This window comes from Simplicispira piscis, from assembly GCF_054783455.1.
In genome coordinates this window covers 152,952-200,745 of sequence record NZ_BAAGQN010000006.1, presented here as the reverse complement: position 1 = coordinate 200,745, position 47,794 = coordinate 152,952, and the positions used below count along the sequence as shown (strand labels likewise).

40 protein-coding genes are annotated in these 47,794 nt (G+C 64.3%); 24 read left to right on the top strand and 16 right to left on the bottom strand.

All coding sequences use genetic code 11. The annotated features are described in order from the left end of the window. The 3 genes from ACYVOC_RS03110 to ACYVOC_RS03100 form a co-directional block, all read left to right on the top strand. A partial coding sequence (locus ACYVOC_RS03110) for a sensor histidine kinase (RefSeq protein ID WP_461160844.1) occupies positions 1 to 1,677 on the top strand: 1,677 nt, incomplete at its 5' end. Continuing rightward, positions 1,674 to 2,051, top strand: a complete 378-nt coding sequence (locus tag ACYVOC_RS03105; RefSeq protein ID WP_461160843.1) for a response regulator transcription factor — start codon at positions 1,674 to 1,676, stop codon at positions 2,049 to 2,051. The genes ACYVOC_RS03110 and ACYVOC_RS03105, both read left to right, overlap by 4 nt. After that, complete coding sequence (locus ACYVOC_RS03100; RefSeq protein WP_461160842.1) at positions 2,048 to 4,231, top strand: 3'-5' exonuclease; 2,184 nt, start codon at positions 2,048 to 2,050, stop codon at positions 4,229 to 4,231. The genes ACYVOC_RS03105 and ACYVOC_RS03100 overlap by 4 nt, the downstream gene beginning before the upstream one ends. A gap of 658 nt (positions 4,232 to 4,889) precedes the next feature. Here the strand turns inward: ACYVOC_RS03100 and ACYVOC_RS03095 are convergent. From ACYVOC_RS03095 to speD, 3 genes are all read right to left on the bottom strand, one after another. After that, the gene (locus tag ACYVOC_RS03095; RefSeq protein ID WP_461160841.1) at positions 4,890 to 6,761 is read right to left on the bottom strand and encodes a putative nucleotidyltransferase substrate binding domain-containing protein; all 1,872 of its coding nucleotides are present in this window, start codon (positions 6,759 to 6,761) and stop codon (positions 4,890 to 4,892) included. An 85-nt stretch (positions 6,762 to 6,846) separates the two neighbouring features. Further along, positions 6,847 to 7,788 (bottom strand): polyamine aminopropyltransferase, encoded by a 942-nt coding sequence (gene speE / locus ACYVOC_RS03090; RefSeq protein ID WP_461160840.1) that lies wholly within the window; start codon positions 7,786 to 7,788, stop codon positions 6,847 to 6,849. A 143-nt stretch (positions 7,789 to 7,931) separates the two neighbouring features. Beyond that, a complete protein-coding gene (speD, locus tag ACYVOC_RS03085; RefSeq protein WP_116004836.1) occupies positions 7,932 to 8,354 on the bottom strand; it encodes an adenosylmethionine decarboxylase in 423 nt (140 codons plus the stop codon). 378 nt (positions 8,355 to 8,732) lie between these two features. Between speD and ACYVOC_RS03080 the strand changes: the two genes are divergently transcribed. The 19 genes from ACYVOC_RS03080 (at position 8,733) to hisA (ending at position 24,661) form a co-directional block, all read left to right on the top strand. Continuing rightward, positions 8,733 to 9,566: an ABC transporter ATP-binding protein gene (locus tag ACYVOC_RS03080; RefSeq protein WP_461160839.1), complete on the top strand. Its 834-nt coding sequence runs from the start codon at positions 8,733 to 8,735 to the stop codon at positions 9,564 to 9,566. Beyond that, on the top strand, positions 9,563 to 10,345 hold the full coding sequence (mlaE, locus tag ACYVOC_RS03075; RefSeq protein ID WP_116004834.1) for a lipid asymmetry maintenance ABC transporter permease subunit MlaE: 783 nt from the start codon (positions 9,563 to 9,565) through the stop codon (positions 10,343 to 10,345). Before ACYVOC_RS03080 ends, mlaE begins: the two co-directional genes overlap by 4 nt. 17 nt (positions 10,346 to 10,362) lie before the next feature. Further along, positions 10,363 to 10,845, top strand: a complete 483-nt coding sequence (mlaD, locus tag ACYVOC_RS03070) for an outer membrane lipid asymmetry maintenance protein MlaD (protein ID WP_116004833.1) — start codon at positions 10,363 to 10,365, stop codon at positions 10,843 to 10,845. Next, complete coding sequence (locus tag ACYVOC_RS03065) at positions 10,842 to 11,630, top strand: MlaA family lipoprotein (protein WP_116004832.1); 789 nt, start codon at positions 10,842 to 10,844, stop codon at positions 11,628 to 11,630. The genes mlaD and ACYVOC_RS03065 overlap by 4 nt, the downstream gene beginning before the upstream one ends. 29 nt (positions 11,631 to 11,659) lie before the next feature. Beyond that, the gene (locus ACYVOC_RS03060; RefSeq protein WP_461160838.1) at positions 11,660 to 12,298 is read left to right on the top strand and encodes an MlaC/ttg2D family ABC transporter substrate-binding protein; all 639 of its coding nucleotides are present in this window, start codon (positions 11,660 to 11,662) and stop codon (positions 12,296 to 12,298) included. 13 nt (positions 12,299 to 12,311) lie between these two features. Beyond that, on the top strand, positions 12,312 to 12,593 hold the full coding sequence (locus ACYVOC_RS03055; protein ID WP_116006139.1) for an STAS domain-containing protein: 282 nt from the start codon (positions 12,312 to 12,314) through the stop codon (positions 12,591 to 12,593). Positions 12,594 to 12,940: 347 nt separating this feature from the next. After that, positions 12,941 to 13,894 (top strand): ABC transporter ATP-binding protein, encoded by a 954-nt coding sequence (locus tag ACYVOC_RS03050; RefSeq protein WP_461160837.1) that lies wholly within the window; start codon positions 12,941 to 12,943, stop codon positions 13,892 to 13,894. Beyond that, the gene (locus tag ACYVOC_RS03045; RefSeq protein ID WP_116004829.1) at positions 13,891 to 14,646 is read left to right on the top strand and encodes an ABC transporter permease; all 756 of its coding nucleotides are present in this window, start codon (positions 13,891 to 13,893) and stop codon (positions 14,644 to 14,646) included. The genes ACYVOC_RS03050 and ACYVOC_RS03045 overlap by 4 nt, the downstream gene beginning before the upstream one ends. Before the next feature lie 90 nt (positions 14,647 to 14,736). Beyond that, entirely contained in the window at positions 14,737 to 14,982 is a 246-nt protein-coding gene (locus ACYVOC_RS03040) for a BolA family protein (protein ID WP_461160836.1), read from the top strand. Positions 14,983 to 15,071: 89 nt separating this feature from the next. Next, positions 15,072 to 16,340 (top strand): UDP-N-acetylglucosamine 1-carboxyvinyltransferase, encoded by a 1,269-nt coding sequence (gene murA / locus ACYVOC_RS03035; RefSeq protein WP_116004827.1) that lies wholly within the window; start codon positions 15,072 to 15,074, stop codon positions 16,338 to 16,340. Beyond that, complete coding sequence (gene hisG, locus ACYVOC_RS03030; protein ID WP_116004826.1) at positions 16,340 to 17,005, top strand: ATP phosphoribosyltransferase; 666 nt, start codon at positions 16,340 to 16,342, stop codon at positions 17,003 to 17,005. Before murA ends, hisG begins: the two co-directional genes overlap by 1 nt. A gap of 145 nt (positions 17,006 to 17,150) precedes the next feature. Further along, positions 17,151 to 17,504 (top strand): hypothetical protein, encoded by a 354-nt coding sequence (locus ACYVOC_RS03025; protein WP_116004825.1) that lies wholly within the window; start codon positions 17,151 to 17,153, stop codon positions 17,502 to 17,504. A gap of 30 nt (positions 17,505 to 17,534) precedes the next feature. Further along, the gene (gene hisD / locus ACYVOC_RS03020; protein ID WP_461160835.1) at positions 17,535 to 18,857 is read left to right on the top strand and encodes a histidinol dehydrogenase; all 1,323 of its coding nucleotides are present in this window, start codon (positions 17,535 to 17,537) and stop codon (positions 18,855 to 18,857) included. Between the two features lie 84 nt (positions 18,858 to 18,941). Further along, entirely contained in the window at positions 18,942 to 20,528 is a 1,587-nt protein-coding gene (locus tag ACYVOC_RS03015; protein WP_461160834.1) for a diguanylate cyclase, read from the top strand. 59 nt (positions 20,529 to 20,587) lie between these two features. Further along, positions 20,588 to 21,319 carry a PIN domain-containing protein gene (locus ACYVOC_RS03010; protein WP_461160833.1) on the top strand — a complete coding sequence of 244 codons (732 nt, stop codon included), beginning with the start codon at positions 20,588 to 20,590 and terminating at the stop codon, positions 21,317 to 21,319. Positions 21,320 to 21,371: 52 nt separating this feature from the next. Continuing rightward, on the top strand, positions 21,372 to 22,478 hold the full coding sequence (gene hisC, locus ACYVOC_RS03005) for a histidinol-phosphate transaminase (protein WP_461160832.1): 1,107 nt from the start codon (positions 21,372 to 21,374) through the stop codon (positions 22,476 to 22,478). Further along, positions 22,475 to 23,098, top strand: coding sequence for an imidazoleglycerol-phosphate dehydratase HisB (gene hisB, locus ACYVOC_RS03000; protein ID WP_116004820.1), 624 nt, complete (start codon positions 22,475 to 22,477; stop codon positions 23,096 to 23,098). Before hisC ends, hisB begins: the two co-directional genes overlap by 4 nt. 52 nt (positions 23,099 to 23,150) lie before the next feature. Next, entirely contained in the window at positions 23,151 to 23,819 is a 669-nt protein-coding gene (gene hisH, locus ACYVOC_RS02995) for an imidazole glycerol phosphate synthase subunit HisH (protein ID WP_116004819.1), read from the top strand. A 101-nt stretch (positions 23,820 to 23,920) separates the two neighbouring features. After that, positions 23,921 to 24,661 (top strand): 1-(5-phosphoribosyl)-5-[(5-phosphoribosylamino)methylideneamino]imidazole-4-carboxamide isomerase, encoded by a 741-nt coding sequence (gene hisA, locus ACYVOC_RS02990; protein ID WP_116004818.1) that lies wholly within the window; start codon positions 23,921 to 23,923, stop codon positions 24,659 to 24,661. 37 nt (positions 24,662 to 24,698) lie between these two features. Here the strand turns inward: hisA and ACYVOC_RS02985 are convergent, their stop codons facing one another. The 8 genes from ACYVOC_RS02985 to ACYVOC_RS02950 all read right to left on the bottom strand — a co-directional run bounded on the left by ACYVOC_RS02985 (position 24,699) and on the right by ACYVOC_RS02950 (position 38,556). Then, positions 24,699 to 25,865 carry a spherulation-specific family 4 protein gene (locus ACYVOC_RS02985; RefSeq protein WP_461160831.1) on the bottom strand — a complete coding sequence of 389 codons (1,167 nt, stop codon included), beginning with the start codon at positions 25,863 to 25,865 and terminating at the stop codon, positions 24,699 to 24,701. Between the two features lie 74 nt (positions 25,866 to 25,939). Further along, positions 25,940 to 27,313 carry an exopolysaccharide Pel transporter PelG gene (gene pelG / locus ACYVOC_RS02980; protein ID WP_461160830.1) on the bottom strand — a complete coding sequence of 458 codons (1,374 nt, stop codon included), beginning with the start codon at positions 27,311 to 27,313 and terminating at the stop codon, positions 25,940 to 25,942. After that, positions 27,313 to 28,845 (bottom strand): GT4 family glycosyltransferase PelF, encoded by a 1,533-nt coding sequence (gene pelF / locus ACYVOC_RS02975; RefSeq protein ID WP_461160829.1) that lies wholly within the window; start codon positions 28,843 to 28,845, stop codon positions 27,313 to 27,315. The genes pelG and pelF overlap by 1 nt, the downstream gene beginning before the upstream one ends. Continuing rightward, positions 28,842 to 29,852 carry a hypothetical protein gene (locus tag ACYVOC_RS02970; RefSeq protein ID WP_116004814.1) on the bottom strand — a complete coding sequence of 337 codons (1,011 nt, stop codon included), beginning with the start codon at positions 29,850 to 29,852 and terminating at the stop codon, positions 28,842 to 28,844. The genes pelF and ACYVOC_RS02970 overlap by 4 nt, the downstream gene beginning before the upstream one ends. Then, positions 29,845 to 31,230, bottom strand: coding sequence for a PelD GGDEF domain-containing protein (locus tag ACYVOC_RS02965; protein ID WP_461160828.1), 1,386 nt, complete (start codon positions 31,228 to 31,230; stop codon positions 29,845 to 29,847). The genes ACYVOC_RS02970 and ACYVOC_RS02965 overlap by 8 nt, the downstream gene beginning before the upstream one ends. Before the next feature lie 18 nt (positions 31,231 to 31,248). After that, entirely contained in the window at positions 31,249 to 31,800 is a 552-nt protein-coding gene (locus ACYVOC_RS02960; protein ID WP_461160827.1) for a penicillin-binding protein activator LpoB, read from the bottom strand. Between the two features lie 17 nt (positions 31,801 to 31,817). Next, the gene (locus ACYVOC_RS02955; protein ID WP_461160826.1) at positions 31,818 to 35,783 is read right to left on the bottom strand and encodes a tetratricopeptide repeat protein; all 3,966 of its coding nucleotides are present in this window, start codon (positions 35,781 to 35,783) and stop codon (positions 31,818 to 31,820) included. Next, entirely contained in the window at positions 35,743 to 38,556 is a 2,814-nt protein-coding gene (locus tag ACYVOC_RS02950) for a bifunctional glycoside hydrolase 114/ polysaccharide deacetylase family protein (protein ID WP_461160872.1), read from the bottom strand. The genes ACYVOC_RS02955 and ACYVOC_RS02950 overlap by 41 nt, the downstream gene beginning before the upstream one ends. Before the next feature lie 282 nt (positions 38,557 to 38,838). On the opposite strand from ACYVOC_RS02950, the gene galE reads away from it, so the two are divergent. Both galE and hisF read left to right on the top strand, forming a co-directional pair. Further along, on the top strand, positions 38,839 to 39,855 hold the full coding sequence (gene galE, locus ACYVOC_RS02945; RefSeq protein WP_461160825.1) for a UDP-glucose 4-epimerase GalE: 1,017 nt from the start codon (positions 38,839 to 38,841) through the stop codon (positions 39,853 to 39,855). Positions 39,856 to 40,029: 174 nt separating this feature from the next. Continuing rightward, on the top strand, positions 40,030 to 40,830 hold the full coding sequence (gene hisF / locus ACYVOC_RS02940; protein WP_461160824.1) for an imidazole glycerol phosphate synthase subunit HisF: 801 nt from the start codon (positions 40,030 to 40,032) through the stop codon (positions 40,828 to 40,830). A gap of 673 nt (positions 40,831 to 41,503) precedes the next feature. Here the strand turns inward: hisF and ACYVOC_RS02935 are convergent. Genes ACYVOC_RS02935 through gspL form a run of 5 tightly spaced genes read right to left on the bottom strand, consistent with a single transcriptional unit; the run spans position 41,504 to position 47,764 of the window. Beyond that, complete coding sequence (locus ACYVOC_RS02935) at positions 41,504 to 42,892, bottom strand: GspE/PulE family protein (RefSeq protein WP_461160823.1); 1,389 nt, start codon at positions 42,890 to 42,892, stop codon at positions 41,504 to 41,506. A 10-nt stretch (positions 42,893 to 42,902) separates the two neighbouring features. Further along, positions 42,903 to 45,131 (bottom strand): type II secretion system secretin GspD, encoded by a 2,229-nt coding sequence (gspD, locus tag ACYVOC_RS02930; RefSeq protein ID WP_461160822.1) that lies wholly within the window; start codon positions 45,129 to 45,131, stop codon positions 42,903 to 42,905. A gap of 13 nt (positions 45,132 to 45,144) precedes the next feature. Next, positions 45,145 to 45,954, bottom strand: coding sequence for a type II secretion system protein N (locus ACYVOC_RS02925; RefSeq protein WP_461160821.1), 810 nt, complete (start codon positions 45,952 to 45,954; stop codon positions 45,145 to 45,147). Between the two features lie 29 nt (positions 45,955 to 45,983). Next, on the bottom strand, positions 45,984 to 46,523 hold the full coding sequence (gene gspM / locus ACYVOC_RS02920; protein WP_461160820.1) for a type II secretion system protein GspM: 540 nt from the start codon (positions 46,521 to 46,523) through the stop codon (positions 45,984 to 45,986). 8 nt (positions 46,524 to 46,531) lie between these two features. Further along, a complete protein-coding gene (gspL, locus tag ACYVOC_RS02915; RefSeq protein ID WP_461160819.1) occupies positions 46,532 to 47,764 on the bottom strand; it encodes a type II secretion system protein GspL in 1,233 nt (410 codons plus the stop codon). Positions 47,765 to 47,794: the final 30 nt, after the last annotated feature.

The window sequence follows — 47,794 nt, the reverse complement described above, 5'->3', positions numbered from 1 at the left end:
GTGGCCGTGTCCATCATGGTCAGCAATGAACTGGTGCTGCCCTTGCTGCTGCGCTGGCGGCACCTGCGCAGCAGCGAAGGACAAGACCTGTCGCGCGTGCTTTTGGGGATACGGCGGGCATCCATTCTGGGTGTGCTGGTGCTGGGCTATGTTTACTTTCATCTGGCAGGTGAAGCCTATGCGCTGGTGAGCATCGGGCTCATCAGTTTTGCCGCCGTGGCGCAGTTTGCACCGGTAGTGCTGGGCGGCATGTACTGGAAGGGCGGCACCCGGCAGGGCGCCCTGGCAGGCCTGTTGGCAGGTTTTTTGATGTGGGCCTATACCCTGATGCTGCCCTCGATTGCGAAGTCGGGTTGGCTCGATACCGGTTTCATTGCCCAGGGCCCTTGGGGGCTGGCGTGGCTGCGGCCTGAACAGTTGTTGGGCCTGCAGGGGTTTGACGGCCTGACACACTCGCTGTTCTGGAGCATGCTGGTCAATGGTGTGGCCTATGTGGGTGTCTCGCTGTGGCGCGTGCCCTCAGGCCGTGAAGCCAGTCAGGCCTTGTTGTTCGTCGATGTGTTCCAGCGCACAGCGGCCTCCAGCCCCGTGTTCTGGCGCGGGCGGGCCAATACGCAAGATCTGCTGCGCCTGTGCGAGCGTTTTCTGGGGGGAGCCAAGGCGCGGCCGCTTTTCGAGGCCTATGCGCTGCGCATGGGCGCAGGCTCGGTGCAAGCCCTGCGGCCCGACGCACGCCTGGTGCAGTTTGTTGAAACCCAGTTGGCCGGCGCCGTGGGCAGTGCATCGGCCCGCGCGCTGGTGGCTTCGGTGGCCGAGGAGGAAACCCTCTCACCCAGCGATGTACTGCGCATCCTGGATGAAGCTTCCCAGATACGCGCCTACTCGCGTGCGCTGGAGGGCAAGTCGCGCTCACTGGAACGTGCCACCGAAGATCTGCGCGCTGCCAATGAGCAGCTGCAAAGCCTGGACCGGCTCAAGGACGATTTCATGTCCTCGGTCACGCACGAATTGCGCACGCCTCTGACGTCCATCCGTGCATTGGCCGAGTTGATGCAGGACGACGTTGATATGTCGGCCACCCAGCGCCAGCAGTTTGTGGGCATCATCGTGGCCGAGACAGAGCGCCTGACGCGCCTGGTCAACCAGGTGCTGGACATGGCCAAAATCGAATCGGGCCATGCGGAATGGCATGTAGCCCAGGTCGATATGCGCGCTCTCGTGGAGCGGGCAGTGGCCACCACGGCCGAGGTGTTCCGGGAGCGCTCTGCCCATGTCCAGCTAGAGCTGGCAGATCAGGCGCCTTCACTCCATGCGGATCCCGACCGCATTCTCCAGGTGCTGCTCAATCTTCTCTCGAATGCCGCAAAGTTTGTGCCGCCCATCGACGGGCAGGTGCAGGTACGGCTGGTGCACGATGACCAGGGCGTTACCGTGTGCGTGCAGGACAATGGTCCGGGGGTAGAGCCAGGCCATGAGGCCATGATTTTTGACCGTTTTCACCAGACCGATATCGGTGTCCAGGTGGCGCACGGAACAGGCCTGGGCCTGCCGATCAGTCGCCACATTGCAGAACATTTTGGCGGCCGGTTATGGCTGGAGCCCACAGGCCTTGCAGGTGCGTGCTTCTGCTTCTGGCTGCCCCTGGACGCCCCCACCTGCGGAGACAAAAAACCATGACATACAAGATACTGATTGCCGACGATGAGCCCAACATCGTGATCTCGCTGGAATATTTGCTGCAGCGCGAAGGCTACACCGTGGTGGTGGCCCGGGATGGGCAGGAAGCGCTCGACACCATCGTGCGGGAGCGGCCCGCGCTGGTGCTGCTCGATGTGATGATGCCGCACAAGTCGGGTTTTGAGGTGTGCCAGGCCGTGCGTACCGACGAGAGTCTGCAGGCCACCAAGATATTGATGCTGACGGCCAAGGGCCGCGAGACCGATCTTGCCAAGGGGCTGGCCCTGGGTGCCAATGCCTACATGACCAAACCCTTCTCTACCCGCGAACTGGTTCAGAAGGTGGCCGAGCTGTTGGGGGATGCGCCGGCATGAGAAAAGTAGACCCCCGCCTGGTGTGGGCCATCGTGGCTTCTGGCTTGGTCATGGCCCTGTGGTTGGTGTTGATGTCGGTCATCGTCTGGTCTACGCTGTCGCCGGACGAGCGTATGGCCGTGGGCGACGTGCTGGCGCAGCGCACCGCCCTGGTGGCGGTGGGCTGGCTGATCGGGCTGGGCCTGGTGGCGGGCGTTCTGCGTGTCTTGCACCGCCGCTACGTGGGGGCGCCTTACCAGCTATTGGAGGAGACCCGGGTGGTGCTGGCCGCTACGACGCCCCAGAAACTCAAGCCCCGGGGCACGGCAGAAATGCAGGCCTTGGCCAGCGCCGTGAATGAGCTGGCCGCACAGCGCGACCAATTGCGCGGCGACATGACCGAACAGGTGGCGCAGGCGAGTGTGCGTGTGCAGCAGGAAAAAGACCGCCTGGCCGCCTTGATGGCCGAGCTGAACCAGAGCGTGGTGGTGTGCAACCGCGATGGGCGCATCCTGCTCTACAACCAGCGCGCACGCCAGCAGTTTCGCGCCCTGTCACAAGAGCCCGGCCTGGCCGATGGCACGGAACTGGTGGGTATTGGCCGCTCCATCTATGCCGTCTTTGACCGGCAGTTGCTGGCCCATGCACTGGAGCGCATCCACCAAAGCATGGTGCGGGGCGTGGCCAGCCCGTCGGCCCAGTTTGTCACCACCACGCAGGGCGGGCAGTTGCTGCGCGTGCAGGTGGCGCCGGTGCGTTCCGGCGGCAGCGATACTGTGGCAGGCGACGCGGCGCAGGTCGTCGTCAGCGGCTTTGTGCTGATGCTCAACAACGTCACCGCCAGCGTCGAGGAAGAAGCCGCACGCGACCAACTGCTGCACGGGCTGACCGAAGGCAGCCGCGCTTCGCTGGCCAACATCCAGGCCGCCGTGGACATGCTGGGCTACTCCGATCTGGAGCCCGCCATGCGTGAGCGCTTTCTGGGCGTGGTGCGTGACGAGGTGGGCGCCATGGGGCGACGCATCACCGACCTGGCGCAGCGCGCCACGCAGCGGCTCAAGACCCGCTGGCCCATGGAGGACATGCTGGGCGCCGACCTGGCCGCTGCTGCCCAGCGCCAGATTGCAGCCCACTGCACTTGCCCCGTCACCCTGGATGCGGTGGATACCAGCCTGTGGCTCAAGGTGGACAGCTATACCCTGCTGCAGGCCTTGACCTACCTGGCCCACCGGCTGGTGGATGAATTCGAGGTGCGCTTTCTGCAGCTGCGGCTGCAGGCGGCAGGTGCGCACGCCCAGCTCGATCTGGTCTGGAGCGGCCAGGCCATGAGCAATGAGACCGTGATGAGCTGGGAAATGGACTCGATGTACTTCGGCAACGAACGCAGTCCGCTCACCGTGCGCGATGTGATCGAGCGGCACGGCGGCGAGATGTGGTTCGAGCGCGAACGGGTGCGCCACCAGGCTTTTTTCCGTTTCATGCTGCCCCTGGCCAGCGTGCAAGGCGTGGTCGATGCGGAGTTGGGCGAGAGCGATTACAGCCGTCCAGAGTACTACGACTTCGACCTGTTCCAGATGGCTGAACAGGGCAGTGCGCTGGACGACCGGCCCCTGTCCGAACTGGCCTACACCGTGTTCGACACGGAAACCACGGGGCTCAACCCCTCCGAGGGCGACGCCATCATCCAGATCGGGGCTGCGCGTATCGTCAATGGCAAGCTGCTGCGGCAAGAGTGCTTCGAGCAACTGGTCAACCCCGGGCGTGGTATCCCTGCGGCGTCCATTCCCATTCATGGCATTACCGAAGACATGGTCGTGGGCAAGCCGCGCATTGGCGAGGTGTTGCCGGTGTTCCATGCGTTCGCGCAGGACACTGTGCTGGTGGCGCACAACGCGGCCTTTGACATGCGTTTTCTGCAGTTGCAAGAAGAGGCCACGGGCATTGCTTTTCACCAGCCGGTGCTGGACACGCTGCTGTTATCGGCAGTGGTGCATCCGCACCAGGATTCCCACCGCCTGGAAGCCATCGCCGAGCGATTCAATGTGACCGTGCTGGGGCGCCACACGGCGCTGGGCGATGCGCTGGTGACGGCAGAGATCTGGTTGCGGCTGATTCCGCTGCTGCAGGCGCAGGGCATACATACCCTGCGACAGGCGCGTGAGGCGGCGCAGAAGACGTATTACGCGCGGTTGAAATATTGAGTGTTTTTTGGCTCTGGCGCTTATAGGTTAAGCGCAGGTAGCTATTGTTTTGATAGTTTTCGAGGTGCTTTTTTGGAGGGCGGAGGCCGGGACTCGCCCCGGCGGGCGACCTCCTTTCTTGTGCGCGACAAGAAAGGAGGCAAAGAAACGCGCCCCACAGCCTGCGGCCCCTGCGGGGCAACCTGCGCCGGGGTGCTTGCGGGGTGCGCCGCATAACTCACTACGCTGCTGCGCAGCTGCGTTCAGACAAATGCGGCGAGTCAGATCACGAAGCGGGTGTGTCCTGCGGCACACCCGCCACCCCGCAAGCACCCCGCCGCAGGCGCAGCCAGAAGGGGGTTGGAAGTCCGATACGGGCCATCGCTGCGCTCGGCCCCAGGCCCTGGGCCGAGCGCAGCGATGGCCCGTGTGGATGTTGGACTCCCATCCCTTCTGTATGCGCCTGCGGCGCGCACCGCAGGTTGCCCCGTAGCGCAGCGCAGGGGTCGCAGACAGCAGGGTCGCCTTTCTTTTGGGTACTTTTCTTTGGCGAAGCAAAGAATAAGTACCTCGCCCGCCGGGGCGAGACCCGGCCTCCGCCCGCTGCAAAGGCATGCCAGTAACTATTAAAATAATAGCTACTAACGCTTGCCCCATAAGCGCTAGATCCCAAAAATACTCAATACCTCCCCGTCTGATACCGCTGCCCCAGCACCCCCTGCAGCGTTTGCACTACCGAGAAGGCTTCCTTGAGGTGGCTGCGCTCGAAGTTGGACAGCTCCTCCAGCGCCAGAAAATTGTCGGGCTCCTGCCCCTGGGTGATCTGCCGTGCCTGGTGGTCGATGCGCAGCTTGGATAGAAACTCCAGCGCATCGCGCAGGTCGCGTGCGCTCTGCGGGCTGACTTCGCCGGCCTGGGCCACCTGCTCCAGGCGGTCGTGGGTGTTCACCGCGGCCACGCCACCGGCCAGTGCATAGACGCGCGCCAGGTCCACGATGGGCACGATGCCGCTGTGTTTGAGATCGATGGTGCCGGCATTCTCGCCACCGCGGATGCGCGAGATGGTGCCAAACAGCCCCAGTGGCGGGCGGTGTTTGAGTGCGTTGCCGACCATGTGCGCCAGAAACAGGCTTTTGCCCCGGGTGCGGTGCAGCACCTCCTGGCGCAAGGAGTCGAGCAGCTCCGTCTTTCCGTGGATGGCACGCAGGTCAAAGAACACGCAGGTCAGCATCAGCGCCATGGGCTCGGGGGTGTCCACCCACTGCTGGAAATACTGCGCCCAGCGCGCGCGCGGCTGGCGCCATTTGTCGGTCATGGCCATTATTTCGCCGGGGCAGTGGATGTAGCCGCATTCGGCCAGCCCGTCGCAGACAAAGCGTGAAAAGGCGCGAAAGTACTCGCCGTGCGCTGCCTCATCGTAGCGGTCGTCCAGCACCAGGCAGTTGTCCTGGTCGGATTTGGCGGTTTGCTCGCTGCGCGCCTGTGAACCGGCCGCTACCCACACATAGTCCACGGGGGCTGGCCCCAACTGGGCTTGTGCCAGATGGATCAGGCGCGTAGTGATGGCGTCGGTGATGGTGGTGATGATGTGGCCCGTGCTGTAGGCGCTGGCATCGGCGGCGGCCAAGTGCTGTTGCAGGGGGCGTATCTTGGTGCTGGTGCGCGCGAGTCCTTCGACGCTCGTCTGCTTGTACACGTCGCCCGCAAGATAGACCGGCGAAGTGCTGTGCTGCTCGGCCAGATCAGTGGCTGTGATCATGCCGACGATGCGTGTGCCGTCCATCACGGGCATGTGGTGGATATTGTGCCGTGCCATCAGCAGCAGGGCCTCGAATGCCGGGCTTGGTGCCTGCATGGTCAAGGGGGCCAGCGTGGCGATGTCGGAGACCGGGCGATCAATGTCCAGGCCCTGTGCCACCACGCGGTTGCGCAGGTCACGATCGGTCACCAGGCCGAAAAGGTGGCCTTGTTGTACCAGCAGCACGGACGAGACCCGCAGTTCGCACATCTGCTGCGCTGCTGCGCGAATGGAGGTTTCCGGCGCGAGGGTGATGGGCTCACGTTTGATGAGCGCGCGCACCGAGGTGGCCAGCAGGTTCAGATGCACGCCCGCGTCGGGCGACGGCACAGCACTGGCTTGCCCTGCGACAGGCAGAGAGGGGAAAAAATAGGCCAATGCACCGTGCTCGCGGCACAGGGCGGCCACGGTTTCTGCGTCCAACCACGCAATGCGGCAATCGGATGCAGCGGTGGCCTGCCAGGTGGACAGGTGTTGTTCCGGTGTGGCGCCAAAGCCAAACATGTCGCCCGGCTGCAGGTGCACAGCGATGTCCAGATCGGGATCGTGCAGATCCACCATGCCGTCCAGGATGAGCCCGGTGCGGTTGTGCAGTTGGCCCTGCGGCCGCAGGGACGTGCCTACGCTGGCTTCTGTCTGCTCCCACTGGGGCGCCAGCGTGGCCAGCACGGCCGGTTCAAGCTGGCTCCAGATGCGGTGCCGGGCCAGTGCCTGCAGGACGGTGGCCGGGGCGGAAGACGATTCTGGGTTCATGGCAATGCAGCACCAGTGGGGATGGATGCACCCATTGTTGCAGCAGTGGGCAGGCTCCACCCATGGGGTTGATCCTGCCCTGTGCCTAACCGGGAATGACCGTGACGGCAGGCAGTGTGTGGGGGTCGATGGCCTCTTGTAGCGTGCCCCCCGTGTGGATGGGTTTTGCCGGGCGCTGCAGCAGTTCCCGCACGAAGTTGGGTTGTGCCAGCAGCGCATGGTGCATGGCACCGTTGTAAAGCTGCAAATCCTTCAGTCCATGCGCGGCGATGCGAGCATCCACTTCGGCTGCGCTCAGCGCGGCAGGATCCGTGTCGCAGGAGGCCATGGCCATGCACCACAGCGTGCCGTACAGAGGCACATATTGAAGATAGGGCTGCACGATGGGAAAGGCCGTGCGCAGCGACGCAGCGATGCGCGCCATCGACTCCGGGAGATGGATGGGCGAGCCCAGGTGCAGTGACAGCACACCGCCCGGATTCAGGGCACGACGGCAGGCGGCATAGAACTCGACGGTGTAGAGATCGAGTGCCGGGCCGATCGGGTCGGTCAGGTCAAGCACGATCTGATCAAAGCGTTCGGTGCACGATTCGATCAACGCGCGCGCATCACCCAGGCGGACTTCCAAGCGCGGGTCATCCAGTGCACCATGGTGGATATTGCCCAGCCATTCGCGAGCCATGTGCACGACATCTGCGTCCAGTTCGGCGAGCAGGACGCGCTCCATGCTCGGGTACTTGAGCAATTCCTCGGCAGCGCCACCATCGCCACCGCCCACCACCAGCGCGCTGCGCGGCGCGCCATGGGCGATGGCCGGCAAATGCACCATGGGCTCGTGGTAGAAAAATTCGTCGCGCTCGGAGGTCATGAAGCAGCCGTCGATGCGCATCACGCGACCAAACAGCGCGTTGTCGAACACCTCGATGTGTTGCCAGGGGGACTGCTTTTGCGCCACCCGGGTGCTCTCGCGCAGGTAGAAACCGAAATCGGGCGTCAGGCGTTCGGCCATGTAGCGGGGTTCGGACATGTCAGCGTTCCTTTCTGCCGTGCGCGTCGTATGCAGCCCATGCAAACGGCGCGGCCCCAGGCGAGGGACGCCGAGCAAGGGCCGCCCCACAGCAAGGGCGTCGTCCCCCTGGAGGGGGAAGGCGGCTCAGGGGGTGTTCCATTTCAGGCGCGCTCGACACGGTGCAGATGGGGGTCGGCCGGGTTGAAGGCCGCCTGGATGTCGTTGAACAGTTTTTGCGCCTTGGGGCGGTTGTCGGTGGAGTAGTTGCAGACGTAGACATCGACGGTCACGTAGCCCGATTCGGGCCAGGTGTGGATCGACAGGTGCGATTCGGCCAGCACCACCACGCCGGTCACGCCGCCGCCCTCGCCAAAGCTGTGGAACAGGCTACCCACCGAAGTCAGGTCTGCTGCTGCCACGCGGGCTTTGCAAAAATCTTCCAGGTACTCTGCATCGTGCATCAGGCGGCTGTCACACAGGCAGCCATAGAGGTCGCCGATCAGGTGCAGGCCCGTGGCATTGCGTGCTTTGGGTGATGCGACGACAGGGGCGAGCGTGGGTGGCACGGGGCATAGCGTTTTCATGGGTGCGGTTTCTCCCTTTTTGCGAGGTGGGCAAAAATCGGCAGACCATGGAATGCAAGCCACGTCTGCCGCCCGGTGTGTTGCAGGCGGTGGGCACGTGGGGGAATGGGAGAAGCGTCGCCGGCCATCTTGCCGCGCCCTCGTTCCGTTGTACGTGTATGACGCCAATGCAACGCTGACAGCAATCCGCCCGGCCGGGCGAGCGGTTTTTCTGAACCTGAAATTATAGCTTTTTTGGTGCGGAGCACTTTGGGCGGTGCCCGGGTCGGCCAAAATCATGTGGCGTGCTCTGGGATTGCACGGGTAAAAAAGGGGTCGACAGGCCCATAGGGCAATCCCTTATATGATTGTACGCCTTTGGCGCCTGCGTTTTCGCCCATGTCTCTCACCTCCCCACACTGTCCCGATCCCTTGGTCGAGCTGCGCAATGTCCATTTTGCTTACGGCGCGCAGCCGGTTTTGCGTGGGCTGTCGCTGGCGGTGCCGCGGGGCAAGGTCACGGCCATCATGGGCGCTTCGGGCGGAGGCAAGACGACGGTGTTGCGCCTGATTGGCGGTCAGCAGCGCGCCCAGCAGGGCGAGGTGCTGTTCGACGGCAAGGATGTCGGGCGCATGGATAGGGCGCAGCTTTATGCCGCACGGCGGCGCATGGGCATGCTGTTCCAGTTTGGCGCGCTGTTTACTGACATGAGTGTGTTCGAGAACGTCGCTTTTCCACTGCGTGAGCACACCGATCTGTCCGAAGCGCTGGTGCGCGACATTGTGCTCATGAAGCTGCACGCTGTGGGCCTGCGCGGAGCACGCGATCTCATGCCCGCCCAGATCTCTGGTGGCATGGCGCGTCGCGTGGCGTTGGCGCGGGCCATCGCGCTGGACCCGGAGCTGGTGATGTACGACGAGCCTTTTGCCGGGCTGGATCCGATCTCGCTGGGCACGGCGGCGCAACTCATCCGCCAGCTCAATGACGCCATGGGGCTCACCACTGTGCTTGTCTCGCATGACCTGGAAGCCACTTTCAAGCTGGCCGATCATGTGGTCATCCTGGGGCCGGGCATCATTGCGGCGCAGGGCACTCCCGACGAGGTGCGCCACAGTATCGACCCTTTGGTGCACCAGTTTGTCAATGCGCTGCCCGTGGGGCCCGTGCCCTTCCATTACCCGGGGCCCGATGTGGCGCAGGATTTCGGCCCGTTGGACGGGGGGGCGACATGAGCTGGTACCGCCCCTCCGATCTGGGTTTTGCCGTGCGCTGCAAGCTGGCTGATATCGGCCTGGGCGCGCGCCTGTTCGGGCGATTGTTGAAATTGTTTTCGGCGGTGTGGCAACGCCCGGGCCTGGTGCGCGATCAGGTGCATTTTTTGGGCAATTATTCGCTGGCCATCATCACTGTGTCGGGCCTCTTTGTCGGGTTCGTGCTGGCCCTGCAGGGTTATTACACCTTGCAGGACTTTGGTTCGACCGAAGCGCTCGGGCAACTGGTGGCGCTGAGCTTGCTACGGGAACTCGGGCCGGTGATCACTGCGCTGCTGTTTGCCGGGCGTGCCGGTACCTCGCTCACCGCGGAGATCGGCCTGATGCGCGCGGGCGAGCAGCTCAGCGCCATGGAGATGATGGCGGTCGACCCCGAGCGCCGCATTCTCGCGCCGCGCTTCTGGGCTGGCATTGTGGCCATGCCGGTGCTGGCGGCGGTGTTCAGTGCCGTGGGCGTGGTCGGTGGCTGGGTGGTTGCGGTCGGCATGATCGGCATTGACAGCGGCTCTTTCTGGAGCCAGATGCAGGGTGGCGTGGATGTTTTTAGTGACGTGGGCAATGGCGTCGTCAAGAGCGTCGTGTTTGGTTTCACGGTGACCTTTGTGGCGCTGCTGCAGGGTTACACGGCCCGGCCCACGCCTGAAGGCGTGTCGCGGGCGACCACGCGGACCGTGGTGGTGGCGTCGCTGGCGGTGTTGGGTCTGGATTTCATCCTCACGGCCCTGATGTTCAGTATCTGAAGGAAAAGGGAAGAACGATGCAGCAGTCCAAGAACGATGTCTGGGTCGGCCTGTTCGTCATGCTCGGCGTGGTGGCGCTGGTTTTTCTGGCATTGCAGTCGGCCAACCTGCTGACGCTGAACTTCCAGACGGGCTACCGCGTGACGGCGCGTTTTGACAATATCGGGGGTCTCAAGCCCCAGGCGGCTGTGCGCAGCGCGGGCGTGGTGGTAGGGCGTGTGGAATCGATCACGTTTGATGACAAGACTTACCAGGCCCGTGTCACCCTGCAATTGCAGGATCGCTATGCTTTCCCGAAAGACAGCTCGCTCAAGATTCTCACCAGTGGTTTGCTCGGTGAGCAGTACATTGGTATCGAGGCAGGAGCCGACGAGCACAATCTGGCGGCAGGAGATGCGGTGTCCGCAACGCAATCTGCCATCGTGCTGGAAAATCTCATCAGCCAGTTTCTTTTTAACAAGGCCGCCGAAGGCGTGCCCGCAGCAGACAGCAGCAAATGACCACCGCGATGACCAAGGGCGCGCAGCGTCCTGAAAAAAAACATGCCACGGGCGCCAGCCGGGCCGCCGCCCTGGTCCTGGGCGCTCTGTTGCTGGCGGGCTGCGCCAGCGGCCCTCAGGCCCATCCGGACGACCCGCTGGAACCCTACAACCGCAGCATGACGCGCTTCAACGATGCGGTGGATGCGGCTGTCCTCAAACCAGTGGCCACGGCCTACCAGCAGGCCACGCCTGCGCCGGTGCGCACCGGAGTCAGCAACTTCTTCTCCAATCTGGGTGATGCGTGGTCGTTTGTGAACAATACGCTGCAGTTGCGGGCCGAGGGCGCGTTGTCCAGTTTCTTCCGTGTGGGCATCAACACCCTCATGGGTCTGGGCGGCGTGCTGGACGTGGCCAGCGAGATGGGGCTGGAACGGCACAAGCAGGACTTTGGGTTGACATTGGGGCGCTGGGGCATGCCGCCCGGTCCGTATCTGGTGCTGCCCATCTTGGGGCCATCCACCGTGCGCGACACACTGGCGTTGCCTGTGGATATGCGGGGCAACCCCGTGCGCCAGGTCGACCCCGTGTCGGCCCGCAACAGCCTGTATGCCCTGCGTGTGGTGGATACCCGCGCAAACCTGCTGCGCGCCGGCGAGGTGCTGGATGGTGCTGCACTGGACAAATACAGCTTTACGCGCGACGTGTTCCTGCAAGTGCGCAGCCAGCGTGCTGCTGAAGCCGCTGGACGTGATGCTGCGCCCGGCAGTGATGATGGCCGACTGCCCCCCGAGCCGCAAGAGTGAATCCGGGCACGTGTTGAAGTGAGGAAAGAATGATCAAACGACGTTATTTGGGGCGCTTGGCAGCCAGTCTGGTTGCCGTGTGGGCTTTGGCCGGGGCCGGCGTGGTGCACGCCGCCGACGAGGCGCCCGATGTGATGGTGCAGCGGCTGTCTACCGAAGTGCTGGATGCGCTGCGTGCCGACAAATCCATCAAGGCGGGCGAGCTCGACAAAGTCATTGCGCTGGTGGACAAAACCATCATGCCGAACGTGAACTTCCGCCGTATGACCGCAGCCGCTGTCGGCCCAGGCTGGCGCAAAGCCAGCCCCGAGCAGCAAAAGCGCTTGCAGGACGAGTTCAAGACCCTGTTGGTGCGCACCTACGCCGGGGCGTTGGCGCAGGTGAGCGACCAGACCATCCACGTCAAGCCGCTGCGGGCCAGCCCGCAGGACAAGGACGTGCTGGTGCGCACCGAGGTGCGCGGCCGGGGGGATCCGGTGCAGCTCGATTATTGGCTGGAGAAAACCCCCGGCGAGGGCACGGGCTGGAAAATCTACAACCTCAATGTGCTGGGAGCCTGGTTGGTGGAAACCTACCGTAGCCAGTTTGCCCGGGAGATCAATGCGAAGGGCATCGACGGCCTGATCGACGCCCTGACCGCGCGCAACCAAAGCAACGCCAAGGGCTGAAGGCATGGACACGGTGCTGGCCTTGCCGGTTGAACTGACGCACCGCCAAGCCAGCGGCGTGCTTGAGCCGCTGCTGCAGGGGTTGCGTGCGGGCCCGGCATTGCACTGGGTCATCGATGCCGGTGCGCTGCGGGTGTTCGACAGTTCGGCGCTGGCCGTGTTGCTCGAATGCCGCCGCGAGGCGCTGGCGTGCCACAAAACCCTGGCCATCAAGGATTTGCCCCCGGCACTGGCGGGAATGGCTGCGTTGTACGGCGTGGAATCTTTGCTCCCCGCGCAGGCCGCTGGGGCGTGATGCCCCCATGGCCCGTGGCGGTGCATGGCAGCCTTGGATAGCCCCTTAGAACGTGTTCAATGTCTTTTGGTAGATCGCATTGGAGTGCAATCGGGATGAGTGGGTGGCCCAGATGCGCCGCACGGGCTCGTGCCCATGCCAGCAGATGGGGCGCCCAATCGCCCGATTTCACTCCAACCCTTGGGGCAAGTTCCTTTTCGGGCGGTCTGCGGCGTTGCAGCGCTTGTCCATAGCCGGGCTATGGACGGCGCACTGCGCCTTGCATCCCATCCCGAAAAGGTACTTGTGCGACTCCAAAAGACATTGAACACGTTCTTAGGGCCAAGGCCGTAAAATCGCTGTCTCACATGCCTGCAGTCTCCTTCCAATCCGTCTCCAAGACCTATTCCACGCCCCGGGGCTCTTTTCATGCGCTCAGCGGCGTGAGCCTGGACATCGAGGAAGGCGAGTTTTTCGGCCTGCTGGGTCCCAACGGTGCGGGTAAAACCACCCTGATCAGCATTTTGGCGGGCCTGGTGCGTGCCAGCACTGGCCGCGTGCTGGTGCAAGGCAGCGATGTTCAGCAGGACTATGCCCAGGCCCGGCGCAAGCTGGGCGTAGTGCCGCAGGAATTGGTGTTTGACCCCTTTTTTAGTGTGCGCGAGGCGCTGCGCTTTCAGTCGGGCTATTTCGGCGTGCGCCACAACGACGACTGGATCGATGAACTGCTCGCCAACCTGGGTCTGACCGACAAGGCCCAGGCCAATATGCGCCAGCTCTCGGGCGGCATGAAGCGCCGTGTGCTGGTGGCCCAGGCGCTGGTGCACAAGCCGCCCATCATCGTGTTGGACGAGCCCACGGCCGGGGTCGATGTGGAATTGCGCCAGACGCTCTGGCACTTCATTGCCAAGCTGAACAAGCAAGGCCATACCGTCTTGCTGACCACGCACTACCTGGAAGAAGCCGAGGCCCTGTGCGGGCGCATTGCCATGCTCAAGAACGGGCGCGTGGTGGCGCTCGACCGTACCAGCGAACTGCTCAAGGCGGCCTCGGGCAATGTGCTGGTCTTCAAGACCGACAGCGCTTTGCCTGACGCGCTGGCCGCACAGGCCCGTGTGACGGGGCGGGTGGTGCAATTGGCGGCCAATGATGCGCAGGACATTGAGCACTATCTGGCCATGCTGCGTGAGGCCGGTGTCGAGGTGCAGGACATCGAGATCCGCCGTTCCGACCTGGAGGATGTGTTTCTCAACGTCATGGCCGCCGCAGCGGCCGCCGAGGAAGTTGCTGGCGCATCCCTGCAGCCACTGGAGCACGTATGACCGGTTGGCAGATGCTTTTCTACAAGGAGGTGCTGCGCTTTTGGAAGGTCAGCTTCCAGACGGTCGGCGCCCCCGTGCTGACCGCCGTGCTCTACCTGCTGATCTTTGGCCACGTGCTGCAAGACCATGTGAAGGTGTACGACCGCATCGACTACGTCTCCTTCCTGGTGCCCGGCCTGGTGATGATGAGCGTGTTGCAAAACGCCTTTGCCAACAGCTCATCCAGCCTGGTGCAGAGCAAGATCATGGGTAGCCTGGTGTTCCAACTGCTCACGCCCATGTCGCACCGCGCGTGGTTTGTGGCCTATGTGGGTTCGTCCATGCTGCGCGGTCTGGTGGTGGGGCTGGGGGTTTTTCTGGTGACGCTGGTTTTTGCACTGCCCGAGCTGGCGGCGCCGCTGTGGATCATTGTGTTTGCCTTGCTGGGGGCGGCGCTGCTGGCCACGCTGGGCATCATTGCCGGGCTTTGGGCCGACAAGTTCGACCAGATGGCGGCCTTCCAGAACTTCATCATCGTGCCCATGACGTTTCTCTCGGGCGTTTTCTATTCCATCAGCTCACTGCCACCGTTCTGGCAGGCAGTGAGCCACCTGAACCCGTTTTTCTACATGATCGATGGTTTCAGGTACGGCTTTTTTGGCCAGAGCGATGCCTCGCCCTGGCTCAGCCTGGGCATCGTCGGCACGGCCTGGCTGTGCGTGAGTGCCCTGGCCCTGCAGTTGCTGCGCACCGGGTACAAGATTCGCTCATGACCCGTGTGCTGTACTCCATGGGCGGCCCGGTGCCGCTGTTTTTTGCCTGCAGGCCGATAGGGCGCAGGCTGTTTTTCCTGGGAACCTGACATGACCGCCGACGAGATCCGCAACCTCATCAGCACGGGCCTGGCCTGTGAATACATCACGCTCGAAGGCGATGGACGCCACTGGTACGCCACCATTGTCTCGCCCGAATTTGAAGGCAAGCGCCCCATTGCACGCCACCAGCGCGTCTATGCCACGCTGGGCGGCAAGATGCAGACCGATGAGGTGCATGCCCTGTCCATGAAAACCTTCACCCCCGCCGAATGGGCGGCCCAGGCAGAGCGCTGAGCGACTCGTATGCTATTAAAAATATAGCTTGCAGCGCTTTATAGGTGGGCTCTAGGGCCTGTTTTTACTCATATTTTGAATTGCTGACCATGGACAAGCTCCTCATCCGCGGTGGCCGCCCCTTGCAGGGCGAGGTGCCGGTCTCGGGCGCCAAGAATGCGGCCCTGCCCGAGCTGTGTGCCGCGCTGCTGACGGCCGGGCCGGTGGTGCTGCGCAACGTGCCCCGGCTGCAGGATGTGAACACCATGCTCAAGCTCATCCGCAACATGGGCGTGGTGGCCGAGCGCGGCGACGATGGCAGCGTGCGCATTGATGCCAGTGGCCTGAATACGCCCGAAGCGCCGTACGAGCTGGTCAAGACCATGCGCGCCTCGGTGCTGGCCCTCGGCCCGCTGCTGGCGCGCTTTGGTGAGGCCACGGTATCGCTGCCGGGCGGCTGCGCCATTGGCTCGCGCCCGGTGGACCAGCACATCAAGGGCCTTACCGCCATGGGCGCCGACATTGTGGTCGAACACGGCTACATGATTGCCCGCCTGCCCGAGGGCCGCACGCGCCTGCAGGGCGCACGCATCACCACCGACATGGTCACCGTGACCGGCACCGAGAATTTCCTCATGGCCGCCAGTTTGGCCGAGGGCGAGACGGTGCTGGAAAACGCCGCACAGGAGCCTGAGATCTCCGATCTGGCCGAAATGCTGATCGCCATGGGCGCGCAGATCGAAGGCCATGGCACCAGCCGCATCCGCATCCAGGGCGTCGAACAGTTGCACGGCTGCGAGCATGCGGTGGTGGCCGACCGCATCGAGGCCGGTACCTTTCTGTGCGCTGTGGCGGCCACCGGGGGTGACGCCTTTTTACGCCATGCCCGTGCGGACCACCTTGATGCCGTGATCGAAAAGTTGCGCGAAGCTGGTGCCACCGTTGAGGCCGCGCAGGGCGGCATCCATGTGCGCAGCCCAGGTGCTGCGGCCTTGCGTGCGCAGGGTTTTCGCACCACCGAATACCCAGGCTTTCCCACCGACATGCAAGCCCAGTTCATGGCGCTGAACTGCGTGGCACAGGGCACGGCCACGGTCACCGAAACTATTTTTGAAAACCGCTTCATGCATGTGAACGAGCTGGTGCGGCTGGGTGCGCGCATCCAGGTCGATGGTCGCTTGGCGGTGTCCGAGGGCGTGCCCCGCCTCTCGGGCGCAACGGTCATGGCCACCGACCTGCGGGCCTCGGCCAGTCTGGTGATCGCCGGGCTGGTGGCCGAGGGCGAGACCGTGGTGGACCGCATCTACCACCTCGACCGCGGCTACGACTGCATGGAAGCCAAACTGCGCGGCCTGGGCGCAGACATTGAAAGAATCTGATGATTACGCTTGCTCTCTCCAAAGGCCGCATCTTCGACGAGATCATGCCGCTGCTGGCCGCTGCTGGTATCGAGGTGCTGGAAGACCCTGAAAAATCGCGCAAGCTGATTCTGGCGACCAACCAGCCTGATGTGCGCGTGGTGCTGGTGCGCGCCTCCGATGTGCCCACCTACGTGCAGTACGGCGGCGCCGACATGGGCGTGTGCGGCAAGGACACGCTGATCGAGCACAGCGCCGAATGGGGCGGTGCCGCGCGCTCGGGCCTGTTTTTGCCGCTGGACCTGCGCATTGCGCGCTGCCGCGTGAGTGTGGCCGTGCGTTCCGACTTCGACTACGAAAACGCCGTGCGCCAGGGCGCCCGCCTGCGGGTGGCTAGCAAGTACACCGCCATCGCCCGCGATTTTTTTGCCACCAAGGGCGTGCATGTGGACATGATCAAGCTCTACGGCAGCATGGAACTGGCGCCCCTCACTGGCCTGGCCGACGCCATCGTCGATCTGGTGTCCACCGGCAACACCCTCAAGGCCAACCACCTGGTGGAGGTCGAGCGCATCATGGACATCAGCTCGCACCTGGTGGTCAACCAGGCGGCGCTCAAGCTCAAGCAGGCACCGCTGCGCCGCATCATTGATGCGTTTGCCTCCGCCATTCGTCCTGAACCTTGAACCCTGAGAACCGCTTGAGCAAGGGCGTTCAGTAAATTATTCGCCACCCCCAGACTGGGCCGACTGATCTCCCTACGACAATGCGCTTGCCTCAGGCAAATTCGTGTCTGAATGCAACAGTAAATTCAAAAACTTCAGGGATCGTATGTTCAAGAAAATTGCTTTGATCGGTGTATTGGCTGTGACCGGTGTTGCCGGTGCTGCAGATGCAGACTTCACGCTTGTCAACCGCACGGGTTATGCACTCAATGAAGTTTATATCTCGCCCACGAAAATGGACAAGTGGGGCAAAGACCGTTTGGGCGACAACCAGTTGCTCAATAGCCAGGCGCGCAAGTTCAAGTTCGGTGATACCAAGCATTGTGTACAGGACATCAAAGTCGTGTTCACGGACGACGAATCTGAGGTCGAATGGGAGGGTTTCAACCTGTGTGAGCTGGACAAGATCACGCTGCGTTACAACCGCAAGACAGGCGACGTATCGGCCGACACCGAATAAACCTCCGCCTTTAATTTTCGATAGAGAGCCATGAAAGCCACACCCGTTCGTTTGCGCACCGAGAGTGCCGATTTTGAAAATGCTTTTCAGAGCCGGTTGCATTGGTCGGCCGACCAGGATGCCGCCATCGAGCAGCGGGTGGCCGACATCCTGGCCGACGTGCGCAAGCGTGGCGATGCCGCCGTGCTCGAATACACCGCCCGGTTCGACGCGCTGCAAGCCCCCACGCTGCAGGCGCTGGAGCTGACGCAGGCCGAACTCAAGGCCGCTTTTGACGCCATTCCCACCGCCCAGCGCGATGCCCTGCGGGCCGCCGCCGCACGGGTGCGCAGCTACCACGAGGCCCAAAAGAAGGCCTGCGGCGAGAGCTGGAGTTACCGCGATGCGGACGGCAGCCTGCTGGGCCAGAAAGTGACGCCGCTGGACCGCGTGGGCATCTACGTGCCCGGCGGCAAAGCGGCTTACCCGAGCAGCGTACTGATGAACGCCATTCCGGCGCACGTTGCCGGTGTGGGCGAAATCATCATGGTCGTGCCCACACCCAAAGGCGAGAAAAACCCGCTGGTACTGGCCGCCGCGTACGTGGCCGGCGTCACGCGCGCCTTCACCATCGGCGGTGCGCAGGCCGTGGCCGCGCTGGCCTACGGCACGCAGACCGTGCCCAAGGTAGACAAAATCACCGGCCCTGGTAACGCCTACGTGGCCAGCGCCAAGAAGCATGTGTTTGGCACCGTGGGCATCGACATGATCGCGGGCCCCAGCGAAATCCTCGTGCTGGCCGACGGCAGCACGCCCGCCGATTGGGTGGCCATGGACCTTTTCAGCCAGGCCGAACACGATGAGCTGGCGCAGAGCATCCTGCTGTGCCCGGATGCGGCCTACATTGACGCCGTGCAGCGCGAAATCGACCGCCTGCTGCCCACCATGCCGCGCGCCGAGATCATTGCCAAGAGCCTGACCGGCCGGGGGGCGCTGATCCATACGCGCAGCATGGAAGAGGCGTGCGACATTTCCAACCGCATCGCGCCCGAGCACCTCGAAATCTCCAGCCACGAACCGCACCGCTGGGAGCCGCTGCTCAAGCACGCGGGCGCCATCTTCCTGGGTGCCTATACCAGCGAGAGCCTGGGCGACTACTGCGCCGGCCCCAACCATGTGCTGCCCACCAGCGGTACGGCGCGTTTTTCCTCGCCGCTGGGCGTGTACGACTTCCAAAAGCGCAGCAGCCTCATCGAAGTGAGCAAGGCCGGTGCGCAAGTGCTGGGCCCGATCGCTGCCACCCTGGCCTATGGCGAGGGCCTGCAGGCGCATGCGCAGGCCGCGGAGATGCGGTTGAGCCGGAACCCGTCATAGATTCATGTGTATCGTGAATTTTCACGAAAATTGCCACGAGGGCATGCACAGCATGCGCAATGTGCTTCTCTTTTGATAGTGCACATGCTGGGTGCCCTGGTCTTTGTGCGCTGCATCTGGGCTGGGCTGTGCCTGCTGGCATGCACAGCCCTTGCGACCCAGGCCGCCTCGGCCATGCCCTGTGACGGCGCGCAGCGCATCCGTTTGCGCGTGCCCGTGGAACTGAGCGCACAGGAGCGCGCCCAATTGCGCGCCTTGCCGCCCCTGCGCATCTTTGCCGTGAACGCTCCGCCGATGGCGCAGTATGAAAAAGACCGAGATACCTACACCGGTATCAGCCCGGATGTGCTGTGCTTCATGGCGCAGCAGACCGGTTTGCGCTACGAATTCATCACCCGCCAGGAACTGACGGTTGCCGAGAAAATTCGGCAGGTGCAGGAGGGTCGTGCCGATGTGTTCGTCCCCCTGAGCCACCAGCCTGAGCGCGCGCGCAAGGGCATTTTCACGAAGTCTTATTACGCAAGCCAATATGCCGTCATCGCCCGCAAGGGGCGGCGTCTGTCTGTGGGCGCCAGCACCGATCTGGCGCAGTACCGCGTGGGCTTCATCGGTGGTGTGGCGCTCGAACCCATTTTGCGGGACATCGTGCCTGCATCCCAGTTGCACAGCTTCGATGCATCGGTGGTCGGCAAGGGCCTTTTTCAGGCACTGCGCAGTGACGCGATCGATGTGGCCGTTTTCAACACCGATTTCTTTTCGCAAGAGCGTTACCGGCATGATCTCTTTGATCTGGAAATCATTCAGACCCTGAGTGAATTCCCGCGCGCCTATAGTTTCTATTTCAGTCGTACACCAGAGCATGAGCGCGTCGTTGCGGTGTTGGACCGCTATCTGGCGGTCATGGACATTTCTGCATCCCTGGAAGCGCACGAAGTGGGCGAACGCCTGTTGATGGAGCGCTATGTGGCGCAGCGCAGCCAGCGCACTTTGCTGCTGGCGGCCAGCCTTGCTGCGGCACTGCTGGCCCTGGCGTCGTACGTAGCGCTGCGCAAGCACCGCAACCTGTCCCTGCGCCTGGCCGCCAGCCATGCACAAATTTTGGCGCAGCAACAGGCACTGCAGGCCGCCAATGAGGAGCTGGAGCGGTTGAGCCAGACCGATGGACTCACCCGCTTGGCCAACCGGCGCCACTTTGACCTGGTGCTGGCACGCGAACATGCAATCCATCGGCGCACAGGAGCTCCCTTGAGCTTGCTGCTGATCGACGTGGACCACTTCAAGCACGTGAACGACCACTTCGGCCATGCCGTGGGCGACGACTACTTGCGTGCCGTCGCCCGCACGCTTGAACGCGGTGTCGCCCGCGCCACAGATCTGGTGGCACGCTATGGCGGAGAGGAGTTCGCCTGTCTGCTGCCCGACACTGACCCTGAAAACGCCCGTGCGGTGGCTGAGCGCATTCGTGCCGGCGTGGCGGAACTTGATCTGCCCAACCCCCAAGCCGATATTCCATACCTGACGGTGAGTATTGGCCTTGCCAGCCTGCAAGGCGGTGAATACGGTGCGCCGGACTTGTTGGCCAGTGCCGACGCCCAGCTTTACGCCGCCAAACAGGCGGGGCGCAATAACGTGCGTTCGACGGTACTCTCTTCTACGCCCGTGACGCTGTAGACACGAATTTCGCGCAACACGAAATTCGTGCGACACGAATTTCGTGTAGAATAGTTACTATGAAGAATCTCACCATCACCGTCGATGACAACGTGCTGGAATGGGCGCGCATCGAAGCTGCGCGACGCGGCAGCAGTGTTTCGCGCATGGTGGGAGATTTTTTGGGTGAAATGCAGCGCCGCGAGGACGCTTATGAGCGTGCCTACCTTGCCTGGCGCACCGACGAGCGCACTTGGCGCTCGACGGGTGACGACGCACAGGTCACCGCTATGCCCCCCGAGGCGCCACGCAGCGTCAGCTTGGCCCGCAGCAACGCAGCCACGGTGCCGAACCAGCCATCGCCAGCGTTGGCCACCGACGCGCTGGTGTTTGTAGATACCTCGGTGCTGGTCGCCGCCGAAGACACCTCAGCGGGCGCTCTCTATACGCAGGTGCTGAACAGACTTGACCACCTCTGGCGCGAGCGCACCGGCCGTGTCAGCACGCAAGGTCTGACTGAATTCTATGAATCTGTCACAGGCCGCGCCCAGCATCCCCTGCCACAGGGCGATGCGCGGGCGGCCATCCGCCGCTACAACAGCTGGACACCCTGGCAGAACGACGCCGCCACGCTGGAGACTGCGTGGGCGCTGCAGGCACGCCACACCCTGGCCTGGGGTGACTGCCTGGCGCTGGCGGCTGCGCAGCACAGCGGCTGCGCAGCATTGCTGTCGCTGCACTTGCCCGAAGGTGAGCAGTACGGCGGCGTGCAGGTAGCCCACCCGTGCAGCGTGCACTTTGCCGCAGCTTGATGCTTGGCCGCATTTTGGACATTCGCCTTTGTTTTGACGGAGTGACCGACTGATGACATCCGATACATCCCTTTCCCCGGCGTTGCAGCGCATCCGTCCCGATGTGCGCACCATGCACGCCTATGTGGTGCAAAGCTCTGATGGTCTGCTGAAGATGGACGCCATGGAAAACCCCTTCGGCCTGCCTGCTCCATTGCAGGCCGCGCTGGGCCAGCGCCTGGGCGCATTGCCGCTCAACCGTTACCCGGGCGAGGGTGTGGCGCGCTTGCAGCACGCGCTGGCGCGCCATGTAGGCATGCCTGCCGACTGCGCCCTGGTGCTGGGCAATGGCTCGGACGAACTTATCACCCTGCTGGCGCTGGCCTGCGCCCAGCCGGGCGCCAAAGTGCTGGCGCCGGTGCCGGGCTTTGTCATGTACGCCATGAGCGCGCAGTTGCAAGGACTGGGTTTTGTCGGCGTGCCGCTTACGCCTGATTTTGAGCTAGACGAAGCGGCCATGCTGGCTGCCATTGCCGAGCACCGCCCGGCCATCACCTACATTGCCTATCCCAACAACCCCACGGCCACGCTGTGGGACGAGGCGGTGGTGCAGCGCATCGTGGATGCCGTGGGCGCATGCGGCGGTATCGTCGCCATGGACGAGGCCTACCAGCCTTTCGCCAGCCGCACTTGGCTCGATCGCATCCGCGCAGAACCTGCGCGCAACGGCCATGTGCTGTTGATGCGCACGCTCAGCAAGTTTGGCCTGGCCGGTGTGCGCCTGGGTTACCTGATCGGCCCGGCGGTGCTGGTGGGCGAGATCGACAAGGTGCGCCCCCCTTACAACGTGAGCGTGCTCAACTGCGAGGCAGCGCTGTTTGCGCTGGAACACGCCGAAGTTTTTGCTGAACAGGCGCGCGAACTGCGCGCGCAGCGCGAAGCGTTGCTGGCCGCCTTGCGCAGCATGCCCGGCATTCTGAAATGCTGGGACAGCGAAGCCAACATGGTGCTGGTGCGCGTCCAGGACGCCGCCCGCACCTTTACTGCCATGCGCGAGCGCAAGGTCCTCGTCAAGAACGTTTCTACAATGCATCCCATGCTGGCAAATTGCCTGCGCCTGACCGTCGGCTCTGCCGAGGACAATGCGCGCATGTTGCAAGCACTCCAGGCCTCACTATGACCTCTTCCGCACTCGTACCCTCCGCCACCACCGACCGCACGGCCGAAGTCAGCCGCAATACCGCCGAGACGCGCATCACCGTGCGCCTGAATCTCGACGGCACGGGCCAGTCCAGCCTGCACACCGGTATTGGTTTTTTTGACCACATGCTCGAGCAGATCGCACGCCATGGCCTGATCGACCTGGAAGTGCACGCCGAAGGCGATTTGCACATCGACGGCCACCACACGGTCGAAGACGTGGGTATCACCATTGGCCAGGCGTTCGCGCGTGCCGTGGGCGATAAAAAGGGCATCCGCCGCTATGGCCATGCCTATGTGCCGCTGGACGAAGCGCTCTCGCGCGTGGTCATCGACCTCTCGGGGCGCCCCGGCCTGGCGCTGAACATTCCGTTCACCAGCGGCATGATCGGCGCGTTTGACACCCAGCTCACGCACGAGTTTTTCCAGGGCTTCGTCAACCACGCGGGCGCTACGCTGCACATTGACAACCTGCGCGGCGTGAACGCACACCACCAGTGCGAAACCGCCTTCAAGGCCTTTGCGCGGGCCTTGCGCGCCGCCGTCGAGCGCGATCCGCGCAGTGCCGGCACCATTCCATCGACCAAAGGGTCGCTCTGAAAACTTTAGATAAAATAAGGCTCAACCGCTTATCTGGTGTGCGCTAGCAGCTATGAATTCAGTAGTAAAAATGGTGGCGGTCGTGGACTATGGCATGGGCAACCTGCGCTCGGTGTCGCAGGCCGTGCAGGCCGCCGCCGAGGGCAGTGGCTGGCAGGTGGTCGTCACCTCGCGCCCCGAGGAAGTGCGCGCTGCCCAGCGCCTCGTGCTGCCAGGGCAAGGCGCCATGCCCGATTGCATGCGCGAGCTGCACGAATCGGGGTTGCGCGATTCGGTACTGGAGGCCGCCGCTACCAAGCCGTTGTTTGGCGTGTGCGTGGGCATGCAGATGCTGCTGGACCACAGTGCCGAGGGTGACACGCCGGGCTTGGGCTTGATCCACGGTGAGGTGCTCAAATTTGACCTGGCAGGCCGCATCCAGCCCGATGGCAGCCGCTACAAGGTGCCGCAGATGGGCTGGAACCAGGTGCGCCAGCTGGCCCATGGCGGTGCAGTCCACCCGGTCTGGGCTGGGGTGCCTGACAACAGCTACTTCTACTTTGTGCACAGCTTTTATGCCCGGCCACTGGAGGCGATCCACTGTGCGGGCGAGGCCGACTACGGTGGCGCCTTTGCCGCAGCGATCGCACGCGATAATATTTTCGCCACGCAATTCCACCCGGAAAAAAGCGCTGAGCATGGCTTGCAGCTGTACCGCAATTTCCTGCACTGGAATCCGTGATCGCTTGCATTCATCGCCCGCTGCCGTTACAAGTTCGTTTCCCCGTCCTTTATCTCCGTTTGGGCTGAACCTGTCGAAGCCCCATTTTTCCCGAACCCACCATGCTTCTCATCCCCGCCATTGACCTCAAAGACGGCCACTGCGTTCGCCTCAAGCAAGGCGATATGGACCAATCCACCACCTTTGGCGAAGACCCCGCCGCCATGGCCCGCAAATGGGTGGATGCGGGTGCGCGCCGCCTGCATCTGGTGGACCTCAATGGTGCGTTCGCGGGAAAACCCAAAAATTACACCGCCATCAAGGCCATCCTGCGCGAAGTGGGAAACGACATTCCGGTGCAGTTGGGCGGTGGAATCCGTGACCTGGACACCATCGAAAAATACATCGATGGCGGCTTGCGCTACGTCATCATCGGCACCGCGGCGGTAAAAAACCCCGGCTTCCTCAAGGACGCATGCACGGCCTTTGGCGGTCACATCATCGTCGGCCTTGATGCCAAGGACGGCAAGGTCGCCACCGACGGCTGGAGCAAGCTCACCGGCCACGAAGTGGTGGACATGGCCAAGAAGTTCGAGGACTGGGGCGTTGAATCCATCATCTACACCGACATTGGGCGCGACGGCATGCTCTCGGGCATCAACATCGAGGCGACGGTGAAGCTGGCCCAGGCGCTCACCATCCCGGTCATTGCATCAGGCGGGCTCAGCAATATGTGCGACATCGAGCAACTTTGCGCCGTCGAGAGCGAAGGTGTCGAGGGCGTGATCTGCGGGCGCGCCATCTATTCGGGTGATCTCGACTTTGCTGCAGCCCAGGCGCGCGCCGACGAATTGCGCGGCTAGGCCGATTGGCTTCCAAAGGGCGCAGATTGCGCCCGCTTCAACACCGGGGCAGGCTCGCGCCGGTGTTCACGGCGTCCACGGTCTGCACCAGGGCTTCCCAGTACACCGGCAACGCCGCCCAAGGGTTGCCCACGCCCGTCGTGTAGTTGAACTCGCGCTCGGTGGCATACACCAGTCCTGCGTTGTTGCGGGCCGAGGCGGCGGCCTGTACGGCCGTCTGCATGGCGGAGCAGCTTGCGGTGTTGTGGATAAGCATGGCCTGCGCCTTGTTGGCGTAGGTGTAAAGCCAGGCGTTTTGCGTGCGCGGGTCGTACTTTTGGTACTCGGCTGCCGTGCCCTCGAAGCTGACCAGGGTGTCGGCCACACCCGCAAACTCGGCCGCAGGGACCATGCCCGGATTGCCCACCACGCGCAGGTTCGGGTCGATGGCCTTGATATAGCGGTAGATCTCTCGGTAAAAGTCGAGCTTTGAGGCCTCACTCGCCATTTCATCGAGAAAGAAGCCGCTGATACGCTCCCGCCCATAGAACTGCAGGTACTTGTCGATGTTCGCCTTGATGTCGGTGGTCGAGCGGCTGCCTTTGCCATAGCGGGTGTAGACATAACCCAGTACCGTGCCGCCTGCATCGACAAACTGCGTGGTCGCGCGGGAGAAATTGGCGTCGGCGCTGTTGAAGATGCCGTTGTTGGGGTTCATGATCGCCGTGATGGCCACCGAGGGATGGGCAGCGGCGCTGGCGGCCAGCGCATTCCAGGCAGAGCCTGTGGAGGGGTAGAAATAGGCCGGCACCAGTATTTCCATGCGCGCGGGCTGGGGGCGCTGAAAGATGGTTTGTGTGGCCGATCCGCTCTGGCCTGCCTCGGTGACCGTTGCGCTGATCTGCTGCCGTCCGGTCGCACTGCTGGTCAGCGTGCTCGAAGCAGCCCCCGCGCGGCTGGTGGGTGCGGCGGGGGTGAATACGCCCGAAGGCACCGAGAAGCGCACCACCGTGCCATCGGCCACCGCAGTGCCATTGACCGTGGCGCTGGCACGCACCGCAATCGGCGTGCCGACCGTAAACACATTGTCGGTTGTGCTGGGCGTTGTGATCTGCACGGCAATGACGGAAGGCGGGGTCTCGCCCGAATCACCGCCACCACAGGAGGCCAGGAGTGCGGTCAAGGGAAGGGCGCACAGGCGCAAAAGGGTGTGGGCTTGGTGCATGGTGTGTGATGGCGGTGGTGTCTTTGGCGGGATTGTGCCCGGCTTCATCGCCAGTGCGGCCTGGTGCAGCGGGTTTACTGCAGCATGAAGGTTCGGTATTCCAGCTGGTTGAGACTGCGGGTGAGCAGGGCCAGGCCCGTGGACAGTGTGACCAGGGTGGCCAGTGCAAAGCCATAACCGTAGAGTGCAGCGCCAAAGGCCAGCGTCAGGCCGGTCAGCACCACGTTGAGCACCACGAATTGAATGCACAGCAGCAGCACGGTGCGGCGCTGATCCAGGTAGAAGAAAACATTCAGGATGGCCATCAGTCCCACCTGGAGCCCTGCGCCAATGACCTGGACATGGAGCAGTGGCAAATACAGCCGCGAAATGCCCAAGCCGTCGAGAACGGCAGGCCCCGCCACGAAGGTGACGAGCACTGCCAGCGTCTGGATTTTGGCAATTTCACTCAGACCTTGCTGGATCGAGTAGACCATTTCATCGCGCATGGACTCGATGTATTCGAGCGAACCGCCGCTGCGCACGGCGTCGTAGAACTTGTCGTAGAACTCGACAAAATCGGTTTCTATGCGCACCAGGAAAACCGCCATGCCCGGAATGATGGACAGGTAGGACAGGAACACCGGCATGTCGTAGATCAGCGACGCTCGCAGCCCGCCAATGATGGCCTGCGACGTGGGCGGGAAGTACCAGAACATGAACTTGTCCGCCCAAATGCCCAGGTTGTAGAGCAGGCCAATCGCCATGAGCGATGGGTAGAGCATGCTGCGCCGGGCGAAATCAAAGGCCACGAGGCGGCCCGTGGGGTTGAATTCCCGCACCACCAGCAGCCACATGCCAGCGAGCAGCACGTAATTGCCCAGCACAAAACCACCGAGCAGGCCTTCTAGCCCATAGGGACGCAGCAACAGGGCGCTGGCCACAATCAGCAGATAGGACAGACCGAACAGCGTGACGATGACCTTGTAGCGTTTCATGCCCGACAGCAAGATGGTGAGCACCCAGACCCCGCACATCAGCGTGAAACCGGCCAGCATGAGCAAGCGGTACAGCAAACCCTGGCCGGGTAGCACCACGAACAGTGCCAGGCTGCCCAGGACGCCAGCCACCAGCAGCACAACCAGCAGCAGACCGTGCAGGTTGGGCAGCACCAGGTCTTTCTGTTTTTCAAACAGGCGGTCGGAGATAAAGCGTGTGAACGCCAGTTGCACCAGCCCGGTCAGAATCAGGCTGCTGGCAACCAGATAGGTCACCGAGGTCTGAAACTGCGTCACCAGGAACGAGGGCACCACCATGCCAACGCTCAAGATACCGATCAGCAGAATGCCCACGATGGAGAACACCCAGGGCCCGGAGCCGATCACGCCCGCATAGGCGTAGGCCTGCACCAGGCTGAGCAGTGTGTTCTTGCGCAGCATGTGGCGCAACTCAAAGCCAATGCCCGCCATCAGTGCGCTCCCCGGGCCCGAAGAAAGGCCTTTTCATAGACCGCGCGGTAGCGGTCGAACATCATCGTGTCGGTGTAATAGCGCTCGACGCGCGCGATCGCCGCATTGCTGGCGGCTTGCCATGCCGCAGGGTCGCTTAAAAGTGACAGCGCAGCGTCTGCCAGCTGCTGTGGATCGGCAATGGGAACGATCTTGCCCGATGGGCCGAGGGCCTGGTCCGCCGCATCCAGTCCTTCCACCAGCTGCCGGCACGAGCCTACATCGGTGGATACCGCGGGTACCCCGGCGGCGTAGCCCTCCAGCAGCACCAGCGGAAGCGCCTCGCTGATGGACGAAAGCACCACCAAGCCAATGCGTGGCATCAGGTCTTCGACCTTCTGGAAGCCCAGGAAACGGATGTTTTTTTCCAACCCCAGGCTGCGCACCAGGCTCTGGCATTCCTCCGCATAGGCGGGGTCTTCGTCGGCGGGGCCGGCAATCCAGCCTTCGGCGCCGGGCAGCTCGTTGGCCACACGCCGCATGGCGCGCACAAAGGTTTTAATGTCCTTGATGGGTACCACACGCCCGATCAGGCACAGCACCGGTGGCGGTGTGGCTGGGCGCTGCGCACGCAGCGGTGCAAAGCGTGCCAGCTCAATGCCATTGGGGATGTTGAAGGTGCGCTCGGGGGCAGCGCCATCGGCCACCTGGCGCAAACGATTGGCTTCGTAGAGGGCAATGATGGGGTCGGCCGAGGCATAGCAGTAGCGGCCTATCCATTCAAAAAAGTGGATCCACATCTGGCGGAAGTACGACAGCTCGGTCGGGTCGCGCTGGAAGATGTTGCGGTTGTCGCGGATCCACTCGCTCTTGAACAGGTCGATCTTGCGCTCCTTGGTGTAGATGCCATGCTCTGAAAGCACCAGTGGCGTACCCCGCGTCTGCTCCAGCAGACCGCCGAGAAAGCCCGCGTAACCTGTGGACGCGCAGTGCACTACGCGCACGGGAATCAATGCAGTTGCCACGCGCGCCAGCAGCCACAGGGGCTGGAACATGATGCGTACGGTCCAGAAAAAATCGACAAACGAAGGGTCGCTGCAGTGGTCCCGGTAGACGTTGCAGATGATCTCCCAGGCACGCTGGCTGTAGAGAAAATCTTCCATTTGTAGCCTGCCGCCCGGTCGCATCTGTAGCGCCACCTGGCGGAATACCTCCATGGTCTGGGGGCTGTCAGGCCCCTGGTGCAGGGCGTCGATCAACTGGTCGATCAGGGCGAATGCTTCGCGGTCGCCGCTGCGCTTGGCGGGCTGGTGGTGCGCGTTCAGATTGGCGTACAGGTAGTGCTCTTCGAAGTGCACTACGTTGTCGGGGAGCTGGTATTTGAATTCCTGGTAGTCCTCTCGGCGGCTGCCCAGAAATACGATGGCAAAACGGATTTCGGGATAGGCGCGGATGATCTGGTTGATCCAGCTGGAGACCCCCCCACTCACGTAGGGAAACGTGCCTTCCAGCACCAGTGCCACGTCGGCGCTTTCGGCCTTGCGTGTGTTCATCGTCCGCTCCAGTAGTCCACCACCGGGTGCAGACGCGGCAGGGCGCTCCACTGCCCCAGTTCCTGCATCAGCGCACGGGCCTGCGCAAAATCCTTGCGGTCAAAGCACAGCTCGGCCTGGTAAGGCAGCACGCGGGTGGCAGGCAGGCCCAGTTCACGCGCTTGCGCATAGGCCTGCGCGGCTTCGTCGGGGCGCTTTTGTTCGTGCAACAGGCGGCCGCGCCGCAAGCACAGCTGCGCGTTGTCCGCTTGCTCGTTCAGCACCCAGTCACAGTAGCGCAACGACTCCTGGATCGCATGCTTGCGCAGGTCGCCCTGGACGAGGTCCTGGTAAATCAACTCCCAGTACAGGTCAGACAAGCGCTGTGCGGATTCCAGGGTGCGGGTACCAAACTTTCCACTCTCCGCCTGCGCGGTGCGCAGCGTACCCATCTCGGCATCAATGTTGCTGTTGATGCGCTTTTCCAGTGTGTCCAACATGCCGTAGGCGAGCAGACGCAGGTCTTCGCTGGGGTCACTCAGCACCGTGCGCAGCAGCGGTGAGGCCGTGCGTCCTGAAACATATTGCAAAGCCACCATGGCGCGCAGGCGCGCTTGGAGGGGTGCATGGGTGTTGCCCAAGAAAGAACGCAGGCCTGCATGGCGAAAGTGGCCCTGGCGGCGCTGGTGCTGGTCGAATTCCGGCATCTGCAGCGATTCGAAATCCACATGCGTTGCGGGGGCGCGGTACAGCCGCAACACCAGCGCCGCCGCCAGCACGCCGAGAAAGCCCGCAATGGGAACGGCATAGCTGCAGACCATCATCAGCAAGACAATGCCCAGCCGGGGACGGGCTTGCCGGGTGGAGAGCAACGGAAACAGAAACAGCGACAGCATCACGCAGGCCAGTGCATGCACCAGCAGATAGCTGGCCAATGCGCTGTCCGTGTGCCCGCCCAGCAGCAGCGGGCCGCTCCAGGCGCCCAACTCCAGCAGTATTGCGGCGATGCCGAGCTTGAGGTTAACCATGGGCCAGGCCGTGGATGCGTTGCAGCACCGCCAGAGGGTTGTCGGCGGTCAGCGGCAGCACATGCGGGAACACCCCGGCTGCCGCCAGCGGCTGGGCGCCTTTTTGCTGCGACCAGGTTTCCAGGCGTTGGATATAGCCCTCGGCCGTGGCGGTATCGCCCAGCGGCATCAGCACAGCCAGAATCTGGCGCTCAGGAGTGGCAATCAGCCAGCATTCGTCCAGCTCGCGCTTGAGGCGCTGGATTTGCTGCGGCAGGTCGCGTCCAATGGCGCGTGGCAGAAATTCCAGCGCCACGATGATGCTGGGCACCTTGGTGTTGGCGCGGATGTGCGAGAGCCGCTGGGCCTCGAAGGCAAACGGGGCCGGGCAATCGGGCAGTTCCTGCAGGATGGGGCGCGCCAGGGCCTGCATGGACAGCCCGTCGGTGTAGTACCCCAAGAGCAGGTTGATGGTCTGCAGGTTTTCTGCCTGCAGCGAGAAAAAGGGCATCTCCTCCACCAGCAGCAGACCGTACAACTCACCGCCCAGATCCAGCAGCGGAGCAGCCACCAGGTAGCGGCTTTGCTGCTGCGCTGACAATGCCTGGTTGATATGGCACAGCTTGCGGGTTTCGATGGCCTGCTGTACCAAGGGGTCGTTCTCCAGCACCTGCCGGGGCGTGCCCAGGTTGGCCAGTGGCGTGGTGCCCAGCGCGTCGTCCACCACGGGGCACAGTGCAGCGGTTTCCAGCTGGCAGTACTGGGCGAGTAGCCGCAGCAATGTCTCGGGTCCCTGTGCATTGCTGCCCACGTCCTGCAGCGTGGACAGGGCATCGCGCATGGACATGGGACGGCCAATGAGCTCCTGTTCCAGGCGATCGTGCGACAGGCGCAGCAAGTAGTACTGGCGCACCAGGTGCTCCAGGCGCTGGTCTAAATACAGTTGCAAGGTTTCTGCGCGCCTGGTGCGCGCCTGCCACAGGCTGGAAAACTCGCCCACCAGCATGACCAGGATCAGCCCGCCAAGAAAGAACAACTGCGGAAAAGTGTCGTAGTGGCCCACGTTGAAGGCCAGCCAACCCACCAATAGCACGCCGGCGCCGCCCAGCCCTGCCAGGGGACCATACCGCAGGGCCAAAATAACCGGAGCCAGCCAGGACCAGGGGAAGTCCGCCGTACTCCAGAGGGGGTCCAGCGGGTTCCATGCAAAACCGAGCGTGAGCGCGATCAAGGGCAGCAGCAGCGTCTCGCCCAGCATGGCCCAGGGCCGGATCTCGGTGGCGGCCAGCTTTCCCAGCAGGGTGGTGGGCCAATGCGCCGGTCTGTGCGTCAGGGGTGCGGACGATTCGGAGCCTGCCAGCTGGCGGCGCGGTGCGGGGCTTTCGGAAGGACGGGTCATGGGCAGAGAAAACAGGCGTCAGCGGGCGCCGGCCAGGCCTGACTGCAGCAGGTCGCGGATCAGCTTTTGCGCGACCGCCGAGAGGGCTTCACGGCTCCAGCCACTTTTACCGCCGGTGCCACTCCACAGAATGTCACCGGAGGCCACGTCGATGATTTGCAGCGTCACGCCGGCAGCGGGCTCACCGTCCACACCGACCTTGTAGCGCCACTCATCCACCGCACCGGTCAGCGCATAGCGCGCCTGGCGCTCGCGGGCCCATTCCAGGGCTTCCTGCTGGCGCTTGCCGTCACCGGCATCGAACAAGGCTTCCTGCTGTGGGCCGGTTTCGTAGCGCTGCACTTTGCCCACGCCTTGGGCGTGCAGAAGGGCCAACGCAATGGCTTCGGCGCGGTTGCCCGCCAGCGGGGTTTCGGTGTGGTTGGCAAAGGGCAGTACCACCCAGTGGGCCTGGCGTTCCAGCGCAGGGGCAGCACCTCGGTCCAGGGTGGAGCAGGCGCAGAGCAGCAGCAGGGCTGCGCCCATGAACAGAGTGTGCAGGCGTCGCAGGGTGGTGGTGTGGTGGTGCATGGGGTACCTCATGAAGCTTAAAAATGAAGACGGTAGGTCAATTGCAGGTCGCGGGTTGTGCCCTGGTTCTGGATGCCTGATTTGGACTGGCCCCAGCTCAGGCTCAGGTGGTCGGCCCCCCACACGTTGCCCGCCATGCCCAGGCGCACGCCATAGCCCGGACCCAACCGGCTGTGCCAGGTGCGACTGATGCTGGCGAAGGGACGCAGTGCGCGTGTGTAGTCCTGGGCGTAGCGCGTGTTGGTGGACAGTTCGATGCCGTAAAAGCGGAAGTTGTCGGGCAAGAAGAAATCCGGTCCCAGCCCATTGGTGCCCGGCGGCAGAAAGCCCTGTACGCCAAAAAGGGCCGGATCCATGTCCACCAGGTCTCTGCGCCGGTACGCATGGGTGGACCAGAAGGCACTCCATTCGAGCGACGGCGCATCCTGTCGGTAGGTGTGGGTGTACTGGAGGGTGCTGTGCCGGCCGTTGCCCACCTCCATTCCTGTCTGGAGTTCGTAGCGCTCACCAGCGTGCGTGAGCGAGAACTGGTCCTGGCGCGTGGCCTGGTAGCGCAGGCTGGCGGCTGCACGGCTTTTCATGCCGGCGACGCGCAGTGCCAGGCTTTCTTCGCTGGGCAGGCGTACACCGATCTCCGAGTGCAGGCTCAGACGGCTGTCCAGGCGCTGCTCATGGGTGATTTGCACAGGTGTCGTGTTCAGAAAACCTTGTCGGCGCGCGACGTGCAGCACTGTCTCGCCGTCCAGGTGCCGCCAGTGCAGGCGCGTCTCCAGCAGCTTTTCGCTGGGCGGGAGGCGTATGACGAGGGGGTCGGTGGACTGGCGGCGGATGCTGGCAAAGTTCAGGTCGAGTGCCAGTCGGGGGCTTAGCGCGAAGTGCAGAACGGCTTCGGTGCGCTGCTCGTCCATGCCGCCCAGCTGCGCCGCCGTCACCCGGGTGCCCGCATGGTCGCTGAAGGCCAGCAGGTTTTCCGTCAGTTGCAGGTGCAGGGGTGCATCGTCGTGCTGGTCATTCTGGGCTTCGAAAGCAGCCGTTTGGGCCAGGCGCACGTCCTGGGCCGCAGCCGCGGCGTTGATGCGGTCGTAGCGCGGCAGGCGCTCGTCGAAGGTCTCCAGCAGTTGCCCGCTGGCAGCCCTGTCGTTTTCGGCCAGGGCGACGGTGATCTCGGCCCACAGCGGGCGGTGGGCGCGCAGGCTGTGGCTGCGCGCGTATTGGTGCCATAAAAAACCGCGCTCGGCGGTGTATTCGCCAGCGTCCTGCAGCCAGCCAATGGCTGTTTCGGCGGCGGCGTTGGAGAAATTGCCGCGGGCATCACGGTCCAGCCGCAGCAATTCACGCAGCACATCGATGGCGGCGTCGCCAGGGCGCTGCGTCAGCATCAGGCGTGTGCGGGCAATGCGCCGTGTCTGGTCCAGGCCTGCATCGGTCAACCACAGTTGGCGCGCCTGCGCGCGCGTCAGGCGCGTGCCGCCTTGGCCCGTGCGCGCAGCCTGCCATTCGCGTGAAAGCAGATGGCGCCGCAGGCGCCAGGCGCGGTCGGCCTGCTGGTTCTGGTCCAGCGCGTCGGCATAGTTCATGAGCCACAGAAAATCGTTCTCATGGGCTTTGAAGCGGGGCGTCAGGTAGCGGTCGAGTGCCGTCTGCGGCAGTGACAGTGCCTGGTAGGCCGATGCCAGCGCGTCGTGCACATCTTCGGATCGGCTCCATTGCTGTTCGTGCGTGGCCAGCAGTGCGCGCAGCGACACCGTGTCATTGCCATCGATGAACAACCACAGCAGGGCTTGCTGCATGTCGGTGGATTGGGGGCTCGCGCGCAGGCCTGCTTCATACAGGCGGCGCGCTTGGGCCGCGCGGCCCTGGTTCTGGTGCCAGGTGCCGGTCAGGCGCAGAAATTCTGGGCTCTTCCATAGAACGGCCAGCGTCTCCCGGTTGGCCTGCGAGCCTGGTTCCAGGGGCTTGAGCAGGCTGGCAAAAGCATCCCACTGGCCGCGACCGGAATAGAGCGTCAGCGCTTGCAGCAGGTGGCGTGGCTGGTGGAAGCGTTCCCAGGCAAGGGCCGCGACCTGCGCCGCTTCCAGGGGGTAGTCCAGCAGCAGCATGCGGATCAGTCCGTCAAAGTCTCCCACGTCGATGTCTGGGGTCTCCAGCAGCTTGCGGTAGGCGGCGATGGCCAGCGGAGCGCGCTGCCGGCTTTCGGCCAACTGCCCGGTCATGCGCCAGAAATCGGTCGCTGTCTGCGGTGAGGGGGGCTGGTGCTGCTGCGCGGCCTCCAGCCACGCCAGGCCCTCGTCAGGCCGGTCATGGGCGAGCGCCAGCACAGCCGCGCGCATGGCCCGCTCGGGGGTGGCCTGGCCAGGTTCCTTCAGCAGGCGGCGCCAGCTTTGCAGCGCAATGTCGGGTTGCCCGGCCCGCTCGGCCAGTTGCGCCAGAATTTCCAGGGTGGCAGGGGTGCGGGCGTGCTGCTGCAGGTAGTCCAGCGCGGGTTGCGGCTCGCCCAGGCGCTCGTAGGTTTGCACCAGGGCCTGGAGGAGTGGCAGGTCGTCCGGCTGGCTGCGCAATTGGTTGCGCAGCGCCTGCACCAGCGCCGCATCATCGAACTGGCCCGGGGCCAGGCGCAGCACAGCCTGCCAGGCCTCTTTTTTCTGGGTCTGGCGGGCAACGACCAGCCAGTTTTCCAGCGCCACGTCCAGGCGCAACGTCCATTCCGAAACCTGGGCCAGTCGTTCGCGCCAGACCAGGTTGCCGGGGCTTTGTTGCACGGCGGCTTGGGCGATGGCCCAGGCATCTTCCAGCTTGCGGTTTTCCAGGAAAACCTGGTAGCCCAGGGAGTAGGTCTTGTCGTCGAAGGGCAGGCCGGGTGTGGGGGGCGCCGCACGCGCGCCATTGCCTGCCATGCGTACCAAGACGGGGGCTGTGTGGGGGTGATCGCCGACCTCTGTCCTGGCAGATGCCAGCCAATGTGCTCCGTCGTCATAGCTATTCGAGACTGCGGCGGTAGGCTGGCGGCTTGCGCGCCATGCCGCCGGGTGCAGTTCGGCGAAAGGGCTTGCGCCGACTGCAGTCTGAGCGGCGGCCCATGCCGTGGGGTCTTGCCATTGGCGCAGCAGCGCCATGCGCAAGAGGCGGCGAACGTAGCGATCGGCTACCTCCGGCTTGCCTGCTGCGCGGGCCAGTTCGGTCAGGAAAAACAGAATGTCCCGGTCGTCGATCAGCGCGCCCACTTCGCGTTCGGCCAGTTCCAGCGCGGCCAAGGGCTGGTTGCCCGACTGCAGTGCACGCACGGCGGCCAGGTACAGCCGTTTGCTCTCCTTGGGCTCTGCTGCGGCTTGGCGCGCCAGCATGTAGAGCTCGGCGCTGCTGGCGTAGTCCGATGTGGCCAGTGCTTCGCGCGCTGCGCGCTCATAGAACTGGGCGGCTTCGCGGGGGCTGGTTTGCGCGGTGGCCAGCGTACTGTTGATTGCAATGCCCAGCGCCGGTTCGTTGAACTGTGCAGCCAAGGCGGCCAGGCGACGCTGCCGGTCTTCAGGCCAGGTTTCGCGCGCCAGGGCATGGAGCTGTTCGCGCAGCGCTTGTCGCAAGGTGTCGCGGCGGGCGCTGTCCTTTTCCGGGGTGCGTTGGAACTCGGTGTACGTCAGCTCCCACAGCACCCACAGTGCGTCGCGGTGGATGTCCGGATGGCTGGAATCGAGTGCCGGTTGCAGTGTGGCCCGTGCATCCGCAGTCTTGCCATGCACCATCTGGCGCTGTGCCAACAGCAGGCGCAGGCGGGGATTTTCCGGGTCGCTGCGCAGCAGGTTATTCAGGTAGGAGAGCGAGAGATCCGATTCGGTGGTTTCGGACAGGCGCCGCTCCAGATCCTGGCGCGGATACAGCAACCACAGAGCGACGCACACCATTGCCGCCATCAGAGCGATCAGCCAGCCGGGCGCCAGGACGGGGCGCTCAGCGTGCAGGGCAGAGGAGCTGGATTTGAGCACGGGCATCTTGGAGCCGGAAATACTGCACCCCCGGCTGGGCCGAGGGCCCTGCCGGGAGGGGAGAAAGAGCGCGCTGGTTGGCGCGGACCTGGCAACGGCTGGCCGCTGCCAGCGCAAATTCGAGCGGCGCATGCGCCTGCAACTCCAGTTCCAGGCGTTGCCCCTGGTCCGACCAGGCCCAGTGGCCCAGGCGGCCGTTGGCTTCGAACAGGTAAGGTGCGCGCGGTGCTTCTGGCGTGCTGGCGGCCTGCGTTTGAAGCCAGGCGCGGGGGCCGGTGAGGGAGACATACAGCCCCTCTGTGCCCGGGCGGTAACCGGCCACGCCGGTACTGGCCTGCAGGTCGGGCGTGCCCAGGGCGGCAGGCAGGCGCAGCGTGCGCAGGTTGCCGTTGCCGCGCACGCGCCAGCCCGTGCCTTCGCGGGCGATGGCAACGCTATCGAAATCCTGCACCTTGGCGATGAATTCCGAGGTGAAGACCGGGTGCAGCGGGTGCGCCAGCGCCCAGCCGTACACCTTGTGCAGCGCCTTCAAGCCGGCCTGCTTGCTGGCGGAATAGACGTGGTAGTAAATGCCTACAGGCTTGATGCGCCGGGGCTTGTCTGTCATTTCAAAGGTCTCTATGGCGCGCTCGTATCCATAAAAAGGCCCAAGCCACAGGTTGGTATAGATGTTTTCGTTGGTGATGGGGGCGTACACCTGCAGGAAACCGTTCTTGCGGATGCCCAAAGCGCCCACGGCGGTGAGTGACGGGTTGGCGCGCGTGATGGAGGTATCACCCCCATTGATGTTGAGCAGCCCTGCGCGCTCGGTGATCTCCAAGGCCTCGGCGTTGGGCGCAGTGTCGCCCGTCCACTGCAGAATTTTGACTGGCTTGCCCGTGGGGGCCAGCCGTTCGCGGATGTAGGCGGTGGAGCCGACGATTTCGCGACTCAAATCCATGGTGTAACCGGGGATATTGAGGTTGTAGGCAGCCTCTGCGTTGTCTTTGAACAGACCGTGCAGCGTGCTGTGATCCCACAGAAAAGGGTGGGAATAGGTGTGATTGCCAATCTCGACATGCGGCAGCTTGAGCATCTGCCGTGCAATGCCCTCCAGGCGCGGACTCAGGTCGGGGTGCAGACCATGGGGGGCGATTTCTGCCTCGATGACCGACATGGTTTGGGGAATGCGGTACCGCTCCAGCACATCCTTGAGCAGGATCTGTGCTGCCGGTGGGCTGCCGGGCAGTTCAGCCAGTGATGCAAAGCCGTCGCCATCGACATGGGCCAGTAGCAGACGGCGGCCGTTCTCCGTAGTGGTGTCGGGTACGGGTATGGGGGACAGGCGCAAGGCCTGGGTCAGGAAGGCAAACGGATCCACCACCCAGCGAGAAAAGTCGGTGCCGGGGATTTCGATCAAGGCATAGGGGTCCAGGATGAACCCGCCCCAGGGCGTGAGCGCCCCGCCCACGAAAGCACGCTGGCGCTCATCGCGAAACTCTACCAACGCTTGGGCCTGTGTGGCCATGGCTTCGGTCAACTGCGTGGGCTCGTAGCTGCGCGTCACCAGAGGCATGGCGGTCTCAAAAGCCAGCATCGGATGTTGTGATGCCAGACGCAAGGCGCCGGTGGGTTCCAGCGGGCCGGTGCGCAGTCCGAGTTTGCGCGCCCACTGGCGATCGGGAGACTGGCCGATGTCGCCGACGATCGCCAAGGGCATACCCTCGTCCATGCGATCTTGCAACCATTGGCCTACGGCCTTGCGTCGGCCTTCGGGGAGATAGCCAGCGAACCAGGTTGCTATCCCTGCATACCGGTCGCGCAAGATGTTGTCGGGCAAGGGCTGGAGTGCGTCCGCATACTCTGCGATGTAACCCATGTGGTTGATCGGCATCTGCAGGTAGCGGTGGGCGTTGGAATAGTTCAGCGACGGCGATTCTGCGCTGTTGTAAACGATGAGAATGCGCCGCGGCACCGCTTCAATGCTGCCGATGCCCATGGTCTCCAGCGCGCTGTCGGTCACCCAGGGAATGAAGCCCTCGGCCTGGATGCGGGCCGCCGTGGCGCGGGTGAGGGTGCGATCCTGGGGGGAGACATAGTCGATGACGAGCACCGGCAGGCGCTCCTGGTCCCGGATGGCGCGCAGCTGGTCCAGCAGCCAGGCCCGGTTGGCTTCGCTCACTTCTTCGTAACGTTGGGTGCTGGCGTTCCAGCCCTGGTACAGCGATTCAGCCGCCACCATCTGGATCTTGTCGCGTACCTGCGGCACGATCTCAAAACCCCGGTTGAGCACCAGCTTGATGCCGGGAAAGCGCTGGTGCAGGGTTTCGATGACGCGCACCAGCCCCCGCTGCTGGGCCTTCTCGTCAAAGCGGGTGGCCAGGCGGTAGGAGTCGAGCGTGTCCAGGAAGAAACCCCGGTAACCGCGCTCCCATAAAGGCGCAATCACGCGGCGGGCAAAAAAATCAGCCCACTCGGGGGGCGTCTGGTCGATGACGTCTGATTTCCAGTGGCCGTTGCGCGCCAGCTTCCATTGCGCTGGAATATCCGCGTAATAGGGGCGCGACGCCTGTACCTCTGCGACCGATACGTAGGCGTACAGGTCCGTGCCGGGCAACCGTGGCGGGGTTTTTTCGTGGTCGGGCTCGACCACCAGCATGTCGAACGCCCGGAAGTCCGTCAGCGGCGTGCTGTGGCCGTAGTACAGCGCCACCGCCGGCGTTGCCCGGGATGCCAGCGGCCACAGGCACGCCGCAAGGCACAGCGTGCACCAGAGGGCAAGTTTTGAGGCAGTGGTCATCCGTCGCGCGAACATGGCGTTGTGAAATCAATGGGAACAGAAAAATTCGGACCACCAACGCTGCTGCAAGGACAGGGCAGCGAAACGGGGATTCCCAAACGCAGCGCGACATAGAGCGTGGATGGTGCCAGCATGCGTGGCAGTATCAAAATGTCACAGTGGATTTTAGAAAAGAGCTGATAGCTACACTATTAAATCGTATTTAAATTAGTAGTCAAAAATTATGAAAAAAATACCCGTTCCCGCACCCGTATTGCAGTCGCTGCGCCAAGGAGCCCGCCCATGATTCTGGTGACTGGAGGCGCTGGCTATATCGGATCGCACACCTGCGTGGCACTGGCTGCGGCCGCAGAGAAGTATCTGGTGCTCGACAACTTCAGCAACAGCCGCCCATCGGTGCTGGAGCGCGTCGAACGCATCACTGGGGTCGCTCCTCAGTATGTCGAAGGGGATGTGCGCGATGGCGCACTGTTGGAGAAGGTGTTCGCTCAGCACCCCGTGACGGCGGTGGTGCACTTCGCGGGGCTCAAGGCCGTGGGTGAGTCGGTGCGTGAGCCACTGCGCTACTACGACAACAACGTGGCAGGCACGTTGACACTGCTGCGTGCCATGCAGGCCGCGCAGGTGCGCAGCCTGGTGTTTTCGTCATCGGCCACGGTGTATGGCGAACCGGCCAGCCTGCCGATCCGTGAAGACTTTCCGCTCTCGGCCACCAATCCCTATGGCTGGAGCAAGCTCATGATGGAGCAAATGCTGGCCGATGTGGACGCTGCCCAGCCCGGTCAATGGCGCATCGCGCGGCTGCGCTACTTCAACCCCGTGGGCGCACATGAGAGCGGCCTGATCGGCGAAGACCCGCAGGACGTGCCCAACAACCTGCTGCCCTACGTGGCGCAAGTGGCCGCTGGGCAGCGCGCGTGCTTGAGCGTCTATGGCAATGACTACCCCACCCCCGACGGCACTGGTGTGCGCGACTACATCCACGTCTGCGACCTGGCAGACGGCCATGTGGCCGCGCTGCGCTACCTGCGCCAGCACCCGGGCCTGCTGACGGTGAACCTGGGAACGGGCCGGCCCGTGTCGGTGCTGGAGATGGTGCGCGGCTTCGAGCAGGCCAGCGGCCGCCCGGTGCCCTACCAGGTGGTGGCGCGCCGCCCTGGGGATGTGGCTGCATGCTGGGCCGACCCCTCGCTGGCCGAGCGCCTGCTGGGCTGGAAAGCGCGCCTTGGCACAGAGCGCATGTGCCAGGACGCCTGGCGATGGCAGGACGGTGTGGCGCGCAGCCTGCAGATGTCTTGATGCTATCTTAATAATAGCTTGTGGCGCTTGATGGTATTGAGTTTCAATATGAAAATAATTTGAAAATCAATATCAACAAGCGCAAGCAGCTCACTTATTCATAGTGCTCCGTGCGCATTGCGCGGGCCATGGTATCTTGCGGGCCTTGTCTTCAACACCCGGATTTCCAGCGCCATGCTTGCCAAACGCATCATTCCCTGCCTTGACGTGACCGGTGGCCGCGTCGTCAAGGGCGTCAACTTTGTCGAACTGCGCGATGCCGGCGACCCGGTGGAGATCGCCGCGCGCTACAACGCCCAAGGGGCGGATGAGCTGACCTTTCTCGACATCACCGCCACCAGCGACGGGCGCGACCTGATCCTGCACATCATCGAAGCCGTGGCCAGCCAGGTCTTCATCCCGCTGACCGTGGGCGGGGGCGTGCGCACCGTGGACGATGTGCGCCGCCTGCTCAATGCCGGGGCCGACAAGACCAGCTTCAACTCGGCCGCCATTGCCAACCCCGAGGTCATCAGCGCGGCATCGAGCAAATACGGCGCGCAGTGCATCGTGGTGGCCATCGACGCCAAGCGCCGCAGCGTTGAGGAGCAGGCCCGCCTGGGCCTTGATGGCCAGCCCGTGGGCGCTGGTTGGGATGTGTTCAGCCACGGTGGGCGCAAGAACACTGGGCTGGACGCCGTGCAGTGGGCCATGGAGATGGCGCGGCGCGGCGCGGGCGAGATTTTGCTCACCAGCATGGACCGCGACGGCACCAAGGCCGGCTTTGACCTGGCGCTGACACGCGCCGTGAGCGACGCGGTGGATGTGCCCGTGATCGCCTCGGGCGGCGTGGGCGACCTGGACCACCTGGCCGACGGCATCCAGATCGGCGGCGCCGACGCGGTGCTGGCCGCCAGCATCTTCCACTACGGCGAGTACACGGTGGAGCAGGCCAAGCGGCATATGCGGGAGCGGGGGATTCCGGTTCGGCTTTAGACTTTTTGGGGTTAACGGGCTTGCCGGCGTTAGCTGCCCTTTTTTGAGTTTTTGCTGATTGTTTTGAGGGCGGAGGCCGGGATTCGCCCCGGCGGGCGACCTCCTTTCTTGTGCGCGACAAGAAAGGAGGCAAAGAAACGCGCCCCACAGCCTGCGGCCCCTGCGGGGCAACCTGCGCCGGGGTGCTTGCGGGGTGCGCCGCATAACTCACTACGCTGCTGCGCAGCTGCGTTCAGACAAATGCGGCGAGTCAGATCACGAAGCGGGTGTGTCCTGCGGCACACCCGCCACCCCGCAAGCACCCCGCCGCAGGCGCAGCCAGAAGGGGGTTGGAAGCCCCAAACGGGCCATCGCTGCGCTCGGCCTGACTTGCGCGGCGCGTAGCGCCGCTACCCTCTCGGGGCCGAGCGCAGCAATGGCCCGGGTGGATGCCCGATCCCAGGGTTCCCTTCAGGAGACCCCGCTGGACGCAGGTTGCCCGTAGCGAAGCGCAGGGACGCAGCCTGCAGGGGCGCCCTTTCTTTGGTGACTTTTTTCGGCGACGCGAAAGAAAGTTACTCGCACGCCGGGCGACTCCCGGCCTCCGCCCGCTGCAAAGGCATGTCGGTAGCTATAAAAACAATAGCTATCAGCGCTTAATCTATAAGCGTCAGAGCTCAAAAACACTAAAAGCTCAATCCCGCGTGACCCGCAACACTTCCTCGCGGCTGGTGATGCCTTCGCGGATCAGGCGTTCGCCATCGTCTCGCATCAACTGCATGCCATCGGCCTGGGCGGCTGCGCGGATATCGGCCTCGGAGGCCTTGTTGTGGATCTGGGCGCGGATGGCGTCGGTGGTCGTCAGCAACTCGAAAACGCCCGTGCGCCCCGCATAGCCGGTGAGTCCGCAGACCTCGCAGCCTGCGCCCTGGCAGGCCTTGCAGGTCTTGCGCACCAGGCGCTGCGCCAGCACCCCCAGCAGCGAGCTTGACAGCAGGAACGGCTCCACGCCCATGTCGGTCAGGCGCGTGACGGCGCTGGCGGCGTCGTTGGTGTGCAGGGTGGCCAGTACCAGGTGGCCGGTCAGGCTGGCCTGGATGGCGATTTGCGCGGTCTCGAAGTCGCGGATTTCGCCGATCATGATCACATCCGGGTCCTGGCGCAGGATGGCGCGCAGGGCCTTGGCAAAGGTGAGGTCGATCTTGCTGTTGACCTGCGTCTGGCCCACGCCGGGCAGCTCGTACTCGATCGGGTCTTCCACCGTCATGATGTTGTTGCGCATCGCATCCAGCCGGGTGAGCGCGGCGTACAGCGTGGTGGTCTTGCCCGAGCCCGTGGGGCCGGTGACGAGCACGATGCCGTGGGGCTGGCCGATCAGGCCCGTAAAGCGCCGCAGTGTGTCGCCCTGCATGCCCACAGCCTCCAGGCTCAGCTTGGCTTCGCTCTTGTCCAGCAGGCGCAGCACGGCCCGCTCGCCGTGGGCGCTGGGCAGGGTAGAGACGCGCACGTCGATCGCGCGTGTACCCAGGCGCAGGCTGATGCGGCCGTCCTGCGGCAGGCGTTTTTCTGAAATGTCGAGGTCCGCCATGATCTTCAGGCGGCTGATCAATGCCGCGTGCAGCGCACGGTTGGGCTGCACCACCTCGCGCAGCGTGCCATCCACACGAAAACGCACGCTCGAATGCCGCTCGTAGGGCTCGATGTGGATGTCGCTCGCGCCGTCGCGTGCGGCCTGCGTGAGCAGGGCGTTGAGCATGCGGATGATGGGGGCATCGTCAGCGGCTTCCAGCAGGTCTTCCACGGCGGGAAGCTCCTGCATCATGCGCGAGAGGTCGGCGTCAGACTCGACCTCGCTCACTACCGTGGCCGCGCTCGATTCGCCCTGCGCATAGGCCGCACTGATGCGCTGGGCGAGCGCGTGCGCATCGAGTGACTGCAACTGCCGTACGGCGTGCTTGCGCAGCACCTCGCTGAGAGCGGCCGCGTCCGGCGTGGGGCCATGCCAGAGCACGAGCTGCTGGCCGTCGTCCTCCAGCAGCAACTGGGCACTGCGGGCGAAGGCGTAGGGCAGGGGGTGGCGCATCGGCAGGGTCTCAGTTGGCGTTGGCAGGGAAGACCTGCGCATCGGGCGCCGCTGGGCGCAGGGCGGGTAGCACGGGCGCACCGGAGATGGAGTTCATCACCGCACTGGGGGTGGGCTGCACCACCTGCTGCAGTGCGCGGATGGATTCGTAGCGGTCGAGCATCAGTGCATCGCTGGTGGCCGCATCACGCACCACCACGGGGCGCAGGAACACCATCAGGTTGGTCTTCTTGCGTGAGCGGTTCTCGCTGCGGAACAGGGCGCCCAGCAGCGGAATGTCGCCCATCACCGGCACCTTGTCCTCGGCCTGCGAATAGCTGTCTTCCAGCAGGCCGCCCAGCACGATGATGCTGCCGTCTTCCACCAGTACATTCGACTCGATGGCGCGCTTGCTGGTGGTGGGGCCGTTCACGTCGCTAAGGGTGTTGCCGTCGATCTTGGAGACCTCCTGGTAGATCGCCAGTTTGACGGTGCCGTTCTCGTTGATCTGCGGACGCACGCGCAGCATCAGGCCGACGTCCTTGCGTTCCACGGTGGTGAAGGGGTTGACCGCGCCGCTGTTGCCGCCTGTGTTCGCATACGAACCGGTGACAAAGGGGACGTTGTTGCCAATGATGATGCGTGCCTCTTCGTTGTCCAGCGTCATCAGGTTGGGGGTGGAAAGCACGTTGGCGTCGCCGCTGTTCTGCAGGAAGTTGGCCAGCGCGCCCAGGTAGTACTGGCCGGCTATGCGCGGAGCCAGTGCCAGGTTCAGCCCGCCCCCCAGTTTGCCCACGGCGCTGCCCACGGCCGTGGCGTTGCCCGAGGCCAGCGCTGTGGTCAGGCCCAGGATGTTGGCGCCGGCAGCGCCTGAATTGGTGCCGATGACCCCTACGGTGCCATCGCCTTGCTTGCCCATCACGCTTTGCCACTGGATGCCGAACTCGGTCAGCTTGTTGGCGTTGACCTCGACGATCAGGCTCTCGACCAGCACCTGCGCACGGCGGCCATCGAGCTTGTCGATGACCGTGCGCAGCTGGCGGTATTGCGGCTCGGGTGCGGTGATGATGAGCGAGTTGGTGGTGGGGTCGGCCTGGATCTGCCCGCCGGTGGAGGGCTGGTTGCTGCTGGTGCTGGAGGACGATGCCCCCGCGCCCAGGCCACTGCCTGCGGCCGCGCTGGAACTGCCGCTGGTGGTGCCGCTGCCCATGGCGCTCAGACCGCCCGTGGACGTGCTGCTGGCGGGTGCCACGCTGCTGCCTGCGCTGGCCTGTGCATTGCCCGTGCCGGCCGATAGGGCGGCGCGCAGCGTGGCCGCGAGCTTGGTGGCGTCGGCGTTCTTCAGGTACACCACATGGATGTTGCCGCTGGCGGCGCTGCTGCCGGGTGCGGGCGGCTGGTCGAGTTTTTCTACCAGGGCACGCACTTGCACCAGGCGGGCCGGGTTGGCGGCGCGCAGGATGAGGGCGTTGCTGTGCGGCTCGGCCAGCAGTGTGGTCTTCAAGGAGGTGTCGGCCTGCCCCGGTGCGGCGGCGGCTGCGGTGGGCGTGGCGCCCGCATCGATCAGGCGCGCCACCAGCGGCGCCAGGTCGGTGGCAATGGCGTGCTTGAGCGGGATGATCTCCACATCGCTGGCATTGGAGACATCCATGGCCGCGATGATTTTGCCCAGGCGCTGCAGGTTGTCGGCATAGTCGGTGATGACCAGCGCATTCGTTCCCGGATTGGCGTTGATGGTGTTGTTCGGGCTGATGAGCGGGCGCAGCACCGGCACCAGGTTGCTGGCGCTTTCGTAGTTGAGCCGGAAAATCTGCGTGACGATCTGCCCGCCCGTCGGGCCTGCGCTGCCCGCCTTGGCCACGCTCACGCTGCCACCTTGCAGCTTGGCGTCGGCCTCGGGCACCACCTTGTAGAGCCCGGCCGCTTCGACCACCGTGAAACCCTGCAGGCGCAGCGCTGCCAAAAATTGCTGGAAGGCTGCAGCCGGGAGCACGGCGCGTTCGGTCACCAGATTGATCTGACCGCGCACACGCGGGTCCACCACCACGTTGCGCCCGGTGATGGTGGCCATGGTGCGTGCCACGGCTTCGATCTCGGCGTTGGCAAAGTTCAGCGTCACGGGCTCGCCGGGGCGCACGCTGGCGGTGCTGGTGTCCAGCGCCGTTTGAGCATAAATTGTGCCGCTGGCGCTTGCCAGCAAAGCGCTTGCAGCTATTGTTGTAATAGCAAAATGCAGGCGGTGCTTGGTCAGGGGTGTCATACGGTATCCAGGGTTAACCGAGCGTAATGAGGGAGCGTGCGCCGTTGCGCCGCCCGATGATGTTGAGCAGGTTGGACAGTGCGCCTTCGCGTTCCGGCACGGCGCTGGCCTCGCCCGTGAAGCGCAGGCGCTGGCCCACCCATTGCCCGCTGCCCGAGAGCTGCAAGGCGCCCTGCAGGGTCTGCAGGCCCAGCGTGGGCGTTGCCCCGCCTTGTAGCGTGAGGCGGTAGCTGCCCATGGGGCGCAGCGTGGACAGGCGGGACGACATGGACAGCGCGTCGAGTTGCGCCTGCCCCTCCAGCACCATCCGCCCGGCGGCCCAGTCCACTTGCAGGCCCCGGGTTTCCAGCGCGAGCTGGCCTTGGGGCTGCAGCGTGTTCCAGGGCGTTCCCAGACCCGCCAGCATGGCCGCAGGCCAATGGCTCTGGCCATCGGCCACCGTGATGCGCGCGCCATTCCAGCCGGCCTGGGCCTGTAGCTGCAAGGGCGCAGGGGTGCAGCAGGCGGCGTCGATGTGCGCACGCAGGCCGCCCCAGGCAGGGCGCAGGCGCCAGCTGATCCGGCCGGGCAAGGTGGCCTGGTCCTGGCTGGCGTGGCCGCCGGTCAGCACCAGTTGGCCCGAACCCGTCCAGACGGTGCCGCGCACCCCGGCCAGCAACACGCGCTGGCCGCTGGCCTGGGCGATGCCGTCGGCAAGCCACTGCGCCGGCGCAAACACCGCCAGCGTGGGCAGTGCGCCCACCAGAATGCCGCCCAGCGCCCACGCCCAGGGCGAGCGTGTGGCACTACCGGTGGGGCGTGCGGGGCGGCGGAAGGTAGGCATCGCGACAGGCAAGGAGTGATCAGGGGGAATCAGCGTGGCGGCAGGGCCAGCACGATGCTGCCATCCCAGCGCACGGGCGGTGTGCCAGTGTTGGCCGTTGTGGCGGTGCGCGATTCTGGCGCCGGGCTGCGCACCAGGCGAACTTCCTGGGGAACGGCCCGTGCATTGCTGCGTGCCTGGGCCAACCAGCCCGCCAGTGCGTCGGCCGGTGTGCCCTTGAGGGTGAGGGTGGCACGGTCGCCACTTTGTACCAGGCGCGCACTGGCGCCCAAGGCGGCAGACACGGAGGCCTGCAGCGCGCGCTGTGCGTCGTCGGCGTTGGCGCGCGGCTGGGCTTGCAGTTGCAAGGCCTCGGCCTGCAGGGCCTGCATCTGCTGGAGCTGTTTGTCCAGGCTGGCGTGGCGGGCCGGGGCGCTGCGCAAGGTGTGCAGCGCGGGGGCCAGTGCCAGCCACCACAGCAGCGCCACGGCCACCACGGCGCTGGCGGCCAGCAGCAGGCTTTGTTCGCGCGGGGCCAGGGCCTGCCAGCGGGCATGCAGGGCGCTGGCGGATGGGGAGAATGGAGTCATGCTGCGGCTCATGGCGTGGTGTCGGGGCGTACCAGCAGGCTGTCGCCGTCGGCGCGCAGGCTGTAGCCGCTGGCGCGTGCGGTGTTCGCGGCGTCGGTCAGCTCTTGTGGCGTGAGTGTGGTGCCGCGCAGGCGCAGTTCACCGGCGCTGTAGTCGATGGCTGTGGGCTGCTGTGCGGGGGGCAGGGCCAGGGCGGCGGCAGACAGCAGTGGCTCCAGGTCGCGGGCCGAGGTGCTGCCCGCCGCCTGGCGCAGCAGGGCCAGTTCGCGCTCCATTTGTACCGGGGCATCGACCACGACCTTGACTTGCGGGAAGGTCTGCGTCAGCGCATTGCGCACGCCTGCCTGCTTGGCGGCCAGTGATTTTTGTTCCTGCCAGGCCCAAGCGTTGAGGCCGGCCAGGTGCGCCACGGCCAGCAGCGCGGCGCCCCAGCGTGCGGCGCGCCATTGCGGTGCCCGCAGCAGGGCGCCAGCCAGGCCGCCCGCCTTGCGCAGTGCGCGGGTGCGGCCGCTGCTGGCCAGGTCAAACTGGGCCAGGTCCCAGGGGGTGCGCGCAGCGCGCAATGCGTTGTCGCTGTCGGTATACAACTGCACCGGGCGGCCCAGCACCTGCTCGGCCAGTGTGGCCACGGCGGGGGCGGCCAGCACGGGGGGCGGCTCTTGCGTGGTGTCGGTGCCGACCAGGGCCATGGCGGCGCTGGAGAGCGGCAGGACGGTCACGCCCAGGGCCGTGCCGTGGCCCGTCAGGGCCAGCCAGGCGTCCTCGGGGGTGCCCAGTGCGTACAGCTCGCACTGGCCGCTGGCGGTGGGGCCAGGGGTGAACTCGGGCACCACGCGCGCCACGGGGTGGCCTGCGGCTTCCAGCTCTTGCAGCGCGCTGCGCAGCCAGGCGCGGTCGCAAATGGCCACCCAGGCGGGGGCGCCGGGCTTGGCGCCGGGCTCCAGGGCAAAGTGCAGTTGCGCGGGGTCATCGAGCAGGCGTTCTTCCAGCAGGCCGTCGAGCACAGCGCGCAGGCGCGGGGCCTGCAGGCCAATGCCGGGCGGCAGGGACACGCGCTGCCAGGACAGGGCCTGCGCGGGCACCACGGCCACGACCTCGCTGGCGCGGCCCATGGCGGGCAGCAGGCTGGCGCGTGCATTGGCGTGGCGGCTGGCGCTGTGGCCGTCAGGACTCAGCGTGTAGCGGTATTCGGTGGCGGTGCCGGAGCGCGCCAGGGGCAGGGTAAGGATGAGGGTGCTCATGGGCGGTTTTCGCGGGCCATTGTAGGGTTC

What these genes read in the sequence shown, in the direction of transcription:
- ACYVOC_RS03105 (WP_461160843.1), top strand. Translation starts at nt 1,674, where the DNA reads ATGACATACAAGATACTGATTGCCGACGATGAGCCCAACATCGTGATC.
- ACYVOC_RS03100 (WP_461160842.1), top strand. Translation starts at nt 2,048, where the DNA reads ATGAGAAAAGTAGACCCCCGCCTGGTGTGGGCCATCGTGGCTTCTGGC.
- ACYVOC_RS03095 (WP_461160841.1), bottom strand. Translation starts at nt 6,761, where the DNA reads ATGAACCCAGAATCGTCTTCCGCCCCGGCCACCGTCCTGCAGGCACTG.
- speE (WP_461160840.1), bottom strand. Translation starts at nt 7,788, where the DNA reads ATGTCCGAACCCCGCTACATGGCCGAACGCCTGACGCCCGATTTCGGT.
- speD (WP_116004836.1), bottom strand. Translation starts at nt 8,354, where the DNA reads ATGAAAACGCTATGCCCCGTGCCACCCACGCTCGCCCCTGTCGTCGCA.
- ACYVOC_RS03080 (WP_461160839.1), top strand. Translation starts at nt 8,733, where the DNA reads ATGTCTCTCACCTCCCCACACTGTCCCGATCCCTTGGTCGAGCTGCGC.
- mlaE (WP_116004834.1), top strand. Translation starts at nt 9,563, where the DNA reads ATGAGCTGGTACCGCCCCTCCGATCTGGGTTTTGCCGTGCGCTGCAAG.
- mlaD (WP_116004833.1), top strand. Translation starts at nt 10,363, where the DNA reads ATGCAGCAGTCCAAGAACGATGTCTGGGTCGGCCTGTTCGTCATGCTC.
- ACYVOC_RS03065 (WP_116004832.1), top strand. Translation starts at nt 10,842, where the DNA reads ATGACCACCGCGATGACCAAGGGCGCGCAGCGTCCTGAAAAAAAACAT.
- ACYVOC_RS03060 (WP_461160838.1), top strand. Translation starts at nt 11,660, where the DNA reads ATGATCAAACGACGTTATTTGGGGCGCTTGGCAGCCAGTCTGGTTGCC.
- ACYVOC_RS03050 (WP_461160837.1), top strand. Translation starts at nt 12,941, where the DNA reads ATGCCTGCAGTCTCCTTCCAATCCGTCTCCAAGACCTATTCCACGCCC.
- ACYVOC_RS03045 (WP_116004829.1), top strand. Translation starts at nt 13,891, where the DNA reads ATGACCGGTTGGCAGATGCTTTTCTACAAGGAGGTGCTGCGCTTTTGG.
- ACYVOC_RS03040 (WP_461160836.1), top strand. Translation starts at nt 14,737, where the DNA reads ATGACCGCCGACGAGATCCGCAACCTCATCAGCACGGGCCTGGCCTGT.
- murA (WP_116004827.1), top strand. Translation starts at nt 15,072, where the DNA reads ATGGACAAGCTCCTCATCCGCGGTGGCCGCCCCTTGCAGGGCGAGGTG.
- hisG (WP_116004826.1), top strand. Translation starts at nt 16,340, where the DNA reads ATGATTACGCTTGCTCTCTCCAAAGGCCGCATCTTCGACGAGATCATG.
- ACYVOC_RS03025 (WP_116004825.1), top strand. Translation starts at nt 17,151, where the DNA reads ATGTTCAAGAAAATTGCTTTGATCGGTGTATTGGCTGTGACCGGTGTT.
- hisD (WP_461160835.1), top strand. Translation starts at nt 17,535, where the DNA reads ATGAAAGCCACACCCGTTCGTTTGCGCACCGAGAGTGCCGATTTTGAA.
- ACYVOC_RS03015 (WP_461160834.1), top strand. Translation starts at nt 18,942, where the DNA reads ATGCTGGGTGCCCTGGTCTTTGTGCGCTGCATCTGGGCTGGGCTGTGC.
- ACYVOC_RS03010 (WP_461160833.1), top strand. Translation starts at nt 20,588, where the DNA reads ATGAAGAATCTCACCATCACCGTCGATGACAACGTGCTGGAATGGGCG.
- hisC (WP_461160832.1), top strand. Translation starts at nt 21,372, where the DNA reads ATGACATCCGATACATCCCTTTCCCCGGCGTTGCAGCGCATCCGTCCC.
- hisB (WP_116004820.1), top strand. Translation starts at nt 22,475, where the DNA reads ATGACCTCTTCCGCACTCGTACCCTCCGCCACCACCGACCGCACGGCC.
- hisH (WP_116004819.1), top strand. Translation starts at nt 23,151, where the DNA reads ATGAATTCAGTAGTAAAAATGGTGGCGGTCGTGGACTATGGCATGGGC.
- hisA (WP_116004818.1), top strand. Translation starts at nt 23,921, where the DNA reads ATGCTTCTCATCCCCGCCATTGACCTCAAAGACGGCCACTGCGTTCGC.
- ACYVOC_RS02985 (WP_461160831.1), bottom strand. Translation starts at nt 25,865, where the DNA reads ATGCACCAAGCCCACACCCTTTTGCGCCTGTGCGCCCTTCCCTTGACC.
- pelG (WP_461160830.1), bottom strand. Translation starts at nt 27,313, where the DNA reads ATGGCGGGCATTGGCTTTGAGTTGCGCCACATGCTGCGCAAGAACACA.
- pelF (WP_461160829.1), bottom strand. Translation starts at nt 28,845, where the DNA reads ATGAACACACGCAAGGCCGAAAGCGCCGACGTGGCACTGGTGCTGGAA.
- ACYVOC_RS02970 (WP_116004814.1), bottom strand. Translation starts at nt 29,852, where the DNA reads ATGGTTAACCTCAAGCTCGGCATCGCCGCAATACTGCTGGAGTTGGGC.
- ACYVOC_RS02965 (WP_461160828.1), bottom strand. Translation starts at nt 31,230, where the DNA reads ATGACCCGTCCTTCCGAAAGCCCCGCACCGCGCCGCCAGCTGGCAGGC.
- ACYVOC_RS02960 (WP_461160827.1), bottom strand. Translation starts at nt 31,800, where the DNA reads ATGCACCACCACACCACCACCCTGCGACGCCTGCACACTCTGTTCATG.
- ACYVOC_RS02955 (WP_461160826.1), bottom strand. Translation starts at nt 35,783, where the DNA reads ATGCCCGTGCTCAAATCCAGCTCCTCTGCCCTGCACGCTGAGCGCCCC.
- ACYVOC_RS02950 (WP_461160872.1), bottom strand. Translation starts at nt 38,556, where the DNA reads ATGACCACTGCCTCAAAACTTGCCCTCTGGTGCACGCTGTGCCTTGCG.
- galE (WP_461160825.1), top strand. Translation starts at nt 38,839, where the DNA reads ATGATTCTGGTGACTGGAGGCGCTGGCTATATCGGATCGCACACCTGC.
- hisF (WP_461160824.1), top strand. Translation starts at nt 40,030, where the DNA reads ATGCTTGCCAAACGCATCATTCCCTGCCTTGACGTGACCGGTGGCCGC.
- ACYVOC_RS02935 (WP_461160823.1), bottom strand. Translation starts at nt 42,892, where the DNA reads ATGCGCCACCCCCTGCCCTACGCCTTCGCCCGCAGTGCCCAGTTGCTG.
- gspD (WP_461160822.1), bottom strand. Translation starts at nt 45,131, where the DNA reads ATGACACCCCTGACCAAGCACCGCCTGCATTTTGCTATTACAACAATA.
- ACYVOC_RS02925 (WP_461160821.1), bottom strand. Translation starts at nt 45,954, where the DNA reads ATGCCTACCTTCCGCCGCCCCGCACGCCCCACCGGTAGTGCCACACGC.
- gspM (WP_461160820.1), bottom strand. Translation starts at nt 46,523, where the DNA reads ATGACTCCATTCTCCCCATCCGCCAGCGCCCTGCATGCCCGCTGGCAG.
- gspL (WP_461160819.1), bottom strand. Translation starts at nt 47,764, where the DNA reads ATGAGCACCCTCATCCTTACCCTGCCCCTGGCGCGCTCCGGCACCGCC.